The following is a 54438-nucleotide window of genomic DNA, read 5'->3' on the forward strand; positions in this document are numbered from 1 at the left end:
CGCGGCCGCAGTGCACAACGAACCTGATCCGGAGCCAAGCTCTAAGACTAGCTTGGGCTCGGACGCCTCGATGCTGTCGATCAAGGACTGGCTGACGACGGGCGACGTGTAATACCGGCCCCACGGATCGGATGTCTGTCCGGCCCTGGCCAGTTCCTGACTAAATGCACCCGCTGACGTTGTCATCTTCCTTGTCGCTTTGCACGCTCTTGTTATCTCTCACGACCGTTCGGCCGCCTGACTGGGCGGTTTCAAGAAGTGTATCTGAGCACTCGACCCCGCAAACCGACAAGACATCGAGCCTAAAAGCCCGAACATTGCAGCTACGCGCGGCTGGCGTACAGAGGAATGCTTTGAAAATGACATGCAAAGTGTGGCGTCGAGATCCGCTTCAAAAAGGGGGTACAAAAGGGGGTACAAAAAAACATCGAAGTTGCCGAAGCCCTTTGTTTATGCGCCTCCTAGAGCATCTTTCGATCGATTTCACACCAAAGTCAGTAGATGGAACAACGGCTTACGCTCAAAAGGCGTAAGCCGTTTTTCTTTGGGCCCCCGATCGCCGCGGCCAAAAAAAAGCTCACCCAAGGGTGAGCTGAAGGACCCCGTTCTCGCATGGGGTCGGAGGGAGGAGCCCGCCGGAGGGAGGCGGGCAAGGCGATGATCGCGACCAATCTGGGAGACATCGAGGACGAGTCGTCTGTTTCGGGGCTCTCGTGCGGCGATTCCGAAGAAATGCGGATACCCCGGAATTAGTTCCTTTGGTTGCTTTGCCTTCGCGCCTATCCTCGGCGCCCACCATGAATCCCGCACAGCAACTGCAACTCCTCGTCGACCTGCCCGATGGCTGGTCCAGCCGCATCGACATCAAGCGCACCACCAACGGCCGTTACGCCGGCGTTGCCGAACTGAATCTGCGAGGGCTCAGGCGCGGCGTGCTGGTCTTCATGCAGCAGCCCACGCTGGAAGCCGCGCTGCAGCGCGTGCGGTTGCGGGCCAGCCAGTTCGCAAGAGAACGGCTCGTCCCGCAGGACGCGCCGTCGAAGAGGGGGGCGAGGCCCGCCTGAAGAAGCCGCGTCGGGAGGTTGGTGTTTCCTATCCCGCGGATGAGGATTCCCAACCCACGAAGCGTCGCTCCTGCGGCACCATCAGGCGTCATTCCCACTCCAGGATCACGCCATGAAAGCATTCAGAAGACTCGTCGGCGGCGCCATCTCCATCGCCGGAGCCGTGGTGCTCATCACTCAGCATCTTTAGCATCCTTCGCATCTTCAGGCAGCAGGGAGATGAGCGCTGCCCCGCCGTCCATCATCAGCCGAATGTGAACGCGTAGGCCTGCGCGCCCGCGTCCAGAAACTCGATCTCGAACAGTCGGTCCTTCACGTCCGACGTCTGTCGCACCAGCTGATAGAGCCGCTGCCCGTCGATGACGCCGTTGCCTTGCGCGTCGGTGTCCGTGCCATGGTCAGTGAGCGGCGGCGCGCCGTCGATCCGTATCCTGAAGCGCACCGGCTTCCCGTCCGCCGATGGCCCGAGCACCAGGTGCAGGTCGCGCGCGTGGAAGCGATAGGCGATGCGGCCGTCTGGCTGCACCAGCACCGCACGCTCTCCTTCCACCTTCCACTCGCCGGCCAGCGTCCACTGATTGATGCGCAGCGCCGAAACCCCTGAATAGACCCGTGCGCGATCATTCGAGATGCCACCGGGCGACGCGAAGTTGCGCGCCTGCCCGTACCCCAGGTAGGTCTCGCCCGAAAGAGCCGGCTCCGGGGCTGCCGCAGCTTGCGTGCCCTTGCCCTCGGGCGAGACAAGTGCCCGCGAATCAACCGGCCTGCCGGCTTCCGCCAGCAGTTGCTGAATGGCCTGCTCCGACTTCGCATACTGCCCCTCGCCGAACTGGTGGTGCCTGATGCGCCCCTGCGCGTCCACGAGATAGAAGGCCGGCCAGTACTGGTTGCCGAAGGCGCGCCAGATCGCGTAGTTGCTGTCTACGGCCACCGGGAAGCCGATGCCCAGGTCCTTGGTCGCGCGGCGCACGTTGGCCGGCTGTTTCTCGAACGCGAACTCCGGCGTGTGGACGCCCACCACCACCAGCCCGGCGTCCCTGTACTTCTCGGCCCACGCGCGAACGTAGGGCAGGGTGCGCAGGCAGTTGATGCAGGAGTAGGTCCAGAAGTCGACCAGCACGACCTTGCCGCGAAGGCTCTCTGGCGTGAGCGGGGTCGAGTTGATCCACTCGGTGGCGCCTGCGAGCGACGGGAGCATGCCCTCGTCGGGCAGCGTCAGCGAAGGCTTCTTGGGCTCGGGCTGCGTCGACGTCAGCATCAGGCCGCCGGGGTCTACGGATGCCTGCTGCGCGGACGAAGGCTGCTGCGACGGCATCGGCATGCCGATCCTCTCCACCAGGGCCTTCTCCAGCGCCGAGGTCGTGCCGATCGACAGCTGCGCGAGCAGCCCCGTGTCCAGCCCCGACGCGATGGCCGCCACGCCCGCGAGCACCGCCACGCCGGCCACGCGGCGCGCCCATTCGCCCGCGTGCAGCGACCCCTTTATCGCTGAGAACACTCGCCCGCCGAAGAGCAGCGCCGCCGCCAGCGAGGTGCACGCGCCAGCCGCATAGGCCAGCAGCAGCAGCGAGGTGCCGACGCTCGCGCCGTTGAGCGCCGCACCCGTCAGGATCAGCCCCAGGATCGGCCCCGCGCAGGGTGCCCACAGGAATCCGGTGCCGATGCCCAGCAGCAGCGGCGAGAACACCGACGCCTTCGCGTCCGTCGCCGGCCCGGACAGCCGAAGCCCCAGCGCCACCAGCGGCCGGGTCAGCCGATCGGCCACCGAGGGAAACAGCAGCGTCACACCGAACAGCGCCAGCAGCGCGATCGCCGTATGGCGCCCGTACTCGTTGAGCGCCACCACCCAGCCGCCGCCCACGGCCGCCAGCGTGGCGACGGCCGAGAACGCCAGCGCCATGCCCAACAACATCGGCAGGCCGTGCGAGCGGAACGGCCGGTCGGCGCGCGCGAACACGAAGGGGAGCACCGGCAGGATGCACGGGCTCAGGATGGTGAGCACGCCACCGAGGTAGGCAACGATGAGGAGGAACATGGTCGGATTCCTGTCGGTGAATGTTGTCGATGAATGGATGAAAAGGAAAGTCGAGGGCGAGCAGCGGCCTTCGCGGCCTCGCCATGCGAGCCGCTTCTTCGTCGGTCAGTAATTGGGGGGGCGGCGGCTCAGTCCGGTGGCGCGGCCGTGTTGGTATTCATGGTCAGCCGGGCTTCCAGCCCGCCTTGGTCCCGGTTGCGCAGCGTGAGCTCCGCGCCCATTGCCGTCGCCAGCTGCTGGGCGATGGCCAGGCCGAGACCGGTGCCGCCGGTGTTGCGGTTGCGCGAGCCCTCCACGCGGTAGAAGGGCTTGAGCACGTTCTCCAACTGGTCGGGCGGAATGCCGGGGCCGTTGTCGATCACGGCCAGCGTCAGCCGGTTGCCGCCGGCATCGGCACTGGCATGCACCTGCAGCCGCACGTCGGTGCCGAACTTCAGCGCGTTGTCGATCAGGTTCGTCAGGATGCGCCGCAGCGCGTTCGGCCGCGTCACCATGGGCTCGCCCACACGGCCCTCGAGCAGCACCTGCTGCCCCGAGTCCTCGTAGTCGGCCACCATGCTCTCGAACAGCGCGTCCGCGTCGATGCGTCGCGGCGGCTCGGTGGCGCCGTGCAGGGTGCGCGCGTAGGTCACACCCTCGCGCACCAGGGCGTGCATGGCGTCCAGGTCCTGGCGGAACTTGTCGCGGTCATGGCCATCGTCCATCAGGTCGGTGCGCAGCCGCATGCGGGTGATGGGCGTCTGCAGGTCGTGCGAGATGGCCGCGAGTATCTCCACCCGCTCGGCCATGTAGCCGGCGATGCGCTTCTGCATCGCGTTGAAGGCGCGCGCCGCGTGCCGCACCTCGGTCGGGCCTTCCTCGGCCAGCTGCTGGCCCTTCAGGTCGGGGCCCAGCTCGTCGGCCGCGTCGGCCAGCTGCGCCAGCGGCCGCGTGACCAGCCGCACCGCATACCAGGCGCACACCGCCAGCACCAGCAGCTGCACCCACAGCAGCCACATCACCCAGCTCGACACCGGCATGTCCACGCGCCGCGCATGCACGATCACCGAGGAGCCGTCCGACAGCCGCACCTGGATCTGCAGACCCTGCGGCGGGCTGCTCACCTGGCCGATCTTCACGATCTCGAAGGGGCGCATCGCGTCGGCGATGGCGGTCGCGAACTGCTGCGTCGAAGCCGTGTCGGGCGCCTTGCCCTGTGCGTTCCCGCCGAGCACGAAGTGGTAGTTGCGCCGCTCCAGCCGCGCCAGCCAGCCCTCGCGCTCGGCGGCGGGCAGCCGGTCGAGGATGGCGACCGAGCTGGCGATGTCGCGCTCGATGCCGATCATCATCAACTCGCGCATCGCGATGCCGCGCTCGTAGCCGATGGCCATGAAGGTCAGCAGCTGCGCGATGGCCAGCCCGACGACGATGATCAGCGTCACCCGCGAGAACAGCGAGCGCGGCAGCAGGCGGCGCAGGCCCGTGGCGGGGGAGGCCGGGGCGGGGGAGGCCGGGGCGATGTCGGCGGGAAGGCTGGCGGCGGAAGTAGGCATGGGCAGGTTTATAGACCCGCTTGCGCCTCGCGGCGCGGCGCTTTGTATTCCAGTGTGTTGGGCGGCGTGGCCCGACATACAACATTACCCGCCACGCTCGGGCCGCAGCCGTGGCGCCGGCCGGGCAACATAGTGTGGCCGGCCCGCCCGCGGGATACACGGGAATACAAAACCGCCCGATCCGGCGCCCGTCCGGGCTACATTGCACCTGCCCGCTTTTCCTCGGGCGCCTCGCCGCACCGCCATGAACATCGCCAAGACCTCCGACCACATCCTCATCGTCGACGACGACCGGGAAATCCGCGAACTGCTCTCCACCTACCTGGTCAAGAACGGCCTGCGCGTGGTGACGGTGCCCACGGGGCGGCACATGCGCGCGGCACTGGAGGAGTCGGGGCCCTTCGATCTCATCATCCTCGACCTGATGCTGCCGGGCGAAGACGGCCTCACGCTGTGCCGCGACCTGCGCACCGGCAAGTACAAGGCCACGCCCATCCTGATGCTCACCGCCCGCAGCGAGGAGGCCGACCGCATCCTCGGGCTGGAGATGGGGGCCGACGACTACCTGGCCAAGCCGTTTTCCGCGCGCGAGCTGCTGGCGCGCATCCGCTCGGTGCTGCGCCGCACGCGCATGCTGCCGCCGAACATGCGCTCCACCGAGTCGGCCTCGAGGCTGGCTTTCGGCGACTGGCAGGTCGATACCACCGCGCGCAACCTGATCGACGACAGCGGCGTGATGGTGGCGCTCAGCGGCGCGGAGTACCGGCTGCTGATGGTGTTCCTCGACCACCCGCAGAAGGTGCTGAGCCGCGACCAGCTGCTGAGCCTCACCCAGGGCCGCGAGGCCGAGCTCTTCGAGCGCTCCATCGACCTGCTGGTGAGCCGCCTGCGCCAGCGGCTGCGCGACGATGCGCGCGAGCCGCGCTACATCAAGACGGTGCGCAGCGAGGGCTACGTCTTCTCATCGGCTGTCGAGGCGCTGGACTGAGGCCGAAGCCGCGGGCCTACACTCGCGGAATGATCAAGCCACTGTTCCTCCCGGCGGGCGCGCTTCTTTCGCTTCTGCTGGTCACCGCGTGTGCCCAGCCCGAGCCACCCCGGCCCGCGCCGCCGCCGGTCGGCATGGCGAACCCGGCCTCGGTCTACTGCAAGAGCCTCGGGGGCAAGACGCTCCTGAGGTCGAACGACAAGGGGCAGTACGGCATCTGCGAGCTTCCGGATGGCAGGCAGATCGAGGAGTGGGAGCTCTACCGCCGGGATCATCCGGCGAAGTAGGGCGGTTTCAGCTTCACTTCGACGGCTTGCGCGAGCCGTCTTCCCGTCTGGACGAGATGCATTGGCAGCTCACCGGATTGCGGATTTCATGCGCGACGCCGCCCGCGAAGAAGAGCAGGGCGAGCCAGAGTTTCTTCATGTCTGCTGCTCCGCGCGGCTTCAGGTTCCCGAAGGAGCCGCAGTGGTGGCGGCGGGTGCAGGCTCGGCCAGCAGCGCCTGGATCTTCTTCTCTGTGGTCCCGTAGCTGCCCTCGCCGAAGTGCGAGTAGACGATCTTCCCCTGCTTGTCGATCAAGTACACGGCGGGCCAGTACTGGTTCCTGAAGGCCTTCCAGGTGCCGTAGCTGTTGTCCTGCGCAACCGCGTGCCTGATCTGCAGGCGCTCGATGGCGTCCTTCACGTTCTTCGTCGACTTCTCGAAGGCGAACTCCGGCGTGTGCACGCCGACCACCACCAGGCCCTTGTCCTTGTACTTCTGGTTCCAGTCCTTCACGTAGGGAAGGTGGTTCAGGCAGTTGATGCAGGTGTAGGTCCAGAAGTCGACCAGCACCACCTTGCCGCGCAGCTCGCTCAGCTTGAGCGGCTGCGAATTGAGCCAGCTGTCGATGTTCTGGAATTCGGGCGCCGGCGCCGCCTCGCTGGCGGGAATGTCGCCGCCGAAGGGCGAGGGTGCCGCAAAGGTCAGCGTGAGGGCGGCCGCCGAGGCGGCGATGGCGACTGCGAAATAGAGGGCGGAAGAGCGAAAGCGCATGGCGGTTCCTTCGGAAGAGTGACGGACGTTCGTCTGTGAACGGAGCCGATTCTTCGCCGGGCCGCCTGCGCGCGCAGCGAATTGCGTATTCCTCTGTATCTGCGGGACGCTGCCCGCACACTACGTTTCACACCCGTTTCACACTCCGCCGGACGCGAGGGTCAATCGACCCTGATGTTGCGCGCGCGGACCAGCGCGCTCACCCTGCCGGTCTCGTCCTTCACGAACTTCGCGAAGGCCTCCGGCGTGGTGCCGGCCGGTTCCAGGCCGAGCTGCAGCAGCTTCTGCCGAACGGCCGGGTCGTTGACGGCGGCCTGCACCGCCTTGCCCAGCTTCTGCACGATATCGGCCGGCGTGCCCTTGGGCAGGAACACGCCGTTCCACTCGACCACGTTGTAGCCTGGCAGGCCAGACTCGGCCAGCGTCGGCACATCGGGCAACCCCGGCACGCGCTTGCTGGAGCTCACGCCCAGCGCGCGCAGCTTGCCGCTCTTCACGTAGCTCAGCGTCGAGGCCACGTTGCCGAAGTAGGCCGACACCTGCTCGCCCATCACGTCGGTCAGCGCGGGGGCGCCGCCCTTGTAGGGCACGTGCATCAGGTTGATCTTCGCCTGCTCGTTCAGCGCCTCGCCCGCCAGGTGCGAGCCGGTGCCGCCGCCGGCCGACGCGAAGCTCAGCTTGCCCGGGTTCTTGCGCGCGTAGTCGATGAACTCCGGCACCGTCTTGTAGGGCGCAGTCGCGGGCACGACCAGGATCTGCGGCGCGGTGGCCACCAGCGACACCGGAATGAAGTCCTTCGCCGCGTCGAAGGGCAGCTTGCGCAGCGAGGGGTTCACCGAGAACGCCGAGGCGTCGTACAGCACGGTGTAGCCGTCCGCCGCCGCCTTGGCCACGTTGTCGGCACCGATCACGCCGCCCGCGCCCGGCTTGTTGTCGATCACGATCTGCTGGCCCAGCGCGGCGCTCATCTGCTGTGCGACGATGCGCGCGGTGTTGTCGGCGCCGCCGCCTGCGGCATACGGCACTACCATGCGGATGGGCTTGTCGGGCCAGGCGGCCCAGCCCAGCAGGGGAGCGGCGCTGGCGGCCAGTGCGGCGATGGATTTCAGGAGTCGCTTCTTCATCTCGATGTCTCGGGTCTTGGGGTTCAGGAAAAGTCGTAGAGCCGTGCCGGGTTGTCGACGAGCACGCGGCGGCGCGCGGCTTCGTCGGGCACCCAGCGGCCCAGCAGGTCGAAGAGCTGCGCGTCGTCAGGCTTGGCCGCGCGCTCCGTCGGGTGGGGCCAATCGCTGCCCCATACGACCCGCTCGGGCGCCTGCGTCGCCCAGGCCCTGGCAACGTCGATGGTGTCGGCATAGCCGCCTTCGGCGCCGGCTGCGGAGTCGAGGTAGGCGCCCGAAAGCTTGATCCAGGTGCGGCCGTTGTCGAGCAGCCGGCTCACCACCCGGTATGCGGGGTGCGAGAGCCTATCGGGCTGCGGCAGCCGTGCGAGATGGTCGAAGACCACCGTGCAGGGCAGGCGATCGAGCAGTGCCGCATGCGCCGCGATCTGGTCGGCGCTCCAGTGCAGCTGCACATGCCAGCCCAGCGCGTGCACACGCCGTGCCAGCGGTTCGACCATGGAAAAGTCCGTCGCCGCGTTCGTCGAGGTGTGCAGCGTGAAGCGAATGCCCCGGATGCCGCCCTCGTGCAGCTGCTTCAGCTCGGCATCGCTCACCTCGGGCCGCACCACCGCCACGCCGCGCGTGCTGTGCGCGCCCAGCGCCTGGATGGCCGCGAGCGTCACGCTGTTGTCGGTGCCGTGCACGCGCGGCTGCACGACGACCGTGCGCTGCGTGCCGTTGCGCTGCTGCAGCAGGCGATAGTCGTCGGCGGTGGCGTTGTCCAGCATGGCATCGGGCGAGCCATACATCGGAAAGCGGCGGTCGTACACGTGGATGTGCGCGTCGCATGCGCCCTCTGGCGCCGCGATGGCCGGCTTGCGCGTGCCGGCGCTGTGGGGCACGGCGATCATCTCGTCGGGCATTTCTCAGTCGTCCGCGCGTCGCCTGGCCAGTACGGCGGCCGTGTGCTGGCCCAGCGTCGGCGCTGCAAAAGGCTCGGGGCCGGGCGTGCGGCCGAAGCGCACCGGGCGGGTGAAGCCCCGGTACGAGCCCAGCGTCGGGTGCGGGAAGTTCGCCACCATGTCCTCGGCCCGCACCTGCTCGTTGTCGAACATGTCTTCCACGGTGCGGGCGGCGGAGCAGGGCACTTCCTCGCCGAAGATCTCTTCCCATTCGAGCGCGCTGCGCGCGGCCAGCGCAGCGCGCAGCTTCGGCACGATCTCGGCCGCGTGCTGCGCGCGCTTGCGCACCGAGTCGTAGCGCTCGTCGGCCGCGAGCTCGGGCAGTCCGGCCTTGGCGCACAGCGCCTGCCAGAAATGCGGCGTGTTGGCCGAGATGTAGATGTGCCCCTCGCGCGTCGGGTGGATCCCGGTGATGCCGCCGGAGCGCATGTCGCGCCCCACGTCCTTCGGCTCGCCCTCGGCCCACACCATGCGCGCCGACTGCATCGTGAGCGCCGAGCGCAGCAGCGACACGCCGACGAACTGGCCCTCGCCGCTCTTCTCGCGCTCGTACAGCGCCGAGGCGACGCCCGCGGCCACCAGCGCGGCCGCGTAGTAGTCCACCACCGAGCCGTAGATGATCTCGGGCGGCTCTCCGCGCTTGCCCTGCAGCGCGCACATGCCGGTCATGGTCTGTAGCACCTGGTCGTAGCCGGCCTTCTCGCGCAGCGGACCGGTCTCGCCGTAGCCGGTGACCGCGCAGTAGATGAGCCGCGGGTTCACCGCCTTCAGCTGCTCGTAGGCGATGCCCAGCCGCGGCGGCACGCTGGGCCTGAAGTTGTGCACCAGCACGTCGGCGCTGCGCACCAGTTGCATCAGCACCGCCAGGTCGTCGGGGTTCTTCAGGTCGAGCACCGCGCCCAGCTTGCTGCGGTTGACGCCGACGAACGCGCGGCTTTCGGCTTCCAGCGTCGAGGGGTACTTGCGCAGGTTGTCGCCCGTGGGCGGCTCGATCTTGATGACTTCCGCGCCCTGGTCGGCCAGCAGCGAGCAGCCGTACGGGCCCGCGATGTAGGCGCTCAGGTCGAGCACGCGCAGGCCGCTCAGCGGCCCGGCGGGGCCCTGGCGCTCTGGCAGGCGCGTGTTCTCAGGGGCGGTGTGGCTCATGGGCTTTCTCTTTCCTTGTTCAGTCTGCGGTGATGTTCTGTTGCTTCGCCAGCTTCTTCCAGCGCTCCACGTCCTCGGCGATGACGGTGCCGAACTGCGCCGGCGTGAGCGGCGTGGCGATGGCGCCTTCGCGCAGGAAGTTGGCCGCGATCTCGGGCTTCGACAGGATCTGGTTGACCGCGCCGTTCAGCTTCGCGATCACGTCGGCCGGCGTGCCCGCCGGCGCTAGCAGGCCCCACCAGAGTTCGAATTCGTAGCCGGGCACCGCAGTCGAAATGGGTGTGAGGTCGGGTGCGATGGGGCTCGGCTTCAGGCTGGTGATGCCGACCGCGCGCAGCTTGCCGGCGCGCACCATCGGCAGCAGCGAGGGGCCGCTGGAGATCAGCAGCTGCGTCTGGTTGCCCACGAGATCGGTCACCGCCGGGCCCATGCCCTTGTACGGGATGTGAGCGATCTGCAGGTCGCCCACCTTGGCCTTCAGCAGCTCGGTGCCGAACTGGTTGACGCTGCCTGAGCCGGAGGACGCGTAGTTGTACTGGCCCGGCTTCGCCTTGATGGCGGCGATGAGTTCGGCCGGCGTCTTCGCGGGGAACTCGTTGTTGACCGCGACGATGAACGGCCCCTTGGCGAACATCGCCACCGGCGCGAGTCCCTTGACCGGGTCGAAGGGCAGCTTCGACTGCACCGCCGCGTTGGTCGTCATGCTCGAAGACACGGCTACCAGGGTGTAGCCGTCGGGCGCCGCCTTGGCCACCTGGCCCGTGCCGGTGTTGCCGCTCGCGCCGGGGCGGTTGTCGATGATGACCGGCTGCTTGAGCTGGTCGCCCAGCTCCTTGGCCACCTGCCGCGCGAAGGTGTCGTTGGAGCCACCGGCCGGGTAGGGCACGACGATGGTGATGGGCTTGGAAGGGTAGGCCGCCTGCGCGAGCGCGGTGCCGCCCAGCGCGGCAAGCACGACTGTCGAGGCTGCGGCGAGCGCGCGCGGGCGAAGGAACGAGGGAATACGCATCTGTCTTGTCTCCGGTTTTCTTATGGATGGGGAAGCAGGTCCAGCCCGAAATCAGTTCGGGATCAGACCGAGGCTGCGCGCGCTCTCGACGATGGCGCGCGCGCGGATCACGAAGGGGATGTCGATCATCTTTCCGTCCACCACGTAGGCTCCGACGCCCTTGGCGTCGGCTTCGCGCGCCGCCTCGACCACCTTGCGGGCGTGCGCGATCTCCTCGTCGGTCGGGCGGAACACCTCGTTGGCGATGGCGATCTGGCTCGGGTGGATGCAGGTCTTGCCCAGGAAGCCCAGGTCGCGCGCCAGCTTCGCTTCGGCACGGAAGCCCTCGGCGTCGCGGATGTCGGCGAAGGCGCTGTCGTAGGCGTACAGGCCTGCTTCGCCGGCCGCGATGCGCACCGCGAACATCGCCTGGCGGATCGCCGAGGGCTCGCGCCGGGCAATGCCCAGCGGCTCGAACAGGTCGCCCAGCCCCAGCTGCAGGCCTGCCACGCGCGGATGCGCCAGCGCGAGCTCGGCCGCCATGCGCAGCGCGGCGGGCGTCTCGATGTTCAGCAGCAGTCCGATGGGCGCCTGCACGCCGTTGGCCTGCTCCGCGCGCTCGATGGCTTCGGCGGCTGCGCGCACATGCGCGGGGCTCTGCGGCTTGGGCAGGTTGATGAGCTGCACGCCGGTGCGCGCGACCGCCGCAATGTCGCGCTCGAAATGCGGCGTATCCATGGCGTTGACGCGCACGATCAGCGTCTTGCGCGACGAAGCCGCGTCGCCGCTCTCGAGGAACTGGCGCACCGTCTCGCGCGCCTCGTCCTTGCGCGGCTCGGACACGGCGTCTTCCAGGTCGAGGCTGATGGCGTCCGCCTCGCCCGCGAGCGCCTTGGCGAACAGTTCGGGGCGGGTGCCGGGAACGAAGAGTTTGCTTCTCATGAGGGCAGTGTCGGCAGTTCATGAGAAGAGAAAAACAGCTGTTCACTGCGATCACATCGCAGAAAATCTATCTTCATGGAAACGGCCTACCTGCAAAGCTTTCTTCTGGTGGTGGAGTCGGGCTCGATGTCCGAGGCCGCGCGCCGGCTCGACCTCACGCCCGGTGCGGTGGCGCAGCAGATCCGTGCGCTGGAGCGCGAGCTCAACGCGTCGCTGCTCGCGCGCGCCGGCCGCACCGTGCAGCCCACCGAGGCCGGCCACCGGCTGGTGCAGCGGGCGCGCACGCTGCTGCGCGAAGTGAGCGACATCAAGGCGCTGCTGGGCAGCGAGTCGGCGGGCGGCGAACTGGTCATCGGCACCATCAACACGGCCATCCACAGCCTGCTGCCGGACATCCTCGCGCGCTTCGTGAAGACGCACCCGGGCGTGAAGGTGTTCCTGCAGTCGGGCACCACCGCCACGCTCTACAAGGCGATGCAGCAGGGCGAGCTCGACGCGGCCGTGTGCCTGTATCCGCAGTTCGCGCTCGCCAAGACCTTCGACTGGGCGCTGCTGCGCGAGGAGCCGCTGGTGCTGCTCGCGCCCAGCCGCCTCGCGCGGCGCGACCCCCACGAGCTGCTGCGCACCTCGCCGCTGATCCGCTACGACCGCAACCTCGGCGGCGGCAAGCAGGCCGACCGCTACCTGCGCGCGGCGGGCATCGTTCCGCAGGAGCGCTTCGAGCTCAGTTCGCTGCTGGCCATCGCGATGATGGTCGACCGGGGCCTGGGCGTGTCGGTCGTGCCCGACATCGCTTCACCGCTGCTCGAAGGGCAGCGCATCGTGAAGATCCCGCTGCCGCTGCCCTCGGAAACGCGGCGCTTCGGCATCCTGTGGCTCAGGGCTTCACCGCGGCTGAAGCTGATCCATGACTTCGTCGAGAGCGCCGGGCTGGTCACGGCGGGGAAGGGCAATGGCGCCCGAAGACCGGCCGCGCGTTAGGCCGGCTCCATGCCATGGCGGCGCTTGGCTTTTTCGGCAGCGGGAGAGCCGAGGTAGGCGAGCAGTTCGTCCGCGGCATCCGGCCTGGGGGTGTTCGCCACCGGTGCCGCACTGAAGATCGTCGTGATCTGGACCGCCGGCGGCAGCGGCCCCAGCAGCGTGGCGCCTTCGACACCGATCAGCTCGCTGAACTGCTGGAAGCCCAGTGAGGCTTCCCCGCGCGCGAGCAGCGAACCCACCGGCACGCCGGGAGGCGCCTGCACCAGCCGTTCCTTGACCGCATCGGCGATGCCCCAGCGCTCGAACAGCGCGATCAGCGCAACGCCGCTCGGCCCGGTCGAGTAGGCGATGCGGGCCGCGTCCAGCACGGCGCGCCGCACCGATTCTTCGGTGGAGATGTCGACTTGCGCCGCTCCAGCGGCAACCGCCACCGCGACGCCCGATCGCACCACATCGACCTTGCGCGACGCATCCACCTTGCCGGCAGCCGCCAGCTTGTCGATGGCATCCGATGCCAGGACCACCACGTCGAAGGGCTCTCCCGCCGACACGCGCCGCGCGGCGTCCACGCCGCCCACCGCCTCGAAGGCTACCGGCACGCCGCTCGTGCCCGTGTACGCGGCGGCGAGTTCCGCCAGCAGCCCCTTCGTGGCCATGGAGCTGATGGCCCTGATCGGACCCTCCATGCTCATCTGCGCCCGATCAGCCGGTCCGCGTAGGCCTGCCAGTCGCTCGATGCATCGATACCGTCGAACAGGCCCTCGCGCGCCTGCGTGGCCACCCAGTCCTGCTTGGCCGCGATGGCGGAGGCCATCAGCGGCTCGAAGCCGGCTTCGCGCACGGTCTGCGCCGCCTCGCGCATTTCCTCGGCGCGGCGCTTGCCGTGCTGCACCACGCGGCTGAAGAAGTAGGCGCCTTGCCTGTCCCAGTCGATCTGCGGGAAGGTTTCCCTCAGCGTGGGCAGCACGTGTTCTTCCACGCCGTAGCGCCTCGCCGTGGCGTAGCTCTCGATGACCAGCGCCTCCAGGCCCTTGATCATGATGCTGCGGCTCATCTTGATCGCCGAAGCGATGCCGAGCCGGTCGCTCACCGCACGCACGTCCATGCCCCAGCCGCACAGCGTCGCGGCGAGCGCTTCTGCGTGCGCGCCGCCCAGCAGCATCGGCACGCGGATGCCGTAGGGCGGCACGGAAGTCATCACGCCCGCCTCGACGTAAGCGACGCCCACCGCTTCGAGCGCGGCGGCGGCGCGCTGCTTGGTGCCGGGCGATGCCGAGTTGAGGTCGAGCAAGCGCGAGCCGGCGCGTGCATGGCGCGCGGCTTCCTCGGCCACCGCGAGGGTGCTGGAGGCGGTGACGGCCGAGATCAGCAGGTCCGCGTGGCTGCAGAGCTCCTGCATGCTGCCCGCCACGCGCAGTCCGTCGCGTTCCGCCGCGGCGCGTGCGGCTTCGCCGGTCGCGGCGTCGGCGAAGCGCAGGTCCCATGCCCAGACGGCGTCCACGCCGTCTTTCCCGAGCAGGCCGCGTCCGAAGATGCCGCCCACCTCGCCATGGCCGATGAGGCCCAGTGTGATTCCCATGATGCTGCTTGTCCTTCCTTGTGATCGAAGTCAGTCTACGGTGATGCGCGCGCTCTTGATCACGCGGTTCCAGCGCTTCATCTCGCTGGCGATCAGCTCGCCGAAGGCCTGCGGCGTGGTGGGCGTGGGTTCGGCGCCTTCGGCCGCGAGCCGCGCATGCACTTCGGCCGCGTTGAGCGACTGGTTGATCTGCCTGTTGAGCATGGCGACGATCTCCGCCGGGGTGCCGGCCGGCGCGACCACGCCGTACCACTGGTCGGCCTCGAAATCCTTCGTGCCGGGCACGCCGCTTTCCGCCACCGTCGGTACCTCGGGCAGCAGCGCGATGCGCCTGGGGCTCGACACCGCCAGCGCGCGCAGCCTGCCCGACTTGATGTGCGGCAGCAGCGCGGGCGCACCGGTGAAGAGCATCTGCAGCTGGCCCGCCAGCAGATCGGTGACGGCCGGCGCCGTGCCGCGGTAGGGCACGTGCATGAAGGAGGCGCCCGTCTGCAGCTTCAGGTACTCGGTGGCGATGTGCGCCGCGCTGCCGTTGCCGCCGGAGCCGAAGGCCAGCTGGTTCGGGCGCGACTTCGCCAGCGCGATCAGCTCTGCAAGCGAGCGGGCAGGCACCGACTCGTGCACCACCAGCACGTTCGGCACGCGCGCCACCCAGGCCACGGGCGCGAAGCTGCGCACCGGGTCGTAGTCGAGCTTGGGGTAGAGCGACGGGTTGATCGCCAGCGTGCCGATGTGCCCCATCAGCAGCGTGTAGCCGTCGGCGGGCGACTTCGCCACCTTGTCCGCGCCGATGGAGCCGCCAGCGCCGGGCAGGTTGTCGACCACCACCGGCTGGTGCCATGCACGCCCGAGCTCGATGCCGATGGCGCGCCCGAGCACGTCGGTGGAGCCGCCGGGCGTGAAGGGAATGACCATGCGTATCGGTTTCGATGGATACGCCTGCTGCGCCATCGCGATGCGGCTCGCCGGAAGAAGGGCGGCGGCTGTGGCGGTGATGAGGGCCTGCCGGCGGGTGATGCCTGTGCTCGTCATGGTGGTAGCCGCCTCAGTCCGGCTTGATGCCGGCTTCGCGGATCAGCTTGCCGTAGCGCGCCACGTCCGCCTTGAGCAGCTTGTCGAACTGCGCGGTCGGTCCCGGCAGCGGAACGCCGCCCGCGGCCGCGAGCTGGTTGCGCACCTCGGGCGAGTCGATGGCCTTCTGCACCGCGTCGTGCAGCTTCTCGACCACAGGCTTCGGCAGCCCGGCCGGTCCGACGAAGCCGTACCAGACGCTGGCCTCGAAGCCTGGATAGCCCGACTCCGCGACGGTGGGCACGCCCGGCAGCACGGCGGAACGGTCGGCGCTCATCACCGCCAGCACGCGCAGCTTGCCGGACTTGGCCAGCGGCAGCGCTTCGAGCGCATTGACCGCGACCACGTCCACATGGCCGCCGAGCACGTCGGTGAGCGCCTGCGCGCCGCCCTTGTAGGGCACATGCCGCAGCTGCAGGCCGGCGGTGTGCTGGAACAGCTCCATCGCGAGATGCGGCGTCGAGCCGTTGCCCGGCGTGGCGACGGTCAAGCCACCGGGCTTGGACTTGGCCGCCGCGACCAGCTCCGGCAGCGTCTTGATAGCCGATTCCTCGCGCACCGTGAACACCACCGGCACCCGGCCGACCGAGGCGATGGGCGTCAGCTCGCGCTCCAGGTCGTAGGGCACGGGCTGGAAGAGCGACGGGTTCACCGCCAGCGCATTGGCGGCCAGCAGCAGCGTGTAGCCGTCGGGCGGGCTGGTGACGACCGACTTGATGGCGATGTTCGTGCCCGCGCCGGGCTTGTTCTCGACCACCACCGGCTGGCCGAGGATGGCCGACATCCGCAGGCCGACCGAGCGCGCGATGGCATCGACCGCGCCGCCGGCGCTGTAGCCCACGAGGATCTTCAGGGGCTTGGAGGGAAAGGCATCGGCCGCGGCGGCATTGCCGAACTGGCCGAGCGCGACCACGGCAGCCATGCCGAGGGCAAGGCGCCGGGAAAGCAGGGTTCTCATCATCTTCGTTGTCTCCAGAATCGAAAGCGGGGAAGGCTCAGTGCGGCTTCGGCGCGGCGGCCTTGTCCCACGTTTGCGGCGCGGCGTCCTTGCCGGCCACCGAATACAGAGCGCCGGGCGCGTTGCGGGTCTGCTGGAAGTCCTCCAGCGACTGGCCGCGCATCGCGGCGTAGATGTGCAGGTTCGACACGCCCACCACCGCGCCCAGCTTCTCCAGCATGAAGAAGATCACGCCGTACTGGATCAGCCCGCGCCAGTCGCGGTGGCGCACCATGTCGCGCTCCCTGGCCGTCAGGCCGGCGGCTTCGAAGGCGGCTTCCTCGTCGGCGAGGAAGGCCGCGCGATGCGCGGGCCGTGTCATGCCGTGCAGGAACTTGTTGAGGCGGTAGGCGCGCACGCTGGTCTCCAGCGTGAAGGGGTAGGTGCCCTGCAGCGCCTCGACGCCGGCGAGTTCCTGCGCGACATGGCGGCGGTGGCGCTCCACCTCGCCCGCGATGGGAGGGCTCGCAAGGTTCTCGTAGATGGCGGTGGCGATGCCCGTCATCGAGGGCAGGTAGTAGCTCTGGTGCGTCTTGCGCACGTTCGACGACAGCGCCCCGCGCATCACCAGCCACATGATGACCTCGGCGCCTTCCATGCCGCCCAGCGTCGCAAGCTCGGCCTGCGTCATCTCGGTGAGCCGCACCGGGTCGTTCTCGATAAGGTCGAGAAACTGCGCGTCCCACGCCGTGTTGTTGAAGCCCGCGCGCTCGCCGTGCACCTGGTGCGAGAGCCCGCCGGTGGCGACGATGGCCACCTTGATGTCGTCGGGGTAGCTCTCGATGGCGCGCCGCAGCGCCTGCCCGAGCCGGTAGCAGCGCCGCGCCGAGGGCACGGGCGACTGCAGCACGCCCACCTGCAGCGGGATCACGGGCACCGGCCATGCCGGCTTGTGCGGGCACAGCAGCGACATCGGCGAGAACACGCCGTGGTCCAGCGCGCGGTCCTGGAAGAAGGACATGTCGAACTCGTCCGCCACCATCGAGCGGCCGATGTGCCGCGCCAGCGCCGGATGGCCGGCCAGCGGCGGCAGCTCGCGCGCGCCGCCGCCTTCGTCGGCCACCTCGTGCCGCTCGCCCACGCCCAGCGAGAAGGCCGAGTAGTGGTCGAAGAAGAAGGAGCTGACGTGGTCGTTGTAGATGAAGAAGAGCACGTCGGGCTTCTTTTCGGCCAGCCACTGCTGTACCGGCGCGAAGGCTTCGAAGATGGGAGCCCACACCGGGTCGTCCTGCTTGTTCTTGTCGAAGGCGAAGCCGATGGTGGGTGTGTGGGAACAGGCGACGGCGCCGATGATCGTGGCCATGGTCAGTCCAGGTAGCGCAGGCCGGCCTTGGCCAGCGGCTCGCGCATGCCGTACATGTCCAGTCCCAGCTCCCCGGCTGCGAAGCGCGCGCGCTTGCCGGCCTCGTTGGCCTCGCGCGCTTCGGCGGCATCGGCCACGCGCGCGGCCAGCTGAGCGGGCACCACCACCACGCCGTCGATGTCGGCCAGCACCACGTCGCCCGGCTGCACCAGCGCGCCGGCGCACACCACCGGCACATTGACCGAGCCCAGCGTGGCCTTGATGGTCCCCTTGGAGTGGATGGCACGGCTGAACACCGGGAAGTCCATGGCGACGAGGTCGCGCACGTCGCGCACGCCGCCGTCGATCACCAGGCCCTTGCAGCCGCGCGCCTTGAAGGAGGTGGCGAGCAGGTCGCCGAAGAAACCGTCGGTGCTGTCGGCGGTGCAGGCGGCCACCACCACGTCGCCGGGCCGGATCTGCTCGGCCGCGACGTGCAGCATCCAGTTGTCGCCGGGCTGCAGCAGCACGGTGACGGCAGTGCCGCACATGCGCGCCTCGGGGTGGATGGGGCGGATGCGCGGCGCCATCAGGCCGAGGCGGCCCAGCGCCTCGTGCACGGTGGAGACGCCGAAGCGCGAGAGCTTCTCGACGGCGGCCGCGTCGGCGCGCGCGATGCGCCGGTGCACGACGCCGAGTTCCTGGAGCAGGGGAGTGTTCGACATGTTCTTTCAGAGTCCTCTTTGCTTGAGCGCGCGGTCCAGGCGCGGGTACACGCGGCGCGCGTTGCCTTCGTAGATCTGGCGGCGCGCCTTGTCGTCGAGCATCGGCGTGGCGTCGATGTAGCGGCGCGTGTCGTCGTAGTTGAAGCCGGTCTCGGGGTCGATGCCGCGCACCGCGCCGATCATTTCGCTCGCGAAGAGCACGTTGTCGACCGGGATCACGCGCGTGAGCAGATCGATGCCCGGCTGGTGGTACACGCAGGTGTCGAAGAAGATGTTGTTGAGCAGGTGATCCTTCAGCAGCGGCTTCTTCATCTCCTGCGCCAGGCCCCGGAAACGCCCCCAGTGGTAGGGCACCGCGCCGCCGCCGTGCGGGATGACGAAGCGCAGCGTCGGGAAGTCCTTGAACAGGTCCGAGGTGAGGCACTGCATGAAGGCCGTGGTGTCGGCGTTCAGGTAGTGCGCGCCGGTGGTGTGGAAGCAGGCGTTGCAGCTCGTGCTCACGTGCACCATGGCGGGAATGTCCAGCTCCACCATCTTTTCGTAGACCGGATACCAGTGCCGGTCGGAAAGCGGCGGGCTGGTCCAGTGGCCGCCCGAGGGGTCGGGGTTGAGGTTGATGCCCACGAAGCCGTATTCGTTCACGCAGCGCTCCAGCTCGGGAATGCAGCTGGCCGGATCGACGCCCGGCGACTGCGGCAGCATGGCCGCGCCGATGAAGTGGTCGGGAAAGAGCCGGCTCACGCGATGGCACAGCTCGTTGCAGATGGCGGCCCAGGTCGAGGACACCTCGAAGTCGCCGATGTGGTGTGCCATGAAGCTCGCGCGCGGGCTGAAGATGGTGAGGTCGCTGCCGCGCTCCTTCATCAGCCGTAGCTGGTTGCCCTCGATGGATTCGCGCAATTCGTCGTCGCTGATCTTCAGCTCCGACACCTTCGGCCGTGCCGATGGGTCCTGGATGGCGGCGACCTGCCGGTTGCGCCAGGCCTCCAGGGACTTGGGCGCGGTCGTGTAGTGGCCGTGGCAGTCGATGATCATGCGCGGGGCTCCGGGTGGCGTGCAGGGGGTGCTTCAAGCATGGAAGAAGTCTGCGGCCCGGCGGCACGGCGTGGCGTGAGTTAGCGTTGCGCTGCCATCAGTCTTTTTTATCGACAAGGGTTTACCCATGGTGGCGAAAATGCACGGCTTGGAGGAGCCTTGCAGGCCATGGGCCACCTAGCCGGGAATCACAAAGTTATCGAGCACGCGGACAGCGTGGCGCTGGGCATCAACCTGCGCCACCTGCGCGCGTTCTCGGCCGTGGCCTCGGCCGGGAGCATCGCGGCGGCGGCCGACGCGCTGTTCCGCGTGGCCTCGGCGGTGACGCGCTCCATCCTCGACCTGGAGGCCGTGCTCGGCAGGCCGCTGTTCGACCGGGGCCCGCGCGGCGTGGCACTCAATGCCTATGGCGAGCTGGTGCTGGCGCGCGCGCTGCGCATCGAGCGCGAGTTCGAGGAGGCGCGTGCGCAGCTTGCAACCCGTGGCGGCGTGGCCGGCGCAGGGGGCGCGGCCGACGTGCATTCGCTCTTCGCGTCGATCCTCAACGGCCGGCGGCTCGCGGTGATCGCGAGCCTCGCCGAAAAGCGCAACATGCCGGCCGTCGCGCGCGAGTTCGGCATCACGCAGCCTGCGATCAGCAGCGCGCTGAAGGACCTGGAAAGCGGGCTGGGCGTGACGCTCTTCAACCGCAACGCACGCGGGCTCTCGGCCACGCCGGCCGGCGAGATCGTGGCCTTCTACTTCAGGCGCGTGCTGTCGGAGCTGCGGCACATCGGCCCCGACATCGCGGCCAGCGAGGGCACGCTGCAGGGCCGCGTGGTGGTGGGCGCGCTGCCGCTGGGGCGTACGCAGATCCTGCCGCTGGCCATCGCCTCGCTGCTCGCGCGCCATCCGCGCCTGCACGTCGCGACGGTGGAGAGCCCGTACGACGCGCTGGCCGCTTCGCTGCGCAGCGGCGACATCGACTTCATCCTCGGCGCCCTGCGTACCGCTGACGAGGCGAAGGACCTGCAGCAGGAGCCGCTCTTCGAGGACCGCATCTCGGTGATCGCCCGCGCCGGACACCCACTCGCGCGGGCGAAGCGCATCGACTTCAGGACGCTGCGCGAGGCGAGGTGGACGCTCTCGCGCCCCGGTTCACCGTCTCGCGAACTGCTGGAGCGCTTCTTTTCCGACGCGCGGCAGGCGCCGCCGGTGCCCGCTGTGGAGACGGGCGACCTCGCCGTGCTGCGCAGCCTGCTGCTGGAGAGCGACATGCTCACCGCGATCTCCGCGCACCAGCTGCGCTACGAGATCCGCGACGGCAGCCTGGTGGCGCTCGACTTTCCGCTGGAGGAAACCCGCCGCGAGATCGGCCTGAGCCAGCGCCAGGGTGCCTTCCCTTCGCCGGGCGCGCGGGCGTTGATGGAGGAGATTCGCCAGGTGGTGGCCGGTTCGCCCGACTTCCGCGCGCCGAACGGCCGGAAGTGAAGCATCGCCACGGCAAGGTCGAAGCCGCGGCACACACCGGCGGCGACCGCGCCGGTGACGGCCAGCATCGCCGCCATGTGCACGCCGACCGCCGCGAGGGCCAGCATCAGCGAGCCCGATGCGGTGATCTCTCGGGCTGCGGGAGCGTCGCTCATGCACAGCGGTATCAGCGCCGGCACCAGCATCAGGCCGGCGCCGTGCGCGGTGGCCATCATGAAGGACCAGAGCGCTAGCCCCGTGTGACTGGCCTTGCCGCGCCGCAGGTGGTGCGCCGCGGCCGCGACGAGCAGCAAGCCCGCCAGCACCAGCAGCACCGTGCGATCCATCGATGGAGCGAACACGACTGCGCCGGCCACCAATGCGACGGAAGCGGCATGCCCGAGGGCGATCGGCACCAGGGCCCGAAGCACCCGCGAACGGTCGTGCGAGCGCAGGCCCGAGGCGGCGGCGAAGGCCCAGCCGGTGGCGGGATTCAGCCCGTGAAGTGCTCCGACTCCCGCGACCGCGAGCCATGGCCAGAGGCTTGCCATGATGTGGTCGCCTTCACGCGTCGAAGCTGCCGCCGTTCGCGCCTCAGGCCTGCCTGTCGCAGCAGCACGCGCCGATGGCGGGCGTTTCCGTCTGCGACTCGTAGCGGTCGTGGTGGCGCACCCAATCCATCTTGTAGGGCACATCGCGCTCGTCGCGGCCCTTGGGCATGAGGTCCATCATGTTGTAGGCGCCCATCATCACTTCCACGCCGCGGCCGAAGGTCGAGTAGGTGTGGAACACCTCGCCGGCCTCGTTCCTGTAGAACGCGCTGATGCCGGGCGCCTCGTCGTGCGGGAAGGGCAGCTTGCCGTAGTTGTAGTAGACCTCGCCGGTGGCCAGCTCCTCGGGCGTGAAGCTGACGTGGAAGTCGAGGTTGAAGTCGCTGCCGTGCGACGACACCCAGTCGAAGCGCCAGCCCATGCGTTCGCGGAACTGCATGATCTTCGCGAGCGGCGCGCGCGAGACGGCCACCAGCGTGATGTCGCGGTGCGCGAGGTGCACGTTCATGCCGTCGGTATGGTCGGCCATGAAGGAGCAGCTCTGGCAGCCTTGCTCCCAGTCCGGGCCGAGCATGAAGTGCTGCACCAGCAGCTGGCTGCGGCCCTTGAAGAGATCGGCCAGCGTGCGCTTGCCCTCGGGCGTGTCGAAGACGTAGTTCTTCTGCACGCGCTCCCACGGCAGCGCGCGGCGCTCGCGGGCGATCTGGTCGCGCAGATGTGTCAGTTCCTTTTCGCGTGCAAGGAATGCCTTGCGTTCCGCGAGCCACTGCTCGCTGGAGACGACGCGATGGTTCGTCGTTTCGGGTGCTTCGATGGTCGTGGTGTTCATGATGGATGGCTCCTGTGTCAGTGGCTGGACTGGGGACGGCGCACCGCGCGGACCTTGCCGCTGGCGCCGCCGCCGGCATAGAAGAGGCCGGCGCCGTCGGATTCGAGCCCGCTCACGCCCGCGCCGCGCGGCATTTCGAGCCGCTCCAGCACGGCGCCGGTCTGTGGGTCGATGCGGCGGATGTCGCTTTCCTCCGCCTCCCAGGTGCCGTGCCAGAGTTCGCCGTCGACCCAGGTCACGCCGGTGACGAAGCGGTTCGACTCGATGGTGCGCACGACGGCGCCGGTCTCGGGGTTGACCTGGTGGATCTTGCGGTCGCGGTACTGGCCCACCCACAGGCTGCCCTCGGCCCAGGTCAGGCCCGAGTCGTAGCCGTTGCCGGGCGAGGGGATCGACGCCAGCACCTTGCCGGTGGCCGGGTCGATCTTGTCGATGCGCGACTCGGCGATCTGGTAGAGGTACTTGCCGTCGAAGGCGGTGCCGGCGTCGCAGGGGACGTCCAGCGTCTGGCTGGTCTCGCCGCTGGCGGGGTCGAAGGCCACCAGCTTCGCGCCGGTGGCGGCCCATACGCGGCGGCCGTCGTGGGTCACGCCGTGGACCTGGCCGGCGCCGCCGAACGGGCCGTATTCGCGCACGATCTCGGCGGCGCGTACCGTGGGATGGCTCTTGCCTGTCTTGCTGCTCATCGTTGGCTCCTTGTGTGAAGCGCCCCGGACAGGCGCCTGGAGCCAACTCTATTCAATAGGCAGCGCAGCGGGGAGTAACAAGATCGTCGTGAATCCGGCCAGCGGCGGCGCGAGCCACTTCTGCGACCGGGCCTTGCCGATGGAACGCACCCGGCCCTGCGCCTCCAGCTCGACCAGCGCGCGCTGCACCGTGCGCTGGCTGGCCCCCAGCGCCAGCGCAAGGGCCGAGGTGGACCATGCGGCGCCATCGGAAAGCAGCGCCGCCAGCGAGGCCTGTTCGCCGTCGATGGGCGGTGCCAGCACCGCGACGCCGCGCTCGCCGTGCGGCCGGAGCACGAAGCCGCGCGGCGTGGCCTCGATGCTCGCCATCGCTTGGACGAGCGCGCGCAGCCGGCCTATCTCCACGCGCAGGCGCGCGCGATGCGTTTCGTCGGGGTGGCGGGTGCGGAAGGCGCTTTCGATCAGCGCCTCGCGATCGACATCGCCCGGCCATGCCTCGGCGAGCGAGCGTGCCAGCGAGAACAGCACCGGCCGCCGCGCCAGAGGCCGCCACGCATCGCCGGCGCCCAGGCCACGGCGGCAGGCGTCGACCACCAGCGTGTCCGAGGCGAGGAGGGCGGCGACTTCGCCCAGGCGCAGCGGCTGCTCGCCGCCGGAGCCGACCCGCCGGGCGGCGGGGCGCTCGAAGGCGGCTTGGGCCTCGGCGACTTCGGCAAGCAGGGCCGGCACGCGCGCGCGAACCGCTGCTTCGTGCGCACGGGCGAGCGAGGCCTGCGCAGCCGCGATGCGCAATGAGCGAAGCGACAGTTCTGTCGTCGCAAGCTCGGCCACCGCCGTCAGCGAGGGTGGCAGGCCGCGCGTGTTGAGATGAGCGAGGGCCGCCTCCGCGTCTTCGAGCCGGCCCAGCAGCAGCAGGCGGCGCGCCGCGATCAGCCGGGCCTGCACTGCATTGGCGTGATCCTCGTGCGATTCGAGCGCGGTGGCGGCATGCGCCAGCGAGCGCGTCGATCCGCCCAGGTCGCGCATGGCCAGGGCGACTTCGGCCTCGGCGACGATGCAGCGAGCGCGCGAAAGCTCCTCATGCGCACCGAAGCCGCGCGCGGCGCGCCGCAGCAGCTCGCGCGCACGCGGATGCTCGCCGAGCTGGGCCATCGCGATGCCGCGCAGCGCCAGCGCCGGCGGATCGTCGCGCAGGGCGACCCGCTTGAGCGCTCCGAGCGCATCGCCCGCGGCAAGGGCGCGGGCGGAGGCGGCGATGAGGGAGTCCATGGAGGCGGATTATCTTGATGGCGGCCTCCGCGTTGACAGTTTGTGTTGCTTTGCCGCTTCAGGCCGCGAGCTTCCCGTTCTTCGGCTGCGGCACGCGCGACTGCGGTGCCTGCCGGGGCCAGACACCGGAGCAATACAGCGCCCAGGCAATAAAAACGGGCTGGAACAGCGGCCGGATCCAGAAGTACCACGCGCCGAACTCCAGCCCCTGCACCGTCTGCCCCTTGAGCGCGACGCTGATGTTCGCGCTGACCACGCAGACCAGCATCACCGAGAGCCAGATGCCCGCCTGCCGCTGCAGGTTGGGCAGGCCGAGGCGCCGGTAGACCGGCGCCGGGACCAGCAGGCCCAGCCCGCCGGCAAGCTCCGCAACGCCGGTCAGGTAGACCCATGCCAGCGCATGCCCCGCGAGGGCGTCGGGAATCATCGGCGCGTAGCGCGTGGAGGCGTTCACGAAGTGGTCGACGCCGGTGAACAGGAAGCCGAGGCCCATGCCCCAGCGCATGGCGGCGCGCAGGCCCAGCGGGCGCTTCAGCAGATGGGACACCGCCCAGGCGATCACGCCGAAGGAGGAGATGAAGAAGAGAAAGCTCATGACGGATGACGTGTGTTTACAGTGGAAACATTGTGCAGACGTATAGTTTCCACTGTCAACATCAGGGCATTGCCGATGAGCACGAACTCGTCTTCCTCTTCCTCCTCTTCTTCTTCATCCTCTTCGTACCACCATGGCGATCTCAAGGCGGGCCTTCTTGCCTATGCCCGCGAGCAGATGGAGCGCGACAACCTCGACGGCCTTTCGATGCGCGAGATGGCCAAGGCCGTGGGCGTCTCGCACACCGCCGCGTACCGCCATTTCCAGGACAAGCGCGCGCTGATGGAGGCCGTGGCGCTGCAGGGCTTCGAGGAGATGCAGGCGGCTTGCCAGTCGGCGATCGACGCGGCTCCCGCCGGCGCCCGTTCGAGGCTCAAGGCCTGTGGCAGCGCCTATGTCGGCTTCGGGCTGAGGTCGCCGCGGCTGCTGGCCCACATGTTCGGCGCGGTAGCTCAATCGCGCTCGAACGAAGGGCTGGTGCAGGCCGGCGCGCGACTCTTCGACCAGCTGCTCCAGCTGGTGGGCGACGGTCAGGCCGATGGCACCTTCCGCGAGGGTGATGCCCGGCAGCTTTCGCACACCTGCTGGGCGATGGTGCATGGCCTCTCGGCATTGCTGGGTGTGGGCGTGATGCGCACGCCCGATGCGCAGATCGACACCCTGATGCTCAGCGCCGGGCAGGCGCTCGATGTGCTGCTCGACGGAATTGCGGCGAACACTGCCTCATGCTGATGGCCCGGGGTGCTGTGCGCATCCCGCACAACACTTGTCGCCGCGCCCGCCTAGGCGTGAAGGAAGGCCGTTCCTAGACTTTCCCCCATCGATTTCGATGGACCTACAGGAACAGCAAACATGTCTTTCTCATCAGGACTCTCCCGCCGCGGACTCATGGGCGTGCTCGTCGCGCCGTATGCGGCCGGCATCGTCGGCGGCTCGGCGGCAGCGGCTGCAACAACGCAGCCGTTGCCCACGCCCACCATCCGCGCGATGTCGGGCGCGAAGCCGATACAGCAACTGCGCCGCAACGCGACGGCGCTGCTGGTGATCGACTTCCAGAACGAATACTTCACCGGCCGCATGCCCATTGCCGACGGCGCGCGCGCCGCTGCCCAGACCAGGCGCCTGCTGGCCTGGGCCGACCAGCACGCGATGCCCGTCTTCCAGATCCAGCACATCGCCCCCGAAGGCGCGGCCACCTTCGCCAGGGACGGCAAGACCGTCGCCTTCCACCCCGAGATGCAGCCCCGCTCGCGCGACAAGGTCGTGCAGAAGACCACCGTCAGCGTCTTCGCGAGCACCGACATCGCGCAGCAGTTGCGCTCGGCCGGCGTGCAGACGCTGGTGATCGCCGGCCTGATGACCCATGCCTGCGTGGCCGGCGCCGCCCGCGACGCAGGGCCGCAGGGCTTCGACGTGGTCGTGTCTTCCGATGCCACCGCCACCCGCGCGATCCGCCGCGAGAACGGCGACACCGTGTCGCACGACAGCCTGCACCGCGCGGCGCTGGCCGAGATCGAGGACACCTTCGGCGACGTGCTGAGCACTTCGCAGATCCTGGCCCTGCCGGTCGCCTGACGGAAAATGCGCGGCTTCTGAAGTACCCGCGGGAGGGCGGCGCATGGATCAGGTCAAGGCGATGCGTGCCTTTCAACGCATCGCGCAGGCGAAGAGCCTCTCGGCGGCAGCCCAGTCGCTGGACACGACGCACTCCAGCCTCTCGCGCCAGCTGCAGGCGCTGGAGAAATCGCTGGGCGCGCAGCTGGTGCGGCGCGACACGCGCGGCATCACGCTGACCGAGGCGGGCAGCCGCTACTACGCCGCCTGCGCCGACATCCTTTCGCGGCTCGATGCCGCGCAGGCGGATGTCGCGGCCGATGGCAAGGCGCCCTCGGGCACGCTGAAGGTGAGCATGCCGCTGGCGATCGCGACGCTCGAGCTGCCCGAGTGGCTGCCGGCGTTCCAGTCGCGCCATCCGGGCATCCGGCTGGAAGTGGTCTGCACCGACCGCTTCACGAAGCTGGTCGCCGAAGGCATCGACGTCGCACTGCGCATCAGCGCCGGACTTGAAGACGCTTCGATGATGGCGAGGACGCTGGCGGTCTCCGACATGGTGCTTGTCGCCGCGCCGCGCTACCTGGTGGAGCACGGTGTTCCCGCAGAGGCGGACGAGCTGTCGAAGCACCAGTGCCTGCTTCACAACGGACCTGAAAGTCCCGCGCACTGGACGCTGCACATGCCCGATGGCCGGCAGCAGCCATTCAAGCCGGATGCGCGCTTCGCCTGCGACACGATCACCGCGCTGTACTCGGCCGCGAGAAGCGGGCTGGGCATTGCCGCGCTGACATGGCACACGGTGCGCTCCGACCTGCAGTCGGGCGCCCTGATCCGCGTGCTGCCGGAGGTCACGCTGGGGCAGCGCACCTATGCGGCGCTGTATCCGCGCACGCGGCATGTTCAGCCCTCTGTGCGCGCCTTCATCGATTTCATGGCGGGCCACTACCGGTAGCGGCCGCGCGGCCGGCTACGCTTCCTTCAGCTCCGGCAGCACCGAGGTCAGCGCGAAGTCGACGAGGTGCAGCCAGGTCGCTTCCAGTCCCATGATGTTGTGGTGGTCCGACGCCGGCACGGTCGTCACGCTGACGGGCGTGGGCCATGCCGCGATGAGCTTCTGCGAGCGCTCGGGCAGCACCACGTCGTCGGTCTCGGCCAGCAGCACCTGCGTCTTGGCCGCGACTTCCTTGCAGTGCTCCAGCGAGTTGAACTGGTGGCGCAGCAGCAGCGACAGCGGCACCAGCGGAAAGCGCTTCTTCGCCACCTCCAGCATCGAGTCGTAGGGCGTCACCAGCTGCAGGCTCGCGAACTCCTGCCGCGCCACGAGCTGGATGGCCACGCCCGTGCCCAGGCTGCGGCCCACCACGTGCAGGCGCGCGTGGGGAAAGGCCTTGCGCAGGTGCCTGGCGAACTGGCAGGCGTCCTGCACCGAGGCGATCTCGGACGGATGCCCCTGCGAGTCGGCCACGCCGCGGTAGTTGACCGCCGCGAAGCCGAAGCCCTCGGGCAGCCAGTGCAGCGTCTGCGCGGTGGCGCGCACGTCCTCGCCGCGGCCTGCGAAGTAGATGAAGAGGTCCTGCAGCGCCTCCTCGCCCTGAGGGTGGTAGACATAGCCGCGCACCATGCCGCCCGGCACGGTGTGGGAGTAGGTCGAGAAATCGTCGGACAGCGGAACGACCGGCAGCTTGCGGGCGTTGAAGAGGATGTGCCCCTGGCGCGTGGCGAGCAGTGTCCAGTAGGCGGCGATGCTCCCGATCGCGGCGGCCGAGGCGGAGAGGGCGATGCGGGCGGCTTTGGATGACGACAAATTGGGCTCCGGGGGGAGAAAGGCTGGCGCCTAGTTTCGCCTCTTTCTCCGGTGCGCAGCCCTTGCCGGTCTTTTCGCCTGTTTCTCTTTCTTTCCTTTTCAGCGTGCCGCAATCAGCTGCAGGCGGCCGGCCCCGATGCCCGGGGTCTCGTCAGCGTGGTTCTGGCGATGCTGCTGCTCCAGCCTGAACTTGCCGACGATGCGCGACAGGCTGCCCGCCTGTTCCTGCAGCGACTGTGCTGCCGCCGAGGCCTGCTCGACCAGCGCCGCGTTCTGCTGCGTCGTCTGGTCCATCTGCGTGACGGCCTGGTTGATCTGCTCGATGCCCGAGGTCTGCTCCTGGCTCGCGGCGCTGATCTCGCCCATGATGTCCGTCACCCGCTTCACGCTGCCGACGATCTCTTCCATCGTGCGGCCCGCGTCGGCCACCTGGCGGCTGCCTTCCTCGACCTTCTCGACCGAATCGCCGATCAGCGACTTGATTTCCTTGGCCGCGGCTGCCGAGCGCTGCGCGAGGCTGCGCACTTCGGAAGCCACCACCGCGAAGCCGCGGCCCTGGTCGCCCGCGCGCGCGGCCTCGACGGCCGCGTTCAGCGCGAGGATGTTGGTCTGGAAGGCGATGCCGTCGATCACGCTGATGATGTCCACCACCTTGCGCGAGGAGGCATTGATCGAGCCCATCGTCTCCACCACCTGGAACACCACGCTGCCGCCGCGCGCCGCCACTTCCGAAGCGGAGGTGGCCAGCTGGTTGGCCTGTCGCGCGTTGTCGGCGTTCTGCTTCACGGTGGAGGTCAGCTCCTCCAGCGATGCGGCGGTCTGCTCCAGCGAGCTGGCCTGCTCCTCGGTGCGCGAGGACAGGTCCTGGTTGCCCACGGCGATCTGCGTGCTGGCGGTCGACACGTTCGCCACCACGCCGTGCACCTGCGCCAGCGAGCCTTGCAAGGCGGTGCGCATCTGGTCGAGGGCGCGCAGCAGGTGGCCGGTCTCGTCGCCGGCGTAGCTGGCCTGGGGATTGCCGGTCAGGTCCATCTCGGCGATGGCCTGCGCGATGGCCTCGGCGCTGCGCAGCGGCCGGGTGATGCTGCGCGCCAGCATCCAGGCCAGCAGGGTGCCCAGCACCAGGCTCACGGCGGAGCACACGATCAGCAGGGTGCCGGTCTGCGCGCGCAGGCCGTTGGCGCGGACGGCGGCGGCGTCCAGATGCTCGCGCTGCATGTCCACCACCTGCTGCACGCCGGCGATGTAGCTGACCGAGGTGGGCTGGAACTGCGCGTCGAACACGCGGTTGGCGCCCTGCAGGTCGCCCGCGAGCTTGAGCTTGCTCACTTCCTCGCGCGCGGCCAGGTAGGCCTTGCGCAGGCCCGCGACCTTCTCGAGCAGGGCGCGCTCGTCGGGCTGTACCAGCTTCTCCTCGATGAACTTCTGCAGCTCGTTGGTGTTCTTGATCGACGCCGCCGTGGCCGGCGCGAAATAGTCGATCAGGCTGGCGTCGCTGCTCTTGGCGATGGCCGCGGCGCGCTGCACGCCGGCGGTGGTGTGGCGCAGCCAGTCGGAGCCGGCGCGCTCGGTCTTCACGTTGTCCTCGATCATGGTCTCTATCTCGCGGCTGAGCTGTTGCAGCTTCCATACCGCGGCGGCGCTGGTGGCGAGAAACAGCGCCAGGATGATGCCCAGCACGATGGCCAGGCGCTTGCCGATTGAGACGTTGCTCAGGAACATGATCGAACTCCGGAAACCAGGAATGAGAGGAAGGAGGGCAGCCCTCGGGCTGCCCTCCAACGCTGGTTATCGGCCGATCAATTGAAAACTTTAGAAAACTTCTGATGAAGCCTTGCGGGAGCACCGGCCGGCTGCCGGCCCCGCCACTCAGATCTTCAGCGGCGGGAAGGACTTCACCAGGTCGTCCAGCGCCTTGATCTGCGTGAGGAAGGGCTCCAGCTTGTCCAGCGGCAGTGCGCTCGGGCCATCGCACTTGGCCTGGGCCGGGTCGGGATGGGCTTCGAGGAAGAGGCCCGCCAGCCCCACGGCCATGCCGGCGCGCGCCAGGTCGGCCACCTGTTCGCGGCGGCCGCCCGATGCGGCGGCGCCGGCCTCGCGCTGCTGCAGCGCGTGGGTCACGTCGAAGATGATGGGCAGGTTCTGCGACACCTTCTTCATCACGCCGAAGCCCAGCATGTCGACCACGAGGTTGTCGTAGCCGAAGCAGGTGCCGCGGTCGCAGAGGATCAGCTTGTCGTTGCCCGCTTCCTTGAACTTCTCGACGATGTTGAGCATCTGCGAGGGGCTCAGGAACTGGGGCTTCTTGATGTTGATGACCCGTCCGGTCTTCGCCAGCGCCACCACCAGGTCGGTCTGGCGGGCCAGGAAGGCGGGCAGCTGCAGCACGTCGACCACCTCGGCCACGGGCGCGGCCTGGGCGACTTCGTGCACGTCGGTGATCACCGGGACGCCGAAGCCGTCCTTCACGGCCTGCAGGATCTTCAGGCCCTCGTCGAGGCCGGGGCCGCGGTAGGAGTGGATGGAGGAGCGGTTGGCCTTGTCGAAGCTGCCCTTGAACACATAGGGAATGCCCAGCTTCTGCGTGACGCGCACGTATTCCTCGGCGCTGCGCATGGCGAGGTCCTTCGATTCGAGGACGTTGACGCCGCCGAAGAGGACGAAGGGGGCCTCGTTGCTGGTGGCGACTTTGGGGGTGATGGTGACGGTGGACACGGTTTTCTCCTGACGGTGCTTCGTTCGGTGCAGGCACCTATTGTCGTTGCGCCGGCCGGGCCGGGGGTCAGCCCCCCGGCGTCACCGTCAGGTAGAAGGGCGTGAGCGTGCCCGCCACCGGCCGCAGCAGCTTGAGCAGCAGCGGCTTTCCGTAGCCCTCTCCCGCCAGCCGCTTGAGCAGGTCCGACAGCTGGGCCAGCGGCACGCCGTCGCAGCCGATGAGGATGTCGCCGGCGCGCAGCCCGTCGCGCGCGGCGGCCGATCCGGCCACCACCTCGACCACCCGCACGCCGGTGGCCACCGGCCATTCGTTCTCGCGCACCCAGCGCCGGGGCAGGGCCACCGCCGCGCACTGCACGCCCAGCTTGCCGCGCCGCACCGCGCCGTGGCGCATCAGCTCGCCGGCGACCCAGCGGGCGGTGTCGATGGCCACCGCGAAGCTCAGGCCCTGCGCCGACGGGATCACGGCCGTGTTCACGCCGATCACCTGCGCCGCGCTGTCCAGCAGCGGGCCGCCCGAGTTGCCGGGGTTGAGCGCCACGTCGGTCTGGATCACGTCCTCGATCATCCGCCCGCCGCGCGAGGGCAGGCTGCGGCCCAGCGCGCTCACGATGCCGGCGGTCACGGTGAAGTCGAAGCCCAGCGGGTTGCCGACCGCCACCGCCAGCTGGCCAGGCTGAAGCGCGGCCGAGCTGCCCAGCGGCAGGAAGGCACTGGGGTGCGACTCGATGCGCAGCACGGCGATGTCGGTGGAGGCATCCGTGCCCACCAGCCGCGCCGTGCTCTCGGTGCCGTCGGCGAACGCGGCTCGCAGCTCGCCCGCGCCCTCGACCACGTGGGCGTTGGTGATCGTGAAACCGTCTGGGGTGAAGAGAAAGCCGGAGCCGCTGCCGTGGGCCGCGGCATTGCCGCGCTGGGCCGGTTTCCGGACCTTGATGTGGGCGACCGCCGCGCTGGCGGTGTGAGCCACCTGCGTGACGGTGGCCGAGTAGGAGTCAAGAATGAATTCGTCGCGCGCGCCCATGGAGCACCTCTTCTTTCGGTCGGCTGAACCTGAAGGAAGTGGCGGTGCGCGCCCGGTTTTCAACCCGGCGCCACGGCCTCAGGGCCCCTTCGGCCGCGACGACGGCTCCCACGAGTCCGGCGTGGTCGCCACCAGCGACTTGAAGTCCTTCCACGGCCGCGCGCCGGGGATGGTGCGCCCGCCGACGATCAGCCCCCTGGCGAACACCACCATGCGCTCGCGCAGGTAGGCGCGGTCCGATTCGGGCCAGGTCTCGATGGAATGCGGCCCGCGGGCGAGCACGATCTCCTTCAGGCCGCGGATGCGGTTGTAGGCCGCCACCGTGCCTTCCAGCGTCTCGGCGCGGTCCCACAGGCCCTTGCCGAAGAAGGCGGCGGGCCAGCGGTCCATGCCCGCGAGCGTGGACGAGTTGGGATAGAACACGATGTGGTGCTCCGCCGCCATGCCGCCCAGGAACAGGTTGCGGTCGGCCAGGTCGGGCGAGTCGCCCACGTAGCCCGCGCCGCTCGCGAACGAAGACAGCAGCAGCGCGCCGCGGATGTTGCGCAGGCCCTTGGGCGGCGTGCAGTTGGGCTGGGGCATGTCGAAGCTGCACTGGGCGACGTAGTTCTTCGTCATGGCCCAGGCGGTGGACATCGAGCCGCGCGAATACCCGCCGAGCACCAGCGGAATCTCGCTGGCCGGCATGCCCGCCAGCAGCCGGCCCCGCGTCGCTTCGCCTTCCAGCAGTTCGCCCCTGGGCGTGAGGATGCGCAGGCCGCGCCCGGTCTCCAGCGCCGTGAGCGCGCGGAACACGTCCTCGCCTTGCTCCAGCGTGTTGGTGTCGCTGAAGCCCCCCGAGAGGCCCTCGCCGCGCCGGTCGTAGGCAAGCACGTCGAAGCCGGCCCGATTGAGCGCGTACAGGTTCTCGCGCCACCACCGCTGGCCCATGGTCTCGGTGGTCGCGTTGGGAAAGCTCACCGGCACGGTCTTGCCGGTCTTCTGGTCGACGCGGTACGCCACCTCGTCGGGATGCTGGATGGCCGTGAGCTGCCCGCCGCCGCCCGGCGCCATGACGACCAGCGCGCGCGTCTTCTTCCCCTTGCCGTCGTCGATGCCGGCGCCCTCGATGTACCAGCCTCGCAGCTTGATGTCGCCGGTCATCTTCAGGTCGATGCGCTCGAAGGTGTCGCGCGGCGCGGTGAACTCCACCACGTAGGTGCGTGCATCGGCCTCGGCGATGCCTTCGCGGTAGGGTGCCCTGGCGAAGAATGCCGGCCGGCGGATCTGCTTCAGGTCGACGTTGGCGCTGTCCGGATCGATCCGGCCCGACGGGTCGACCACGCCGGTCGAGCGCGTGGCGCGTTCCTTGTTGGGCGGCAGCCAGCGCTGCATCTGCGCGTCGATGCGCCTGAAGCAGGCCGGGTCTTCCTTGCAGGCGCGCCAGCGGGCCTTGAGCTTGTCGTCGGTGAACTCGCCGATGAAGTAGTTGCCGCCCGCGTAGCCGGCCGGCGGGTGGTTGGCCGTCATCAGCACCGGCACGCAGACCTTGGGCCCCTTGGCGTCCTTCGGATTCTTCGGCAGCAGGTAGCCGCCCATCATCGCGTTGCGGTCGGTGCCGACCCAGGCCGTGCAGTCGGTGGGCGGCGCCGTGGTCACCGCCGCCTGGCGCTGCGCCTCGCTGGGGCCGCCGCACGCGGCCAACTGGAGGGCGAGCGCGGCAACGGCCAGGGCGGACGCGACGCTGCGCGGGCGGAGCCGGGCAGGGAGCGTGAGGGTTGCGGTCATCGGGGCAGGCCTTGCGGCGGAGAGAAAAAAGAGCATGCAGCGAAGTGCGAATCGGGAGGCCCCGATCTTCGCCGCATCGGCGCGCGGAAAACCAAGCCATGGCCGTTTCCGGGTGAAAGATGGCTCCTCGATCCGTGTAGGACGTTTCCTGCATGCGCATGCGCTTCTTTCTCCCTCCCGCCGCCGCGCGGTGCGCGCTCAATCGCCGCCGACCCGCGAGCGAATCGCGGAATCGCGAATTGCGGCAGCAAGGAGACATCAGAGATGACGAATTTCGAAGGCATCTACTGCTTCGACAGTGCGAGCGTGCGCTTTGCCTTCTATCCCGACGGCCCTGGCGGCCCGCGTGTACTCGCGCAGATTTCCGAGGAAACGCTGCACGACGAATTCGGCGTTCGCGTAATGGGCGAGCACCTGCTCGACGCGTGCCAGGAGCACTTCTACGCCATAGAGCCCGCGGCCATCGCGCGCTACAGGGCGACCCCGGGCAGCGCCATCACGCTCACCATCAGGGATTTCGGGCTCCACGCCTGAAATCGCCTCGCCGGCCTTCCGCCGACGCGCGGGCATCTCTGCGACAGGGGGAGGCGGCTCGGGCCGTACCCCCGGGGCGTCCGGCGCCCCGGCAGATGGGCGCCAGGCCAGAACAGAACCGAACAAAAGAGCGCCGCTCCGGCGTAAGCCGGACGCGGCTGCGCACTCAGGTCGCGCTTGCCCCATGCGGCGCGCGATGCCGGATTTCGCTTTGCAAGGCGCGCTGGCCCGAGGAAAGAGCCAGCTCGTAGCTCTCCGCAGGTTCGAAGGCCTTGCGCAGCACGCGCGGGCGCTTTCCCTGATCGTCGGTTTCGAGCAGCTGCCAGACAAATGCACCCGGCAGCGGCTCCTCGATGGTGAGTTCGATGGGATGTGTCATGGCGCCACCTTGGCGCGGCGCGGGTGTTCTGTCTGTAGGCCTGGAACGACGTTCGGGCTGCGCATGCGCCGCGCCCCTTTTCTCCTGGAAAGACAAGCATCGAAAGAAGAAAGGACTCAGCCATGCAACAAGCCACACCGCCAGCCTTCGAGGAACGCCTCGTCACCTTCAGCTACCGCGGCCGGCTCTTCCTGTGCCGCGCCGAGCGGCTCGACGACCAGACCTACCGGCCCGTCGTGATCTGCCGTGCGCCCTCCGTGGGCGAGGACGACATCGAGCTGCCCGCCGATACCGACAACGCTTCCTACGGCACCGAGGCCGAGGCGCTACGCCATGCGGAGCAGCAGGCCATGCGATGGGTGCACGACCGCACCGAAGGAGCGCAGGGGCAGGCTTGATCAGCCGTGCACCAGCCGCTCGAACACGTCCAGCGTGCCCATCTGTCCGCCCTTGAGCATGACTTCCATGCCGTCGAGCGACGCGTCGTCGCTGTGCACCCGGCACAGCGATGCGCCGGCGCCCATGTCGGCGGCATAGGACAGCCCCCAGACGTCCAGCGCCTGTATGCCGTGGCTGGACGTGTCGCCGCCGGCCACGCCGATGCGCCCGAGCGGCTGCTTCGCCAGCACGGCAGCCAGCAGGTCGCCGCCCGCGCGGGCGAGGGCTTGCGCGTCCAGGTCCGCGCCCGCAGGCATGCCGCAGGCGCCGTTCGAGTGCGGCGCGCGCGTGCAGGCCAGCACGTTGCGCCCCTGCGCGAGGCCGCGGACGATCGCGTCCGCCTGGTCTTCCAGTGTTCCCGCGTTGCGCCGGGCCAGCTGCTGCGCATCGAGCCACACGACGTCGAATGATTTCGCGGCCGCGACCTGCGACGCGGTCACGGGCGACAGGCTTCCCGCGAGGACCAGCACCGGGCCCCGCGCCGGCGCCAGCTTCGGCTGCCCGCCCGACGCGCGGCCGGAAGAGGGCATGGCCGTGGCGAGCGCATCGACCACGCTGCTCGGGCCGACGGCGAGCATGGTCGCACCCCGCGCGCGTGTCCACAGCACCTCGCCGATGGCCGCGAGCTGTCCGGCATCCGCGACATCGAACAGCACTGCGTCCGCGGGCGGCGCGTTGAGCGCCTGCCGCAGCGCGGTGTCGAGCGCATCGCTGCCTCGGGAGGCGGCGGTGAAGGGCACGCAGTGCACCTCGGCCAGGCCCTGCCTTGCGAGGTGCAGCCGCAGGTCGGCCTCGTCCATGGGCGTCACGGGATGCCGGCTCATGGTGGGATGGCGGTCGATGCGGAACACTTCGCCGCCGCTTCCGGCCGCGGCGAAGAGATTGCCGAAGAGACAGTAGCGGCCCAGGCCGGGCTGGCCGCCGACGATCGCGGTCCACGGCTGCTGCACCGCCGAGCGCAGCAGCCGCACGGCCGCGCCGATGGAGCCGATGTGCGGCGCGCTGTCGAAGGTCGAGCAGGTCTTGTAGTGCAGCACGCGCGCGCCCACCGAGCGGAACAGCGCCGCCACCGGGCGGAGCTCGGCCTGCATCTCCTCGGGCGTCATGGCCCGCGCCGCGCCGGCGATGCCCAGCACGTCGAGCGGCCCTGCGCGCTCGAGCTGCGCCGCGTCGGGCGTCTTAAGGAAGAGCAGCGTGCGCAGGCCCGCGCGCGCGGCGGTGCCCAGGGTGTCGGTCGCGCCGGTGAAGTCGTCGCCGTAATAGACGATGGCCGGCGCCGATGCCTCGCCGGGCGTCATGGCTTGCCGAAGAAGGCGAGGGCGCGCGCCAGCTCGAGCTGCTCCCTGGCGGCGTCGGCCAGCGCGATGCCCGCGCGCGCGGCCGACCAGGCCTGGCGGATGCTCGCCACGCCCGCCGCCGCGCCGTCGGGGTGGGCGAGGATGCCGCCGCCGGCCATGAAGAGCAGGTCGTCGCTGCCGACGGCCGCCCAGGTGGCGGGCACCGTGCCGGCCCATTGACCCGACGAGAAGGCCGGCATCACGCGGTCGTCCGCCGCTTCGGTCAGCGGGGTGAAGCAGTCGCGGGCCGATTCGACCACCTCGCTGTCGGGCTGCGAGAACTTGCCCTGCAGCCCGTGCACGTGCATGTGGTCCACGCCGGCCAGCCGCCACAGCGTCTGGTAGGCCTGGAACGAGATGCCCAGCAGCGGATGCCGCGACAGCGCGCCGTAGCCGTTGCGGTGCCCGTGCAGCGCCAGGCCGGTGTGCCGGCGCAGCGTCTGGATGCCCGAGTGCCCGCACCAGTTCAGGCTGGCCATCACGCAGGAGCCGCCTTCGCGCTCGACCAGGTCGGCGTGGCGCTTCATCGCGTCGGTCTCGTCGGTGATGTTGAAGGCCACCATCACGTGCTTGCCGGTGCGCTCCCGGTGCGCGCGCACCACGGCCATCACGGCAGGAACGCGCTCGGCCAGCGGGGCATGCGCGGGATCGGCGCAGACCTCGTCGTCCTTGATGAAGTCGACGCCCGCGGCGCACAGCCGGCCCACCAGCTCGGCGGTTTCCGAGGCCCGCAGCCCGACGTTGGGCTTGATGATGGTGCCGACCAGCGCGCCGCTTTCCACGCCGGTGGCGCGCCGCGTTCCGGCGATGCCCGCGCGCGGCATCTCGAAGCGCGCGCGGTAGTCGGCCGGCAGCTGCAGCGATTCGAGCCGCAGCCCCGTCACCTCGCCCAGGTCGTAGAGGTTGCCCGAGACCGTGGCCGCGAGCGTCGGCAGGTTGGCGCCGATGTTCGCCACCGGAAACGCGATGTCGACATGCGCGCGCCGCCACGGCCCCTTCGCGCCCTTGCGTTCGAGCAGCGCGTTGGGCAGCGAGGGCGCATCGGCCGCTTCGAGTTCGGTGATCGCCTCGACCGTGGCGCGAGCCCGCTCGCGCAGCGCGTCGGTCTCGCCCTCCACGCGCGTGAAGGTGCCGCAGGACTGCTCGCCCGCCATCACCTCGGCCACGGCGGCCGGCTCGAGCGGCGTCTCGATCAGGTAGCGCGCGCGGATGAATCCAGGTGCTGTTGCGCTCACAGCTTGTCCAGCTCGGGGAAGGGGCGCACCGGGTCGCTGCCGTCCCAGCCTTGCGATGCGCTGCGGATCAGGTCGAACATGCGGCCCTTGGGGCCGGCCACTTCCGACAGCTCGATGACGGTGCCGGGGTGGTATTCGGTGTCGAAGTAGATGAAGCGCCCGCGCTCGCCTACTTCACCGCTCATGACCGGCTTGAAGCCCTGCGCGGTGAGGCGCGCGAGGTCGGCGTCGTAGTCGGCGGTCCAGTAGGCCACGTGCTGCAGCCCGGTGCGCCCGGCGCGGAGGAAGTCGCGGTACATCGAGGGCACGTCGTTGCGCGTCTGGATGAGCTCGACCTGCACGTAGCCCGAATTGGCCAGCGCCACCGAGTTGTGGGGCTCGTGCGCCTCGCCGTTGTAGCGGTAGTTCCTGATGGGCACCCTGGGGTTGTAGAACCAGGGGCCCACGCCGAGCGTGGTGCTCCAGTAGTCCATGGCGGCTTCGATGTCGTGCACGACATAGCCAAGCTGGCGGATCTCGCCGAGGAATCGACTCATTGCGGGTGGCTCCGTGAATGTGAGTTTGTTGTGTGTTGTGTTTCTTGGGGTCTGCCCGTGGAGCGGCAGGTCCGCCTCAGGACTTCAGGAAGCCCGTCGAGAACCACGGGAAGGCGGCCACGATCAGCAGGCCGATCAGCATCGCGGCGATGTAGCCCCAGATGTGCCTGATGCCTTCGTCGGGATTGACCTTGCTCACCGCGCAGGCGCCGTAGTAGCCCACGCCGAAGGGCGGCGCGAACAGGCCGATGCCCATCGCGAAGATCACCACCATGGCGTAGTGCACCTCGTGCACGCCGGCGGCCTTGGCGATCGGAAAGAGCAGCGGCCCGAACAGCACGATGGCCGGGATGCCCTCCAGCACGCTGCCCAGCACGATGAAGGCGACGATCGACACCGCCAGGAAGCCGTAGGCACCGCCGGGCAGCGCGCCCATGAGCCGCGCGAGGTCCTGCGAGAAGCCCGACTGCGTGAGCCCCCAGGCCATGGCGGTGGCGCAGCCGACGATGAAGATGATGGCGCCCGAGAGCGAGGCGGTGTCCACCAGCATCGGCTTGATGCGCTTCCAGTCGAACTGCCGGTACACCACCAGGCCCACGATGGCCGAGTAGACGATGCCGATGGTCGACACCTCGGTGGCCGTGGCCACGCCCTCGACCACCGCCGCGCGGATCACGAAGGGCAGCAGCACCGCGGGCAGCGCCACCAGCAGCAGCTTGCCGATCTCGCGCCTGCTGTGGCGCTTCACCGCGCTCAGGTCTTCGCGGCGGTAGCGCCACCACACCACCACGCACAGCGCCGCGCCCAGCACCACGGCCGGAAGCAGCCCGCCCGTGAACAGCGCGGCAATCGAGATGCCGGTAACCGAGCCGATGGTGATGAGCACGATCGACGGCGGGATGGTCTCGGTCTGCGCGCCCGTGGCCGACAGCAGCGCCACCAGGTCGCCGGGCTTGGCGCCGCGCTTGGTCATCTCGGGGAAGAGCACCGGCGCGATGGCCGCCATGTCGGCGATCTTCGAGCCCGAGATGCCCGACACCAGGTACATGGCTCCGATCAGCACGTACGAGAGGCCGCCGCGCACGTGGCCCAGCAGGCTGGCCAGGAACTGGATCATGGCGCGCGCCATGCCCGTCATTTCGATGAGCGCGCCGAGGAAGATGAACAGCGGCACCGCCAGCAGGATCAGGTGCGACATGCCCTCGTCGAGCCGCCCGACCATCACCAGCAGCGGCGTGCGCGTGGTCAGCGCTAGGTAGCCGAAGGTGGCCAGCGCGAAGGAGAAGGCGATGGGCACGCCCGAGAGCACCGTGGCCGCCACGATCACCACGAAGAAGATCACCAGGTTGAACTTGCCCAGCGTGGCGAAGAGCGGCGCGGCCAGCCAGAAGGCGCCGACCAGCGCCGCCATGCCGAGCAGGGCCACGGCGATCTGCCGGCCCGAGCACACGCGCAGCAGCCGCAGCAGCGCCATCGCCAGCATGATGCCGATGCCCGCCGGAATGGCCGCGGCGCGCCACGCGTTGCTGACCTCCAGCGCGGGCGTGACGATGAACGACTCCTCGTGCGCGTAGTCGATCGACGGCCAGATGATGAGCGCGAGGAAGGCGACCGAGGCCGCGATGGCGAAGGCGTCGAGCATGGCGCGCGCCTGCGGGTGCACCTTCTGCACCAGCGCCGTCATGCGCATGTGCTCGCCGCGCCGCAGCGCCACCACGGCGCCAAGCATCGACAGCCACAGGAAGAGGATGGACGCGAGCTCGTCAGACCACACCAGCGGCGCGTGGAACACGTAGCGCGACACCACGCCCGCGAACAGCACGCAGATCTCGGCCAGCACCAGCAGCGCGGCCACCGCCTCGACAGCGCTGCCGAGCACGCGGTCGGCGCGCGCGGCGAAGCGGACCAGCGGGTTGGCCGGGGCGCCGGCGGACGAGCCCGAAAGGGCTGCCGCCTCGAAGGTCGATTCGTGCACCATCGGTCCTCAGGCCAGCTTGCCGACCGCGCCTTCGAGCAGCGCCCAGGCCTCGGGGCCGAAGCGGCCCTTCCATTCGCCGTAGAAGCCGGAGTCGCGCAGCTTGGCGCGGAAGCTGTCGGCCGCGGGCCGGTTGATGGCGAGGCCCTTGGCCTGCAGGTCGCCGACGACCGATTCGTTGAGCTTTCTGATGTCTTCGCGCTGCTGCATGCCGGCGTCGTTGATGGCACGCGCCACGATGGTCTTCAGGTCATCGGGCAGGGCGTCCCAGGCGCGGCCGTTGGCGATGAACCAGTAGCCGTCCCAGATGTGGTTGGTGAGCGAGCAGAACTTCTGCACCTCGAAGAGCTTCGCCACCTGGATGATGGGCAGCGGGTTCTCCTGCGCGTCGACGATCTTCGTCTGCAGCGCCGAATACACCTCGCTGAACTGTAGGCTGGCCGGCGCGGCGCCCAGGCCCTTGAACATGGAGATCGACAGCGGGCTCACCGGCACGCGGATCTTCAGGCCGTCCATGTCCTTCGCGGTGGCCACCGCCGCCTTGCTGCTGGTGGTCTGGCGAAAGCCGTTGTCCCACATCTTCTCGAAGGCATACAGGCGCGACTTGGCGATGGCGCCGCGCACGTGCGCGCCGAGCTTGCCGTCCATGGCGGCCCACACCTGGGCGTAGTCGTTGAAGGCGAAGCCCACCGCGTTGATGGCGGCCACGGGTACCAGCGTGGCGATGACGAGCGCCGAGGGCGTGAAGAACTCGATGCCGCCGGAGCGCACCTGCGCCAGCATGTCGGTGTCGCCGCCGAGCTGGTTGTTGGGAAAGATCTTGATCTCGACGCGGCCCTTCGTTTCCTTGGCGATGCGGTCGGCCGCCTCCTGCGCGCGGATGTTCAGCGGGTGCGTCAGCGGCAGGTTGTTGCCGTACTTGTACGAGAACTCCGCGGCGCGCGCGATGCGCGGCACAGCCGCCACGATGCCGGCGGCGGGCAGGGCGGAGAAAGTGCGCAGGGCATCCCTGCGGGTCAGGCGGGTGGCTGAGGTCATGTCTCGTTGTCTCCGTGATCTTCTGAAGGGGCGCTGAACGGCAGGTGGGCCGGGCAGCCGATTGAGCGGGGTTCGCCGTTGATGCAATCTGATGCATCACCGGATTCGAACCACAGCGAAGATAAAAGCCTGCATCATTCGGGTCAAACTTCAATCTGATGGTTTTTGATGTATGCGGGAAAACCCTTCACAAACATCGCGGCCCGACTCTCGACCCGACCCTCGACCCGATTCGCAGCGTGAGGCGCGCCGCGCCCGCGTGGTCGACATCGCCCGCTCGGCGCAGGTGTCGACCGCCACCGTCGACCGCGTGCTGAACCGCCGCCCCGGCGTGCGCGACGCCACGGTGCAGCGGGTGCTCAAGGCGGCGGGCGAGCTCGACTACCTGCCGGGGCCGGCGCTCTATGCCGCGCTCACGCCGCCGCCGTTGCGGCTGGTGTTCCTGCTGCCGGCCGGCACCAACCGCTTCATCCGCATGCTGGGCGACATGGTGGGCTACTCGCAGGAGCACTGGGCGCCGTTCAACGTGCAGTGCCGCACGGTGTTCATCGAGAGTTTCAACCCCCACGAGCTGGCCGACGCGCTGCGCAGCCACGGCCAGCGCTGCGACGGCATCGCGATGATGGCGCTGGAGCATCCGGCCGTGCGCGAGGCGGTGGCCGCGCTGGCGGCGCGCGGGCTGCCGGTGGTCACGCTGATCTCCGACCTGTCGAACTCGGAGCGCGCGGCCTTCGTCGGGCTGGACAACCGCGCGGCCGGGCGCACCGCGGGCTATCTCATCGGGCGCTTCATCGGCGCGCGGGCCGCCAAGGTCGCGCTCATCGCGGGCAGCCTGAGCTACAAGGCGCACGAGGAGCGCGAGGCCGGCTTCCTGCACGTCATCGACGAGATGTTCCCGCGGCTGGAGGTGGTGGGCCTGCGCGAAGGGCAGGACGACGCGGACAAGAACCACCGCCAGACGCGCGCGCTGCTGGAGCAGCATCCGGACATGGGCGGCATCTACAACATCGGCGGCGCCTCCGACGGCGTGGCGCGGGCGCTGAAGGAGGCGGGGCGCGAGCAGAAGGTGGTCTTCATCGGCCACGGGCTCACGCCCGATACGCGAGCGCTGCTGATCGACGGCAGCATGGACGCGGTGATCACGCAGAGCCCGCACACCACGCTCATGAACTGCGTGCGCATCTTCACCAACCTGCGCGACCGGCGCGAGGCGCTCAGCGGCGTCGAGACGACGCGCAGCCAGGTGATCTTCAGGGAGAACCTGCCGTAGTCCTCTTCAGGCCTGCGCGCCGGCCGGCACGGCCATGCGCTGCAGCAGCGGCTGCCTCGCCAGCACCTCCTCGCATGGCCCGTGGTCGAGCACATGCCCGGCTTCCATCAGCACCACCGTGTCGAAGCGATCGAGCAGGCTCAGCCGGTGGACCGAGGCGATCAGGCAGGCGTCGGGGAACGCACCGGCGATGCGTTTCAGCACCCGGGCTTCGGTGCTCGCGTCGAGCGCGCTGGTCGGCTCGTCGAGCAGCAGCAGCGAGCTGCCCTGCGCCGCGAGCACGCCGCGCGCGAGGCACAGCCGCTGGCGCTGGCCGCCCGAGAGATTGAAGCCGCGCTCCGACACGGCCGTGTCGAGGCTGCCGTGGCTCGCCCGCAGCACTTCGTCGAAAGTGCTGACGTGCAGGGCGGCTTCGAGCAGCGCGTCGTCGCTCGGCTGGCCGAAGGCGAGGTTCTCGCGCACGCTGGCCTCGAAGAGCTCGGTTTCCTGCGGGATCAGCGTGGCGAAGCGGCGCAGCCGGGGCCAATCGGCGGGCTGGCCGTCGAGCAGCAGCGTGCCGCTGTCCGGCGGATAGAGCCCGGCCAGCACGCGCAGCAGCGTGCTCTTGCCGCCGCCGCTCGGGCCGACGAGGGCGATGCGCTCGCCGCGGCGCAGCGTGAGCGCCACGTCGTGCAGGCCGCTGCGTGGCGGGCCGGTGGCTTCGACTTCCGCCGGAGCATTGCGCGGCGCATAGCGCCATTGCAGCGCCTGTATTTCCAGCTGCCGCCATGGCGCATCGGCCTCGATGCGCTCCGTGCCGGGCACCTGCTCGGGCGGCGTGTCCAGCGCCTCCTTGCTTGAAGGCGCCCGCCAGATCGGCTCCGCGCTGCCGTAGTCGGTGTGCATGCGCGCGAAGAAGCTGAAGTTGGCCGCGACCGAGCTGACGACGCCGGCCGCCTGCTGCGCGTACTGGTGGATCATGAACACCGCGCCCAGCATCACGGCCTGCCCGGGCGTGCGCGACTGCCACACGTAGAGCACCACCAGCCCCCATGTCAGCGCCAGCCCCATCAGGTCGACCGCGAACCACTTGCCTTCGTTCAGCACCACGGTGCGCTTCAGCGGCAGCGAAATGGCGGCCATGCGCCGGCGCAGCAGCAGCCGCGAGGCGCCCTGCAGGCGCAGGCCGATCACGGTCGAGGCGTTGCCCAGGAAGTCGAGCAGCGCGGCCACGTAGCGCCGGTCGGCGTCGTTCTCGGCGCGCGCCAGTTTCATGAGCGCGCGGTCGATGCGCACGATGACGAGACCGATCAGCACATAGCCCGCGAGCGCCGTCATGCCGCTGGTGCGCGACAGCAGCGCCAGCGCCACGAGCGGCCCGACGAAGTTGACGGCGTTGGTCAGCCAGATGAACTGGTTCTGCGCGAAGTCCGACAGCGCCCGGCTCGCCTGGTGCACGCGGTGCTGCAGTTCGCCGGAGTGGTGCCCGTCGTGCCACGCCAGCGGCGCGGCGGCGATGCGCGCATAGAGCTGGTCGGCCAGCGTCTCGCGCACCTTCAGGCCCACGTTGCGTTCCAGGATGCGGCCCGGCCCGTGCAGCATCCACGCGCCCAGGTACACGCCGGCCAGTCCGCCGATCCAGCGCCCGGCGGTGCCAAGCTCGCCGCGCTGCAGCGCGTTGATGGCCTGGCCCGCGAGGTAGGGCGCCGTGAGCCGTATCAGCTGCGAGCCCGCGAGCAGGGCGGTGGCCGCCAGCAGCTGCGCCCGCGCGCCGGCCGCGAAGTGCCACAGCGCGGCGTACAGCTCGCGCATCGCGCCCACGGGGCTGGTCTTGCGTGCCTTCCTTGTTTCTTCGCTCGCCTGCATGCGCTCAGCCCGCCTTGCGGAAGGTGAGGTTGATGCGGATGGCGCCGAGCAGCGGGTGCGGCTCGTCCTTCAGCGGCAGCACGCCGTGGTAGCGCAGCCGGTCCTCGCCGCCCCAGACCACCACGTCGCCGTGCGCGAGCGGTATGCGCGCCGCCTTGTCGCCGCGCGCATGGCCGCCGAAGAGGAACACAGCCGGCATGCCCAGCGACACCGAGACGATGGGCGCGCCGTAGTCGCGTTCGTCCTTGTCCTGGTGCAGCGACAGGCGCGCGCCGGGCGCGTAGCGGTTGACGAGGCAGGCGTCGGGCGCGAAGCCGTCGAAGCCGGCCGCCGATGCGGCCTCGCGCGCCAGCCGGGCGAGGGGCCCGGGCATGGCGGGCCAGGGCCTGCCGCTGTCGGGATCGGTCGCGCTGTAGCGGTAGCCGCGCCGGTCGCTGGTCCAGCCCAGCGCGCCGCAGTTGGTCAGCGCCACCGACATGGTGAAGCCGCCGGGCGTGACGAGGTGGCGGAAGGGCGCGTCCGCCTCCACGGCGCGGATCGCGGGCAGCAGTTCGTCGACGAAGGGCAGGGCGAAGCTGGGCAGCACGAAGGCGCCGGTGCCCAGCGCCTCGCGCGCCGGCCGGGGCGGATCGTCGAAGAGGGCGAGGGTGGCCGCGCTCGCGGCCCCGGATTTCATCGTCGTCGTCATCGGATTCATGCTCCCCGATCTTTGCCCAAAAGCCGCCGGCGCCTCCCATGTTCAGGCGATGCCGTTTACAGCCGCAGCCGGTAGCCTCGGCTCCCCCGCACTCGGAGGTAGTGCTTAGGGTTTAAATTCATGGAAGTACGTTAATAAATGGGTTATGGTGAATCCATCATGGACGGCGCTCGGCTTGCTCTCAGCGTACCGGACGGCTGGACGGGCTGGCTCGAACTCATGCGTACGCCCAGCGGTACCTACGCGGGTATCGCCGAACTGAGCTTCAGCGGAGTTCCCCGCTGCGCGCTCGTCATCACCCAGCAGCTCTCGTGGGACGCGGCGGTCGAAAGGGCCACGCTGCGGGCCGAGCATTTCGTCAGGCAGTGGGGGCCTGCGCGCAGCTCCTGAGCGGGACCCCTTGAAACTGCTGCGGCGGCGCGGCACATGAGTCGGGCTCGTGGTAGAAACCGCGAGCTTTTTCGGGTCTTGCCCCGATCCACGATTCACGCTCCAACCCACGCGCCGCCATCCATGCCGAAACTCCACCGCCGGACTGCCGATCAACCGCACGTCCGATGGCTGGCCTGGCTGCTGCTGGGCATCGCGGCGCTTTTCATGGCGGGCTGCGCCGGCCTGCCGTCGGAGGTGCAGCGCAAGCCCTCCACGGCCATCTCCGATGGGGCGGACACCAGGCTCGGCCGCCTAGTGAAGGCCTCGGCGCCGCCGGGCGAACCGCTCAGCGGCTTTCGCCTGCTGCCGATGCCGCAGTTCTCGCTGCATGCGCGCATCGAACTCGCGCGCCGCGCGCAGCGCTCCATCGACGTGCAGTACTACCTCGTGCAGAACGACGAGACCGGCCGCTACCTGCTGCGCGCCCTGCGCGACGCGGCCGACCGGGGCGTGCGGGTGCGGCTGCTGGTGGACGACCTCTACACGGCGGGCGCCGACCCGCTCTTCTCGAGCTTCGCCTCGCATCCGAACGTGGAGGTGCGCTTCTTCAACCCCTTTCCCGCGGGGCGGGAGCGCTTCGGCACGCGCTGGGCATGGTCGATCCTCGACTTCGACCGCGTGCACCGCCGCATGCACAACAAGCTCTACGTGGTGGACAACACCATCGGCGTGATGGGCGGTCGCAACATGGCCAACGAGTACTTCCTGCGCGACGGGGGCTCGAACTTCATCGACATCGACACGCTGGTGGCCGGCGAAGTGGTGCCCAAGCTGTCGTCGCTGTTCGACATGTACTGGAACAGCCCCTACGTCTACCCCATCGAGTCGCTGGTGCCGCCCACCGGCGAGACGCGGCAGCAGCTGCGCGAGCGCTTCGACCTCCTCACGACCGGGCCCGAGGAGCTGCACCCCGAGGTGCCCGGCTCCACAGACCTGCTGGGCAACAACCCGCTGGCCAAGGACCTGGACGCGGGCGAGCTGAAGCTGGTCTGGGCCCGCGCCGAGGCTTATGCCGATCCGCCCGCCAAGGCGCTGGGCCAGACCGACGAGGCGCGCGGCCTGCCGGCCGACGAGTCGAAGGACAGCGTGCTCTACAACGTGCGGCGCTACCTGCGCGGCGCCGAGAACGAGATCATGCAGACCACGCCCTACCTGATCCCGGGGCGCGGCGGCATGGAAACCATCCGTCTCGTGCGCGGCAACGGCGTGAGCTACACCATCGTCACCAATTCGCTGGCGGCCACCGATGAGTCGCTGGTGCACATCGGCTACCGCCGCTACCGCGCCGAGATGCTGCGCCTGGGCGTGGAGCTCTACGAGCTGAGCCCCAAGCGGGTGGAGCAGACCAGGCGCTTCGGCATGTACGGCTCGGCCAGCGGCCGGCTGCACGGCAAGTCGGCGGTGGTCGACCGCAAGATCGTCTTCATCGGCTCGATGAACTTCGACCCGCGCTCGATGCTGCACAACACCGAGGTCGGCATCTTCATCTTCAGCCCGCAGATCGCCCAGCAGCTCACCAGCCTGATCGGCTTCATACGGCTGGACGGTGCCTACCAGCTGCAGTTGGGGCCGAAGGGCGCCATCGAGTGGGTGAGCCCGGCCTCTGGCGACGCGGCCGACACCATCCTGCACCAGGAGCCGGAGACGGACTTCTGGTCGCGCTGGAAGCTGGAACTGCTGGCGCCGCTGGTACCCGAGAGCCTGCTTTAGGCACGCCCGGCCCGCATCCTCAAAACAGAGGATGGTCTACGGAAGGGGCCTCCAGAAGAATCGCATCGCTCGTGTTACGAGTTGATTCTTTTGTTTGCCCTTCACCTGACAAGACCATCCATGAAAACAAACTTCGCGACCCCCGCGGCCTCCGGCCAGTCCTTCTTCAAGACGACGCGCTGCGCATGCGCCGTGGCGCTGCTGATCTCGCTCGGTGCCTGCGGCGGAGGCGGGGGTGGCGGAGGCGGCGGCTTCGCCGGCTTCCCGGCTGCGGGTGGCAGCAGCAATCCGCCGGCCAGCGAGCCGCCGGCGAGCTCGGCGCCTGTTACGTTCTCGGGCACGGCGGCCTCCGGCCTGCCGCTGGTGGGTACCGTCACCGTCAAGGATGCCAAGGGCGCGAGCAAGACCGTGCCGCTGGTCGATGGCAAGTACACCATCGACGTGAGCGGCATGACCGCGCCCTTCGTCTTCCGTGCGGAGGGCACGGTGGCCGGCGAGCGCACGGTGATCCACTCGGCCGCCACCGCGGCCGACGTCAACGGCAACATCAACATCACGCCGCTGACCGACCTGGTGGTGTCCAACATCGCCGGCCGCCTGGCTTCGCAGTACTTCGACGGCGGCGAGTTCGCCTCGCTCTCCGCCGACGAGCTCAAGGCCGAGAGCGATGCGCTGAAGGCCAAGCTGCTGCCGGTGCTGCAGGCCATGGGCGTGGACGCCAGCATCGACCTGCTGCGCACGGCCTTCACGCCGCTTTCGAGCGCGCTCGACAAGGCGCTGGACGTGCTGCGCGTGAGCGTCGATCCGGCCACCAACGTGGCGACCATCACCAACATCGTCACCCAGCAGCAGATCGCCGACGACCTGGCGGTGAAGGCGGCGGCCGAGCCCGCCACCACGCCGATGAGCGGCTCCGGCATGGACACCGCGGCCGACGACATCGTGGCGATCCGCAAGGTGCTCTCGGACTTCGTGGGCAAGTTCGCCACCGGGCTGCCCGCGCCCTCGCAGCTGCTGTCGCTGATGACCGATGGCACCAATCCCGTCACCGGCACCTACGGCTTCAGGTTCTCCGACCTCTCGGCCATGCAGTTCGCCAACGAGACGGCGACCGACACCAGCCTCATCGGCGCCAGCTTCACCGACGTGGTGATCCAGCGCATCAACTACACCATCGACGCGAACAACACGAGCCCGCGTGCCTTCGTCGAATTCACCCACAAGGACAAGGACGGCATCGCCTTCAGCAACACGCAGGGCATGCAGATCGTGAAGGGCACGGACGGCGCCTGGCGCCTGCGCGGCGACGGGCGCGTGCTGGACATCAATCCGCACATGCATGCCACCAAGGAGAAGTCGACCGGTTGCGTGAGCAGCTCGCTGCAGTTCGAGATCCAGGACACGAACACCAGCAACAGCGGCACCGTCGCCTCGGTGGTCGTCACCGGGCCGGGCCTGCCTCCCGGCGGCCTGCGCCACGTGCGTCCTTCGGGCGGCGGCGCATGGCCGATCGACGGCAGCTCGAGCTTCAACTACTACTACCTGACCTCGAACTGCAGCGGCCGGCCGACCGCCGGCCTGAGCGACAGCGCGATCGCGGCGCTTCCCGCCACGCCCGAGTACACCTTCACCGCCTACGAGAGCGACGGCACGACGGTGGCCAAGTTCAACGGCTTCGACATCATCTACAGGCACCGCTTCCACGGCCGTCCGCTGACGCTGGCCGAAACCGCCGCCGTGAGCTACCCGGCCTTCTCGACCACGCCGGCCCTGTCGTCCTACCTGGGCGGCAGCGACTTCGCCGTCAGCGCCACCGGCCTGAACCCGGCCTTCGCCGCGCAGTTCTTCCTGAACCTGATCGCGGGCCCCTCGGCCGGCGCGGAAGACCGGGCCGACGTCGCGCCCTCGGCCACCGGCACGGCATCGAAGACCTTCAACCTGCCGGCGCAGGGCTCGGTGTCCTTCCGCAACATGTTCGTCAGCACCTACGACAGCAGCTGGCGCGAGATCGTGCTGCGCGATACCACCACGTCCGAGTGACGCGACTGGACAGGGAGAGGGCGCCCGTTCTTTCGGGTGCCCGTAAAAACGAAAAAGCCCCCGAAAGGGGGCTTTTTCCTGGTGAGCGCCGCGGCGCTTACTGCATCAGCCGGCCGCTGAGATACGGCTCGGGATCGACCGGGTTGCCGTTCTTGCGGATCTCGAAGCGCAGCTTCACGCGGTCGGCGTTGCTGCGGCCCATCTCGGCGATCTTGTCGCCCTGGCGGACGACGGCGTTTTCCTTCACCAGGATGGTCTGCACGTGCGCATAGGCGGTGAGGAAGGTTTCGTTGTGCTTCACGATGACCATGTTGCCGTAGGCCGGCAGTTCGCCGCCCACGTACACCACGCGGCCGTCGGCCGAGGCGACGACCGGGTCGCCGAGGTTGCCGGCGATGTCGATGCCCTTGACGCGGTCGCCGTCGAAGCGGGCGATGGTCGGGCCGTTCGCCGGCCTGATGAACAGGGCCGCCGGGCGTTGCTGCACCGGTGGCTTGGCCGCCGGGGGCGCCGGCCAGGGCGTGTTGAGGTCGACCGTGGAGCAGGCTGCGAGGCCTGCGGCGAGCAGCGCCATGGCGCCGGCGCGTAAAACGAAAGTCTGAAGGTGCATGGGCTCTGTTCGAACGGGTTCGTTGCGGAGGGTTCCTGCAAACCGGCGCGCCGTGGGGGCGCGCCACGCGGGCGATGCTAGCAAACCGCCGCGCCGGCGCCGCGCGAAAGAGCAACCGGCTGTGAAGAGGACATAGGCCGCCGGCTATTTGAGCGGGATCGGCGTGCCCCGGTCGATGGGCACCGCCGTCACGCTGTTCTTGGGCGAGCCGTCGATCAGCAGGTCGGAGTAGGTCAGGTAGACCAGCGTGTTGCGCTTGGGGTCGACCATGCGAACCACGCGCAGGCGCTTGAAGAGCACCGACAGCCGCTCGCTGTAGACCTCCTCGCGCTTGGGCAGCGGCTGCGTGATGCTCACCGGGCCGACCTGGCGGCAGGCGATGGAGGCTTCGGCCTTGTCCTCGGCCACGCCGAAGGCGCCGGCCAGCCCGCCGGTCTTGGCGCGCGAGACGTAGCAGGTCACGCCGTTGACCTTGGGGTCGTCGTAGGCCTCGATCACGATCTTGTGGTCCGGGCCGATGAGCTTGAAGGCGGTGTCGACGTCGCCCACGGTTTCCGCCCTGGCCGCCGCTGCCGCCAGCGCGAAGCCGAGGCTGGCACCGCAGAAGAGGGTAGTGCGCAGTGTCTTGTTCATGGATCTGTTCAGACGATGCTGAGTTCGTGCACGCGGTCGAAGCTGCCGCGCTTGCGGTCCGCGAAGTAGTGCTCGAGCGTCTCGCGCACCGTACGGAAGGCGATCTCGTCCCAGGGAATCTCTTCCTCGGTGAACAGGCGCGCCTCGATGGTCTCGTGGCCCGGGTCGAACTTGTCGTCCAGCAGGCGGGCCCTGTAGAACAGGTGCACCTGGCCCACGCGCACCACGCTGATCACCGAGAACAGGCCCTCGAGTTCGAAGTTCGCGCCGGCCTCCTCGTCGGTCTCGCGCGCGGCGCCCTGGGCGGTGGTCTCTTCGAGTTCCATGAAGCCGGCCGGCAGCGTCCACTTGCCCCAGCGCGGTTCGATGTTGCGCTTGCACAGCAGCACCTTGTCGCCCAGCACGGGGATGGTGCCGACCACGTTCAGCGGGTTCTCGTAGTGGATGGTGTGGCAGGCCGGGCAGACGGCGCGCTGCTTGGTGTCGCCGTCGTCCGGCACGCGGTAGACCACCGCGGTGCCACAGTTCTTGCAATGCTTGATGGGTACGCGCAGAAGCATGAAACCGGCCGCCGTCTTCAGACGACCTTGACGGTCAGCTTCGGCAGGCCCGCGACCTCGCCCACGAGCGTGTCGCCGGCCACCACGGCGGCCACGCCTTCGGGCGTGCCGGTGTAGATCAGGTCGCCGGGCTGCAGCTCCCAGGCCGCCGACAGGTGCTCGATGGTCTCGGCCACGTTCCAGATCAGCTTGCTCACGTTGCTGCGCTGGCGGTCGGTGCCATTGACCTGCAGCGAGATCTCGGCCTTCTCGGCGTCGCCGGCCTGCGCCACGGGAACGATGGGGCCGATGGGCGCGCTCTGCTCGAAGCCCTTGCCGATGTCCCAGGGGCGGCCCTGCTTCTTCATGTCGTTCTGCAGGTCGCGGCGCGTCATGTCGAGGCCGACCGCGTAGCCGTAGATGTGCTTGTGGGCGTCGGTAGCCGCGATGTTCCTGCCGCCGGTGCCGATGGCGACCACGAGCTCGATCTCGTGGTGCAGGTTCTTGGTGAGGGAGGGGTAGGCCATGGTGCCGGTCTGGCCCGCATCGACCACCACCAGCGCATCGGCGGGCTTCATGAAGAAGAAGGGCGGTTCGCGGCCGGTGAAGCCCATCTCCTTGGCGTGATCTTCGTAGTTGCGGCCCACGCAGTAGATGCGGTGCACCGGAAAGCGGGCTGACTGGCCGGCCACCGGCACCGAAACGGCGGCGGGCGGGGCGAAGACGAACTCGGAAGCCATTGCGACGTGTCCTTTTTTCAGGGAAGCCAAGCGGGAAACCGGCAGTGTGCCAGAGGCGGCAGGCTCACAATAGGCGGCCCGCCCGGCGTATTCCCTCTCCATTCCCCTCATTTCCCACCATGCCCATCCGAATCGGCAAGGCCGGCAAGGCCAACGCGCTCAACGAACTAGGCCGCCGGCTCGACGAGGAGGGCGACCAGGACGGCGCGCTGCAAGCCTATGCGCAGGCCGGCGCCGTGCTGCCGAACTGGTCGGCCCCCTGGTACAACATCGGCCTCATCCACAAGTACCGCGGCGACTGGGCCGCCTCGCTGCAGGCCAACGCCCGCGCGGTGCGGTGCGACCCGCGCAACGAGGGCGCGATCTGGAATCTCGGCATCGCGGCCACCGCCCTGGGCGACTGGACCACGGCCCGCAGTGCATGGCGGCAGTACGGCATCGAGGTGCCCGAGGGCGACGGGCCGGTCGATCTCTTCATCGGGCTCACGCCCATCCGCGTGCATGGCTTCGAGGCCAGCGAGGTGGTGTGGGCCGACCGTATCGACCCGGCGCGCGCGATCCTGCGCAACGTGCCCACGCCCGACTGCGGCCACCGCTACGGCGACCTCGTGCTGCACGACGGCGCGGCCAACGGCTACCGCCTGCATGGCGAGCGCGAGGTGCCGGTGTTCGATGCCCTGGAGCTGATCGCACCTTCGGACTATTCGACGTACGAAGTCACCATCGAGGAGGCGATCAGGCAAGACATCGACGCGCTGGTCAAGCGCTTCGAGGCCGCCGACGCCAGCGCCGAGAACTGGACCACCAGCATGCAGATGCTCTGCCGCGCCTGTTCCGAGGGGCGCCCCTACGACGAGGGCAAGCACAACCACGGCGAGGGCGAGGAGCCTGGTGCGCTGGGGCCCTGGCGCATCGGAATCGCCGCGCGGGAGGAGGAGGCCGCGCGCCGCATCCTCGGCGAATGGCGCGAAGGGATCGCAGCCACCTCGCCGAAGGCGGCTCTGCAGGACTTCCGCTGCGTGCTGGCCGCCATGCCCCGTTCCTGAACTTGCTCCCTGGGGAGCGCTATCCTTGCGAAACCATGAAGCTGCATAACTACTTCCGCTCCTCCGCCTCGTTTCGCGTGCGCATCGCCCTCAACCTGAAGGGCCTCGACTTCGACTACGTTCCCGTGCATATCGCGCGCGGCGACCACCGCACCGGCCCCTTCGCATCCATCTCCGCCGACCGACTGGTGCCGCTGCTCGAAGACGAGGGCGAGCGCTTCTCGCAATCGATGGCCATCATCGAGTACCTCGACGAAACCCACCCCGAGCCCGCGCTGCTGCCGCGCGACCCGGCGGGCCGTGCCCATGTGCGCGCGCTGGCCCAGTCCATCGCCTGCGAGATCCATCCGCTGAACAACCTGCGCGTGCTCAAGTACCTCGTGAAGGACCTCAAGCTCGACGAGGACGCCAAGAACGCCTGGTACCGCCACTGGGTGCGCGACGGCCTGATGGCCTTCGAGCGCCAGCTCGCGCAGTACCCCGCCGGCACCTACTGCTGGGGCGACACGCCCACCCTGGCCGACTGCTGCCTGGTGCCGCAGATCTTCAACGGCCGCCGCTTCGACTGCGACTTCAGCGGCCTGCCGCGCACCATGGCCGCCTTCGACGCCTGCATGAAGCTCGACGCCTTCCAGCGTGCCCAGCCTTCGCAGGCCCCCGACGCGGAAGCCTGAAGCCGATGGATGCGAGCTGGCTCGTGCCCGACTGGCCCGCGCCGCCGAACGTGCGGGCCGTGTGCACCACGCGCGAGGGTGGGGTCTCGCTGGGGCGCTACGAGAGCCTGAACCTCGGCGACCACGTGGGCGACGAGCCGGTGCACGTGGCACAGAACCGCAACCGTTTGCGCGCTGCCGTCGGGGCTCGTCCGGTCTTTCTCCAGCAGGTGCACGGCACGGGCGTCGTCGAGCTCGATGCCGCCGCTGGTGCGGTGAACGACGGCACGGCCGCTGACGGCTGTACCGCCACCGAGGCCGGCCTGGCCTGCACGATCATGGTGGCCGATTGCCTGCCGGTGCTCTTCACCGACGAAACCGGTCACCGCGTGGCCGCCGCACATGCCGGCTGGCGCGGTCTGGCAGGCGGCGTGCTGGAGCAGACGGCGAAGTCTTTCGATGGCGCTTCGAAGGTCATCGCCTGGCTGGGGCCGTGCATCGGCCCCAAGGCCTTCGAGGTGGGACCGGAGGTCAAGGCCGCGTTCGAGGCGCATGCGCCAGCGGCGGCGTCCTGCTTCCGGCCTGCGCCTGCTGCAGGCAAATGGCTTGCCGACCTGCCCGGACTGGCGCGCCAGCGGCTGCGCGCGGCGGGCATCGAGTCGATCCATGGCAACGACGGCAGCGACCCCTGGTGCACCGTCGGCAACGCTTCAAGGTTCTTTTCGCACCGGCGCGACGGCATCAGCGGCCGTTTCGCCGCCCTGGTCTGGAAGGCCTGAGCCTGCAGCAGCCTCGGCAGCCGCTCGCCGGGCGGCTTCCTGCTCCTCGAGTTCGCGCTGCCTGATCGCGCGTCGCCTCGCGGGAGTGCCCATCAGGTAAACCACCAGTGCGACCGGCGCCAAACCGTACAAAAGAAATGTGAAGATGGCGCCCAGCACGGTGCCGGTGGTGTTGGTGGCTTCGGCCACGGCCATCATCAAGGCGACATACAACCAACCGATGACGATCAGATGGACAAACACGGAAAGTTTCAGTTGGTAA

The 54438-nt window shown here is 69.2% G+C and carries 56 protein-coding genes (2 of these 56 running past the window's edge); 17 read left to right on the plus strand and 39 right to left on the minus strand.

Annotated features, from left to right (window positions below):
- On the minus strand, positions 1-84 hold the beginning of the coding sequence (locus tag ABL843_RS12165; RefSeq protein WP_418120030.1) for an N-6 DNA methylase. The gene continues 1095 nt to the left of window position 1, outside the view; 84 of the gene's 1179 nt are visible here — the first part of the coding sequence; it begins with the start codon at positions 82-84; its stop codon lies beyond the left edge, outside the window.
- Between the two features lie 713 nt (positions 85-797).
- On the opposite strand from ABL843_RS12165, the gene ABL843_RS12170 reads away from it, so the two are divergent.
- Positions 798-1064: a hypothetical protein gene (locus ABL843_RS12170; protein ID WP_184641899.1), complete on the plus strand. Its 267-nt coding sequence runs from the start codon at positions 798-800 to the stop codon at positions 1062-1064.
- Between the two features lie 244 nt (positions 1065-1308).
- On the opposite strand, the gene ABL843_RS12175 is transcribed toward ABL843_RS12170, so the two are convergent.
- Positions 1309-3099, minus strand: coding sequence for a cytochrome c biogenesis protein DipZ (locus ABL843_RS12175; RefSeq protein WP_418120031.1), 1791 nt, complete (start codon positions 3097-3099; stop codon positions 1309-1311).
- 128 nt (positions 3100-3227) lie between these two features.
- Positions 3228-4631 (minus strand): ATP-binding protein, encoded by a 1404-nt coding sequence (locus ABL843_RS12180; RefSeq protein WP_418120032.1) that lies wholly within the window; start codon positions 4629-4631, stop codon positions 3228-3230.
- 244 nt (positions 4632-4875) lie between these two features.
- Between ABL843_RS12180 and ABL843_RS12185 the strand changes: the two genes are divergently transcribed.
- Both ABL843_RS12185 and ABL843_RS12190 read left to right on the plus strand, forming a co-directional pair.
- The gene (locus ABL843_RS12185) at positions 4876-5619 is read left to right on the plus strand and encodes a response regulator (protein WP_126018453.1); all 744 of its coding nucleotides are present in this window, start codon (positions 4876-4878) and stop codon (positions 5617-5619) included.
- Positions 5620-5648: 29 nt separating this feature from the next.
- The gene (locus ABL843_RS12190; protein ID WP_184641903.1) at positions 5649-5906 is read left to right on the plus strand and encodes a DUF333 domain-containing protein; all 258 of its coding nucleotides are present in this window, start codon (positions 5649-5651) and stop codon (positions 5904-5906) included.
- A 13-nt stretch (positions 5907-5919) separates the two neighbouring features.
- On the opposite strand, the gene ABL843_RS12195 is transcribed toward ABL843_RS12190, so the two are convergent.
- The 7 genes from ABL843_RS12195 to ABL843_RS12225 all read right to left on the minus strand — a co-directional run bounded on the left by ABL843_RS12195 (position 5920) and on the right by ABL843_RS12225 (position 11797).
- Positions 5920-6045, minus strand: coding sequence for a hypothetical protein (locus tag ABL843_RS12195; protein WP_276312228.1), 126 nt, complete (start codon positions 6043-6045; stop codon positions 5920-5922).
- Between the two features lie 20 nt (positions 6046-6065).
- A complete protein-coding gene (locus ABL843_RS12200) occupies positions 6066-6656 on the minus strand; it encodes a thioredoxin family protein (RefSeq protein ID WP_418120033.1) in 591 nt (196 codons plus the stop codon).
- A 161-nt stretch (positions 6657-6817) separates the two neighbouring features.
- Positions 6818-7780 (minus strand): tripartite tricarboxylate transporter substrate binding protein, encoded by a 963-nt coding sequence (locus tag ABL843_RS12205; protein WP_418120034.1) that lies wholly within the window; start codon positions 7778-7780, stop codon positions 6818-6820.
- Positions 7781-7803: 23 nt separating this feature from the next.
- Positions 7804-8682, minus strand: coding sequence for an amidohydrolase family protein (locus tag ABL843_RS12210; protein ID WP_418120035.1), 879 nt, complete (start codon positions 8680-8682; stop codon positions 7804-7806).
- Between the two features lie 3 nt (positions 8683-8685).
- The gene (locus tag ABL843_RS12215; RefSeq protein ID WP_418120036.1) at positions 8686-9867 is read right to left on the minus strand and encodes a CoA transferase; all 1182 of its coding nucleotides are present in this window, start codon (positions 9865-9867) and stop codon (positions 8686-8688) included.
- A 19-nt stretch (positions 9868-9886) separates the two neighbouring features.
- A complete protein-coding gene (locus tag ABL843_RS12220) occupies positions 9887-10876 on the minus strand; it encodes a tripartite tricarboxylate transporter substrate binding protein (RefSeq protein ID WP_418120037.1) in 990 nt (329 codons plus the stop codon).
- Positions 10877-10927: 51 nt separating this feature from the next.
- On the minus strand, positions 10928-11797 hold the full coding sequence (locus tag ABL843_RS12225; protein WP_418120038.1) for an HpcH/HpaI aldolase/citrate lyase family protein: 870 nt from the start codon (positions 11795-11797) through the stop codon (positions 10928-10930).
- A 75-nt stretch (positions 11798-11872) separates the two neighbouring features.
- On the opposite strand from ABL843_RS12225, the gene ABL843_RS12230 reads away from it, so the two are divergent.
- On the plus strand, positions 11873-12778 hold the full coding sequence (locus ABL843_RS12230) for a LysR family transcriptional regulator (protein WP_418120039.1): 906 nt from the start codon (positions 11873-11875) through the stop codon (positions 12776-12778).
- On the opposite strand, the gene ABL843_RS12235 is transcribed toward ABL843_RS12230, so the two are convergent.
- From ABL843_RS12235 to ABL843_RS12265, 7 genes are read right to left on the minus strand one after another with little or no spacing between them, the layout of a single operon-like run.
- Positions 12775-13464: a substrate-binding domain-containing protein gene (locus ABL843_RS12235; RefSeq protein WP_418120040.1), complete on the minus strand. Its 690-nt coding sequence runs from the start codon at positions 13462-13464 to the stop codon at positions 12775-12777. The genes ABL843_RS12230 and ABL843_RS12235 overlap by 4 nt on opposite strands.
- A 2-nt stretch (positions 13465-13466) precedes the next feature.
- Positions 13467-14357, minus strand: coding sequence for a DUF1932 domain-containing protein (locus ABL843_RS12240; protein WP_418120041.1), 891 nt, complete (start codon positions 14355-14357; stop codon positions 13467-13469).
- A gap of 30 nt (positions 14358-14387) precedes the next feature.
- Positions 14388-15389, minus strand: a complete 1002-nt coding sequence (locus tag ABL843_RS12245; RefSeq protein ID WP_418120042.1) for a Bug family tripartite tricarboxylate transporter substrate binding protein — start codon at positions 15387-15389, stop codon at positions 14388-14390.
- A gap of 13 nt (positions 15390-15402) precedes the next feature.
- A complete protein-coding gene (locus ABL843_RS12250; RefSeq protein ID WP_418120043.1) occupies positions 15403-16389 on the minus strand; it encodes a Bug family tripartite tricarboxylate transporter substrate binding protein in 987 nt (328 codons plus the stop codon).
- A gap of 34 nt (positions 16390-16423) precedes the next feature.
- Positions 16424-17728: a gallate dioxygenase gene (locus ABL843_RS12255; protein WP_418120044.1), complete on the minus strand. Its 1305-nt coding sequence runs from the start codon at positions 17726-17728 to the stop codon at positions 16424-16426.
- Positions 17729-17730: 2 nt separating this feature from the next.
- The gene (gene ligK, locus ABL843_RS12260) at positions 17731-18432 is read right to left on the minus strand and encodes a 4-carboxy-4-hydroxy-2-oxoadipate aldolase/oxaloacetate decarboxylase (RefSeq protein ID WP_369658580.1); all 702 of its coding nucleotides are present in this window, start codon (positions 18430-18432) and stop codon (positions 17731-17733) included.
- Between the two features lie 6 nt (positions 18433-18438).
- Positions 18439-19467 (minus strand): amidohydrolase family protein, encoded by a 1029-nt coding sequence (locus tag ABL843_RS12265; RefSeq protein WP_418120045.1) that lies wholly within the window; start codon positions 19465-19467, stop codon positions 18439-18441.
- A 168-nt stretch (positions 19468-19635) separates the two neighbouring features.
- On the opposite strand from ABL843_RS12265, the gene ABL843_RS12270 reads away from it, so the two are divergent.
- Entirely contained in the window at positions 19636-20937 is a 1302-nt protein-coding gene (locus ABL843_RS12270; protein ID WP_418120046.1) for a LysR family transcriptional regulator, read from the plus strand.
- Between the two features lie 573 nt (positions 20938-21510).
- Here the strand turns inward: ABL843_RS12270 and ABL843_RS12275 are convergent.
- Genes ABL843_RS12275 through ABL843_RS12290 form a run of 4 tightly spaced genes read right to left on the minus strand, consistent with a single transcriptional unit; the run spans position 21511 to position 24846 of the window.
- Positions 21511-22296 carry a DUF899 domain-containing protein gene (locus tag ABL843_RS12275; RefSeq protein ID WP_418120047.1) on the minus strand — a complete coding sequence of 262 codons (786 nt, stop codon included), beginning with the start codon at positions 22294-22296 and terminating at the stop codon, positions 21511-21513.
- Positions 22297-22313: 17 nt separating this feature from the next.
- On the minus strand, positions 22314-22982 hold the full coding sequence (locus ABL843_RS12280; protein WP_418120048.1) for a DUF6923 family protein: 669 nt from the start codon (positions 22980-22982) through the stop codon (positions 22314-22316).
- Positions 22983-23030: 48 nt separating this feature from the next.
- Entirely contained in the window at positions 23031-24251 is a 1221-nt protein-coding gene (locus ABL843_RS12285) for a helix-turn-helix domain-containing protein (RefSeq protein ID WP_418120049.1), read from the minus strand.
- Positions 24252-24309: 58 nt separating this feature from the next.
- On the minus strand, positions 24310-24846 hold the full coding sequence (locus ABL843_RS12290) for a DoxX family protein (RefSeq protein WP_418120050.1): 537 nt from the start codon (positions 24844-24846) through the stop codon (positions 24310-24312).
- 75 nt (positions 24847-24921) lie between these two features.
- On the opposite strand from ABL843_RS12290, the gene ABL843_RS12295 reads away from it, so the two are divergent.
- The 3 genes from ABL843_RS12295 (at position 24922) to ABL843_RS12305 (ending at position 27352) form a co-directional block, all read left to right on the plus strand.
- Positions 24922-25578, plus strand: a complete 657-nt coding sequence (locus tag ABL843_RS12295) for a TetR/AcrR family transcriptional regulator (RefSeq protein ID WP_418120051.1) — start codon at positions 24922-24924, stop codon at positions 25576-25578.
- Between the two features lie 156 nt (positions 25579-25734).
- Entirely contained in the window at positions 25735-26421 is a 687-nt protein-coding gene (locus ABL843_RS12300) for a cysteine hydrolase family protein (protein WP_418120461.1), read from the plus strand.
- A 43-nt stretch (positions 26422-26464) separates the two neighbouring features.
- Positions 26465-27352 (plus strand): LysR family transcriptional regulator, encoded by an 888-nt coding sequence (locus ABL843_RS12305; protein WP_418120052.1) that lies wholly within the window; start codon positions 26465-26467, stop codon positions 27350-27352.
- A 15-nt stretch (positions 27353-27367) separates the two neighbouring features.
- Here ABL843_RS12305 and ABL843_RS12310 read toward each other — a convergent pair whose 3' ends face one another.
- The 5 genes from ABL843_RS12310 to ABL843_RS12330 form a co-directional block, all read right to left on the minus strand.
- Positions 27368-28204, minus strand: a complete 837-nt coding sequence (locus tag ABL843_RS12310) for an alpha/beta hydrolase (RefSeq protein WP_126018493.1) — start codon at positions 28202-28204, stop codon at positions 27368-27370.
- Between the two features lie 99 nt (positions 28205-28303).
- Positions 28304-29926, minus strand: a complete 1623-nt coding sequence (locus tag ABL843_RS12315) for a methyl-accepting chemotaxis protein (protein ID WP_369658572.1) — start codon at positions 29924-29926, stop codon at positions 28304-28306.
- Between the two features lie 147 nt (positions 29927-30073).
- Complete coding sequence (gene kdsA / locus ABL843_RS12320) at positions 30074-30919, minus strand: 3-deoxy-8-phosphooctulonate synthase (protein WP_126018497.1); 846 nt, start codon at positions 30917-30919, stop codon at positions 30074-30076.
- Between the two features lie 67 nt (positions 30920-30986).
- Positions 30987-31943, minus strand: a complete 957-nt coding sequence (locus ABL843_RS12325; protein WP_184641917.1) for a S1C family serine protease — start codon at positions 31941-31943, stop codon at positions 30987-30989.
- Between the two features lie 78 nt (positions 31944-32021).
- Positions 32022-33710: a hypothetical protein gene (locus tag ABL843_RS12330; protein ID WP_418120053.1), complete on the minus strand. Its 1689-nt coding sequence runs from the start codon at positions 33708-33710 to the stop codon at positions 32022-32024.
- A gap of 264 nt (positions 33711-33974) precedes the next feature.
- Here ABL843_RS12330 and ABL843_RS12335 point away from each other — a divergent pair, with 264 nt between their 5' ends.
- Positions 33975-34244, plus strand: coding sequence for a hypothetical protein (locus ABL843_RS12335; RefSeq protein ID WP_126018501.1), 270 nt, complete (start codon positions 33975-33977; stop codon positions 34242-34244).
- Positions 34245-34410: 166 nt separating this feature from the next.
- Here ABL843_RS12335 and ABL843_RS12340 read toward each other — a convergent pair whose 3' ends face one another.
- Entirely contained in the window at positions 34411-34623 is a 213-nt protein-coding gene (locus ABL843_RS12340) for a hypothetical protein (protein WP_184641919.1), read from the minus strand.
- Between the two features lie 122 nt (positions 34624-34745).
- On the opposite strand from ABL843_RS12340, the gene ABL843_RS12345 reads away from it, so the two are divergent.
- A complete protein-coding gene (locus ABL843_RS12345) occupies positions 34746-35021 on the plus strand; it encodes a hypothetical protein (RefSeq protein WP_126018505.1) in 276 nt (91 codons plus the stop codon).
- On the opposite strand, the gene ABL843_RS12350 is transcribed toward ABL843_RS12345, so the two are convergent.
- The 5 genes from ABL843_RS12350 to ABL843_RS12370 form a co-directional block, all read right to left on the minus strand.
- Positions 35022-36359, minus strand: coding sequence for a four-carbon acid sugar kinase family protein (locus ABL843_RS12350; protein ID WP_418120054.1), 1338 nt, complete (start codon positions 36357-36359; stop codon positions 35022-35024). It lies immediately after the preceding gene.
- A complete protein-coding gene (locus ABL843_RS12355; RefSeq protein WP_418120055.1) occupies positions 36356-37633 on the minus strand; it encodes a ribulose-bisphosphate carboxylase large subunit family protein in 1278 nt (425 codons plus the stop codon). The genes ABL843_RS12350 and ABL843_RS12355 overlap by 4 nt, the downstream gene beginning before the upstream one ends.
- Positions 37630-38169, minus strand: a complete 540-nt coding sequence (locus ABL843_RS12360) for a VOC family protein (RefSeq protein WP_126018511.1) — start codon at positions 38167-38169, stop codon at positions 37630-37632. The genes ABL843_RS12355 and ABL843_RS12360 overlap by 4 nt, the downstream gene beginning before the upstream one ends.
- Before the next feature lie 76 nt (positions 38170-38245).
- Positions 38246-40147 carry a TRAP transporter large permease subunit gene (locus tag ABL843_RS12365; protein ID WP_418120056.1) on the minus strand — a complete coding sequence of 634 codons (1902 nt, stop codon included), beginning with the start codon at positions 40145-40147 and terminating at the stop codon, positions 38246-38248.
- Between the two features lie 6 nt (positions 40148-40153).
- On the minus strand, positions 40154-41182 hold the full coding sequence (locus ABL843_RS12370) for a TRAP transporter substrate-binding protein (protein WP_184641923.1): 1029 nt from the start codon (positions 41180-41182) through the stop codon (positions 40154-40156).
- Positions 41183-41354: 172 nt separating this feature from the next.
- Between ABL843_RS12370 and ABL843_RS12375 the strand changes: the two genes are divergently transcribed.
- The gene (locus ABL843_RS12375) at positions 41355-42452 is read left to right on the plus strand and encodes a LacI family DNA-binding transcriptional regulator (RefSeq protein ID WP_418120057.1); all 1098 of its coding nucleotides are present in this window, start codon (positions 41355-41357) and stop codon (positions 42450-42452) included.
- A 6-nt stretch (positions 42453-42458) separates the two neighbouring features.
- Here the strand turns inward: ABL843_RS12375 and ABL843_RS12380 are convergent, their stop codons facing one another.
- Both ABL843_RS12380 and alkB read right to left on the minus strand, forming a co-directional pair.
- Positions 42459-44297, minus strand: a complete 1839-nt coding sequence (locus ABL843_RS12380; protein WP_418120058.1) for an ABC transporter ATP-binding protein — start codon at positions 44295-44297, stop codon at positions 42459-42461.
- A gap of 4 nt (positions 44298-44301) precedes the next feature.
- A complete protein-coding gene (gene alkB / locus ABL843_RS12385) occupies positions 44302-44985 on the minus strand; it encodes a DNA oxidative demethylase AlkB (RefSeq protein WP_418120059.1) in 684 nt (227 codons plus the stop codon).
- Between the two features lie 168 nt (positions 44986-45153).
- Here alkB and ABL843_RS12390 point away from each other — a divergent pair, with 168 nt between their 5' ends.
- The 3 genes from ABL843_RS12390 to ABL843_RS12400 all read left to right on the plus strand — a co-directional run bounded on the left by ABL843_RS12390 (position 45154) and on the right by ABL843_RS12400 (position 49176).
- Positions 45154-45384: a hypothetical protein gene (locus ABL843_RS12390; RefSeq protein WP_260319492.1), complete on the plus strand. Its 231-nt coding sequence runs from the start codon at positions 45154-45156 to the stop codon at positions 45382-45384.
- Between the two features lie 123 nt (positions 45385-45507).
- The gene (locus tag ABL843_RS12395) at positions 45508-47136 is read left to right on the plus strand and encodes a phospholipase D family protein (protein ID WP_418120060.1); all 1629 of its coding nucleotides are present in this window, start codon (positions 45508-45510) and stop codon (positions 47134-47136) included.
- A 120-nt stretch (positions 47137-47256) separates the two neighbouring features.
- Complete coding sequence (locus ABL843_RS12400) at positions 47257-49176, plus strand: hypothetical protein (protein ID WP_418120061.1); 1920 nt, start codon at positions 47257-47259, stop codon at positions 49174-49176.
- A 97-nt stretch (positions 49177-49273) separates the two neighbouring features.
- On the opposite strand, the gene ABL843_RS12405 is transcribed toward ABL843_RS12400, so the two are convergent.
- From ABL843_RS12405 to ABL843_RS12420, 4 genes are all read right to left on the minus strand, one after another.
- Positions 49274-49786, minus strand: a complete 513-nt coding sequence (locus ABL843_RS12405) for a murein hydrolase activator EnvC family protein (protein WP_126018527.1) — start codon at positions 49784-49786, stop codon at positions 49274-49276.
- Positions 49787-49930: 144 nt separating this feature from the next.
- Positions 49931-50419: a CreA family protein gene (locus tag ABL843_RS12410; RefSeq protein ID WP_418120062.1), complete on the minus strand. Its 489-nt coding sequence runs from the start codon at positions 50417-50419 to the stop codon at positions 49931-49933.
- Between the two features lie 8 nt (positions 50420-50427).
- The gene (locus ABL843_RS12415) at positions 50428-50979 is read right to left on the minus strand and encodes an NUDIX hydrolase (protein ID WP_126018531.1); all 552 of its coding nucleotides are present in this window, start codon (positions 50977-50979) and stop codon (positions 50428-50430) included.
- Between the two features lie 17 nt (positions 50980-50996).
- A complete protein-coding gene (locus tag ABL843_RS12420; RefSeq protein WP_418120063.1) occupies positions 50997-51698 on the minus strand; it encodes a fumarylacetoacetate hydrolase family protein in 702 nt (233 codons plus the stop codon).
- A 119-nt stretch (positions 51699-51817) separates the two neighbouring features.
- Here ABL843_RS12420 and ABL843_RS12425 point away from each other — a divergent pair, with 119 nt between their 5' ends.
- From ABL843_RS12425 to pgeF, 3 genes are read left to right on the plus strand one after another with little or no spacing between them, the layout of a single operon-like run.
- Entirely contained in the window at positions 51818-52744 is a 927-nt protein-coding gene (locus ABL843_RS12425) for a tetratricopeptide repeat protein (RefSeq protein WP_418120064.1), read from the plus strand.
- Between the two features lie 35 nt (positions 52745-52779).
- Positions 52780-53418, plus strand: a complete 639-nt coding sequence (maiA, locus tag ABL843_RS12430) for a maleylacetoacetate isomerase (protein WP_369658556.1) — start codon at positions 52780-52782, stop codon at positions 53416-53418.
- A 5-nt stretch (positions 53419-53423) separates the two neighbouring features.
- On the plus strand, positions 53424-54176 hold the full coding sequence (pgeF, locus tag ABL843_RS12435) for a peptidoglycan editing factor PgeF (protein ID WP_184641932.1): 753 nt from the start codon (positions 53424-53426) through the stop codon (positions 54174-54176).
- Here pgeF and ABL843_RS12440 read toward each other — a convergent pair.
- Positions 54108-54438, minus strand: the 3' portion of a protein-coding gene (locus tag ABL843_RS12440; RefSeq protein WP_418120065.1) for a hypothetical protein. It continues 41 nt past the right edge of the window; 331 of the gene's 372 nt are visible here — the last part of the coding sequence; its start codon lies beyond the right edge, outside the window; the stop codon is at positions 54108-54110. The genes pgeF and ABL843_RS12440 overlap by 69 nt on opposite strands.

Source organism: Variovorax sp. 350MFTsu5.1, from assembly GCF_048302515.1.
Lineage (GTDB): Bacteria > Pseudomonadota > Gammaproteobacteria > Burkholderiales > Burkholderiaceae_C > Variovorax > Variovorax guangxiensis.

Coding starts and splice junctions, on each gene's coding strand:
- ABL843_RS12205 (WP_418120034.1), bottom strand. CDS start 7,780: ATGAAGAAGCGACTCCTGAAATCCATCGCCGCACTGGCCGCCAGCGCC.
- ABL843_RS12255 (WP_418120044.1), bottom strand. CDS start 17,728: ATGGCCACGATCATCGGCGCCGTCGCCTGTTCCCACACACCCACCATC.
- ABL843_RS12340 (WP_184641919.1), bottom strand. CDS start 34,623: ATGACACATCCCATCGAACTCACCATCGAGGAGCCGCTGCCGGGTGCA.
- ABL843_RS12225 (WP_418120038.1), bottom strand. CDS start 11,797: ATGAGAAGCAAACTCTTCGTTCCCGGCACCCGCCCCGAACTGTTCGCC.
- ABL843_RS12245 (WP_418120042.1), bottom strand. CDS start 15,389: ATGACGAGCACAGGCATCACCCGCCGGCAGGCCCTCATCACCGCCACA.
- ABL843_RS12325 (WP_184641917.1), bottom strand. CDS start 31,943: ATGGGCGCGCGCGACGAATTCATTCTTGACTCCTACTCGGCCACCGTC.
- ABL843_RS12200 (WP_418120033.1), bottom strand. CDS start 6,656: ATGCGCTTTCGCTCTTCCGCCCTCTATTTCGCAGTCGCCATCGCCGCC.
- ABL843_RS12175 (WP_418120031.1), bottom strand. CDS start 3,099: ATGTTCCTCCTCATCGTTGCCTACCTCGGTGGCGTGCTCACCATCCTG.
- ABL843_RS12350 (WP_418120054.1), bottom strand. CDS start 36,359: ATGACGCCCGGCGAGGCATCGGCGCCGGCCATCGTCTATTACGGCGAC.
- ABL843_RS12380 (WP_418120058.1), bottom strand. CDS start 44,297: ATGCAGGCGAGCGAAGAAACAAGGAAGGCACGCAAGACCAGCCCCGTG.
- ABL843_RS12240 (WP_418120041.1), bottom strand. CDS start 14,357: ATGGGAATCACACTGGGCCTCATCGGCCATGGCGAGGTGGGCGGCATC.
- ABL843_RS12405 (WP_126018527.1), bottom strand. CDS start 49,786: ATGCACCTTCAGACTTTCGTTTTACGCGCCGGCGCCATGGCGCTGCTC.
- ABL843_RS12400 (WP_418120061.1), top strand. CDS start 47,257: ATGAAAACAAACTTCGCGACCCCCGCGGCCTCCGGCCAGTCCTTCTTC.
- ABL843_RS12265 (WP_418120045.1), bottom strand. CDS start 19,467: ATGATCATCGACTGCCACGGCCACTACACGACCGCGCCCAAGTCCCTG.
- ABL843_RS12300 (WP_418120461.1), top strand. CDS start 25,735: ATGGGCGTGCTCGTCGCGCCGTATGCGGCCGGCATCGTCGGCGGCTCG.
- ABL843_RS12425 (WP_418120064.1), top strand. CDS start 51,818: ATGCCCATCCGAATCGGCAAGGCCGGCAAGGCCAACGCGCTCAACGAA.
- ABL843_RS12420 (WP_418120063.1), bottom strand. CDS start 51,698: ATGGCTTCCGAGTTCGTCTTCGCCCCGCCCGCCGCCGTTTCGGTGCCG.
- ABL843_RS12360 (WP_126018511.1), bottom strand. CDS start 38,169: ATGAGTCGATTCCTCGGCGAGATCCGCCAGCTTGGCTATGTCGTGCAC.
- ABL843_RS12215 (WP_418120036.1), bottom strand. CDS start 9,867: ATGAGCCACACCGCCCCTGAGAACACGCGCCTGCCAGAGCGCCAGGGC.
- ABL843_RS12335 (WP_126018501.1), top strand. CDS start 33,975: ATGACGAATTTCGAAGGCATCTACTGCTTCGACAGTGCGAGCGTGCGC.
- ABL843_RS12280 (WP_418120048.1), bottom strand. CDS start 22,982: ATGAGCAGCAAGACAGGCAAGAGCCATCCCACGGTACGCGCCGCCGAG.
- ABL843_RS12395 (WP_418120060.1), top strand. CDS start 45,508: ATGCCGAAACTCCACCGCCGGACTGCCGATCAACCGCACGTCCGATGG.
- ABL843_RS12190 (WP_184641903.1), top strand. CDS start 5,649: ATGATCAAGCCACTGTTCCTCCCGGCGGGCGCGCTTCTTTCGCTTCTG.
- ABL843_RS12315 (WP_369658572.1), bottom strand. CDS start 29,926: ATGTTCCTGAGCAACGTCTCAATCGGCAAGCGCCTGGCCATCGTGCTG.
- pgeF (WP_184641932.1), top strand. CDS start 53,424: ATGGATGCGAGCTGGCTCGTGCCCGACTGGCCCGCGCCGCCGAACGTG.
- ABL843_RS12370 (WP_184641923.1), bottom strand. CDS start 41,182: ATGACCTCAGCCACCCGCCTGACCCGCAGGGATGCCCTGCGCACTTTC.
- ABL843_RS12390 (WP_260319492.1), top strand. CDS start 45,154: ATGGACGGCGCTCGGCTTGCTCTCAGCGTACCGGACGGCTGGACGGGC.
- ABL843_RS12180 (WP_418120032.1), bottom strand. CDS start 4,631: ATGCCTACTTCCGCCGCCAGCCTTCCCGCCGACATCGCCCCGGCCTCC.
- ABL843_RS12305 (WP_418120052.1), top strand. CDS start 26,465: ATGGATCAGGTCAAGGCGATGCGTGCCTTTCAACGCATCGCGCAGGCG.
- ABL843_RS12235 (WP_418120040.1), bottom strand. CDS start 13,464: ATGGAGGGTCCGATCAGGGCCATCAGCTCCATGGCCACGAAGGGGCTG.
- ABL843_RS12290 (WP_418120050.1), bottom strand. CDS start 24,846: ATGAGCTTTCTCTTCTTCATCTCCTCCTTCGGCGTGATCGCCTGGGCG.
- ligK (WP_369658580.1), bottom strand. CDS start 18,432: ATGTCGAACACTCCCCTGCTCCAGGAACTCGGCGTCGTGCACCGGCGC.
- maiA (WP_369658556.1), top strand. CDS start 52,780: ATGAAGCTGCATAACTACTTCCGCTCCTCCGCCTCGTTTCGCGTGCGC.
- ABL843_RS12365 (WP_418120056.1), bottom strand. CDS start 40,147: ATGGTGCACGAATCGACCTTCGAGGCGGCAGCCCTTTCGGGCTCGTCC.
- ABL843_RS12345 (WP_126018505.1), top strand. CDS start 34,746: ATGCAACAAGCCACACCGCCAGCCTTCGAGGAACGCCTCGTCACCTTC.
- ABL843_RS12415 (WP_126018531.1), bottom strand. CDS start 50,979: ATGCTTCTGCGCGTACCCATCAAGCATTGCAAGAACTGTGGCACCGCG.
- ABL843_RS12230 (WP_418120039.1), top strand. CDS start 11,873: ATGGAAACGGCCTACCTGCAAAGCTTTCTTCTGGTGGTGGAGTCGGGC.
- ABL843_RS12210 (WP_418120035.1), bottom strand. CDS start 8,682: ATGCCCGACGAGATGATCGCCGTGCCCCACAGCGCCGGCACGCGCAAG.
- ABL843_RS12185 (WP_126018453.1), top strand. CDS start 4,876: ATGAACATCGCCAAGACCTCCGACCACATCCTCATCGTCGACGACGAC.
- alkB (WP_418120059.1), bottom strand. CDS start 44,985: ATGACGACGACGATGAAATCCGGGGCCGCGAGCGCGGCCACCCTCGCC.
- ABL843_RS12270 (WP_418120046.1), top strand. CDS start 19,636: ATGGGCCACCTAGCCGGGAATCACAAAGTTATCGAGCACGCGGACAGC.
- ABL843_RS12170 (WP_184641899.1), top strand. CDS start 798: ATGAATCCCGCACAGCAACTGCAACTCCTCGTCGACCTGCCCGATGGC.
- ABL843_RS12195 (WP_276312228.1), bottom strand. CDS start 6,045: ATGAAGAAACTCTGGCTCGCCCTGCTCTTCTTCGCGGGCGGCGTCGCG.
- ABL843_RS12220 (WP_418120037.1), bottom strand. CDS start 10,876: ATGCGTATTCCCTCGTTCCTTCGCCCGCGCGCGCTCGCCGCAGCCTCG.
- ABL843_RS12250 (WP_418120043.1), bottom strand. CDS start 16,389: ATGATGAGAACCCTGCTTTCCCGGCGCCTTGCCCTCGGCATGGCTGCC.
- ABL843_RS12410 (WP_418120062.1), bottom strand. CDS start 50,419: ATGAACAAGACACTGCGCACTACCCTCTTCTGCGGTGCCAGCCTCGGC.
- ABL843_RS12330 (WP_418120053.1), bottom strand. CDS start 33,710: ATGACCGCAACCCTCACGCTCCCTGCCCGGCTCCGCCCGCGCAGCGTC.
- ABL843_RS12285 (WP_418120049.1), bottom strand. CDS start 24,251: ATGGACTCCCTCATCGCCGCCTCCGCCCGCGCCCTTGCCGCGGGCGAT.
- ABL843_RS12375 (WP_418120057.1), top strand. CDS start 41,355: ATGCGGGAAAACCCTTCACAAACATCGCGGCCCGACTCTCGACCCGAC.
- ABL843_RS12275 (WP_418120047.1), bottom strand. CDS start 22,296: ATGAACACCACGACCATCGAAGCACCCGAAACGACGAACCATCGCGTC.
- ABL843_RS12295 (WP_418120051.1), top strand. CDS start 24,922: ATGAGCACGAACTCGTCTTCCTCTTCCTCCTCTTCTTCTTCATCCTCT.